General features: G+C 71.7%; 43 protein-coding genes. 21 read left to right on the forward strand and 22 right to left on the reverse strand.

Features of this window, described 5'->3' with window-relative positions; all coding sequences use genetic code 11:
• Positions 1–277: 277 nt before the first annotated feature.
• The 10 genes from QMF80_RS32710 to QMF80_RS32755 all read left to right on the forward strand — a co-directional run bounded on the left by QMF80_RS32710 (position 278) and on the right by QMF80_RS32755 (position 10,405).
• Positions 278–1,060 (forward strand): SDR family oxidoreductase, encoded by a 783-nt coding sequence (locus tag QMF80_RS32710; protein WP_283460029.1) that lies wholly within the window; start codon positions 278–280, stop codon positions 1,058–1,060.
• A gap of 52 nt (positions 1,061–1,112) precedes the next feature.
• Positions 1,113–3,719 carry a bifunctional FO biosynthesis protein CofGH gene (locus QMF80_RS32715; RefSeq protein ID WP_283460031.1) on the forward strand — a complete coding sequence of 869 codons (2,607 nt, stop codon included), beginning with the start codon at positions 1,113–1,115 and terminating at the stop codon, positions 3,717–3,719.
• A gap of 267 nt (positions 3,720–3,986) precedes the next feature.
• Positions 3,987–5,126, forward strand: a complete 1,140-nt coding sequence (locus QMF80_RS32720) for an ADP-ribosylglycohydrolase family protein (protein WP_283460102.1) — start codon at positions 3,987–3,989, stop codon at positions 5,124–5,126.
• 69 nt (positions 5,127–5,195) lie between these two features.
• Positions 5,196–6,092, forward strand: coding sequence for an LLM class F420-dependent oxidoreductase (locus tag QMF80_RS32725; RefSeq protein ID WP_283460034.1), 897 nt, complete (start codon positions 5,196–5,198; stop codon positions 6,090–6,092).
• A gap of 137 nt (positions 6,093–6,229) precedes the next feature.
• A complete protein-coding gene (locus QMF80_RS32730; protein WP_283460036.1) occupies positions 6,230–6,625 on the forward strand; it encodes a WXG100 family type VII secretion target in 396 nt (131 codons plus the stop codon).
• A 22-nt stretch (positions 6,626–6,647) separates the two neighbouring features.
• Positions 6,648–6,953, forward strand: a complete 306-nt coding sequence (locus QMF80_RS32735; RefSeq protein WP_283460038.1) for a WXG100 family type VII secretion target — start codon at positions 6,648–6,650, stop codon at positions 6,951–6,953.
• Entirely contained in the window at positions 6,953–8,737 is a 1,785-nt protein-coding gene (locus tag QMF80_RS32740; RefSeq protein WP_283460039.1) for an RNase A-like domain-containing protein, read from the forward strand. Before QMF80_RS32735 ends, QMF80_RS32740 begins: the two co-directional genes overlap by 1 nt.
• Before the next feature lie 26 nt (positions 8,738–8,763).
• Entirely contained in the window at positions 8,764–9,399 is a 636-nt protein-coding gene (locus QMF80_RS32745) for a hypothetical protein (protein WP_283460041.1), read from the forward strand.
• Between the two features lie 42 nt (positions 9,400–9,441).
• Positions 9,442–9,741 carry an RNase A-like domain-containing protein gene (locus QMF80_RS32750; protein WP_283460044.1) on the forward strand — a complete coding sequence of 100 codons (300 nt, stop codon included), beginning with the start codon at positions 9,442–9,444 and terminating at the stop codon, positions 9,739–9,741.
• A 10-nt stretch (positions 9,742–9,751) separates the two neighbouring features.
• The gene (locus tag QMF80_RS32755; RefSeq protein WP_283460046.1) at positions 9,752–10,405 is read left to right on the forward strand and encodes a contact-dependent growth inhibition system immunity protein; all 654 of its coding nucleotides are present in this window, start codon (positions 9,752–9,754) and stop codon (positions 10,403–10,405) included.
• A gap of 61 nt (positions 10,406–10,466) precedes the next feature.
• Here the strand turns inward: QMF80_RS32755 and QMF80_RS32760 are convergent, their stop codons facing one another.
• Positions 10,467–12,248, reverse strand: coding sequence for an AMP-dependent synthetase/ligase (locus QMF80_RS32760; protein WP_283460048.1), 1,782 nt, complete (start codon positions 12,246–12,248; stop codon positions 10,467–10,469).
• A 158-nt stretch (positions 12,249–12,406) separates the two neighbouring features.
• Here QMF80_RS32760 and QMF80_RS32765 point away from each other — a divergent pair, with 158 nt between their 5' ends.
• Both QMF80_RS32765 and QMF80_RS32770 read left to right on the forward strand, forming a co-directional pair.
• Entirely contained in the window at positions 12,407–13,489 is a 1,083-nt protein-coding gene (locus QMF80_RS32765; RefSeq protein ID WP_283460050.1) for an AraC family transcriptional regulator, read from the forward strand.
• Between the two features lie 85 nt (positions 13,490–13,574).
• Complete coding sequence (locus tag QMF80_RS32770; RefSeq protein WP_283460052.1) at positions 13,575–14,747, forward strand: lipase family protein; 1,173 nt, start codon at positions 13,575–13,577, stop codon at positions 14,745–14,747.
• A gap of 94 nt (positions 14,748–14,841) precedes the next feature.
• Here QMF80_RS32770 and QMF80_RS32775 read toward each other — a convergent pair whose 3' ends face one another.
• The 4 genes from QMF80_RS32775 to QMF80_RS32790 all read right to left on the reverse strand — a co-directional run bounded on the left by QMF80_RS32775 (position 14,842) and on the right by QMF80_RS32790 (position 20,179).
• Positions 14,842–16,254 carry an alpha/beta hydrolase gene (locus tag QMF80_RS32775; RefSeq protein WP_283460054.1) on the reverse strand — a complete coding sequence of 471 codons (1,413 nt, stop codon included), beginning with the start codon at positions 16,252–16,254 and terminating at the stop codon, positions 14,842–14,844.
• A gap of 290 nt (positions 16,255–16,544) precedes the next feature.
• The gene (locus tag QMF80_RS32780; protein WP_502962971.1) at positions 16,545–18,407 is read right to left on the reverse strand and encodes an AMP-dependent synthetase/ligase; all 1,863 of its coding nucleotides are present in this window, start codon (positions 18,405–18,407) and stop codon (positions 16,545–16,547) included.
• Positions 18,408–18,556: 149 nt separating this feature from the next.
• Positions 18,557–19,435 (reverse strand): helix-turn-helix domain-containing protein, encoded by an 879-nt coding sequence (locus QMF80_RS32785; RefSeq protein ID WP_283460055.1) that lies wholly within the window; start codon positions 19,433–19,435, stop codon positions 18,557–18,559.
• A 282-nt stretch (positions 19,436–19,717) separates the two neighbouring features.
• The gene (locus QMF80_RS32790) at positions 19,718–20,179 is read right to left on the reverse strand and encodes an ATP-binding protein (RefSeq protein WP_283460106.1); all 462 of its coding nucleotides are present in this window, start codon (positions 20,177–20,179) and stop codon (positions 19,718–19,720) included.
• A 157-nt stretch (positions 20,180–20,336) separates the two neighbouring features.
• Here QMF80_RS32790 and QMF80_RS32795 point away from each other — a divergent pair, with 157 nt between their 5' ends.
• From QMF80_RS32795 to QMF80_RS32805, 3 genes are read left to right on the forward strand one after another with little or no spacing between them, the layout of a single operon-like run.
• Positions 20,337–21,200 (forward strand): helix-turn-helix domain-containing protein, encoded by an 864-nt coding sequence (locus QMF80_RS32795; RefSeq protein WP_283460058.1) that lies wholly within the window; start codon positions 20,337–20,339, stop codon positions 21,198–21,200.
• Entirely contained in the window at positions 21,197–21,388 is a 192-nt protein-coding gene (locus tag QMF80_RS32800) for a DUF397 domain-containing protein (RefSeq protein ID WP_283460060.1), read from the forward strand. The genes QMF80_RS32795 and QMF80_RS32800 overlap by 4 nt, the downstream gene beginning before the upstream one ends.
• Positions 21,389–21,410: 22 nt before the next feature.
• Positions 21,411–21,602, forward strand: a complete 192-nt coding sequence (locus QMF80_RS32805; protein ID WP_283460062.1) for a DUF397 domain-containing protein — start codon at positions 21,411–21,413, stop codon at positions 21,600–21,602.
• A 77-nt stretch (positions 21,603–21,679) separates the two neighbouring features.
• Here QMF80_RS32805 and QMF80_RS32810 read toward each other — a convergent pair whose 3' ends face one another.
• The 6 genes from QMF80_RS32810 to QMF80_RS32830 all read right to left on the reverse strand — a co-directional run bounded on the left by QMF80_RS32810 (position 21,680) and on the right by QMF80_RS32830 (position 26,254).
• Complete coding sequence (locus QMF80_RS32810; protein WP_283460064.1) at positions 21,680–23,044, reverse strand: dicarboxylate/amino acid:cation symporter; 1,365 nt, start codon at positions 23,042–23,044, stop codon at positions 21,680–21,682.
• A 109-nt stretch (positions 23,045–23,153) separates the two neighbouring features.
• Positions 23,154–23,231, reverse strand: a complete 78-nt coding sequence (locus tag QMF80_RS38155; protein ID WP_349372261.1) for a putative leader peptide — start codon at positions 23,229–23,231, stop codon at positions 23,154–23,156.
• Between the two features lie 249 nt (positions 23,232–23,480).
• Complete coding sequence (locus tag QMF80_RS32815) at positions 23,481–23,789, reverse strand: DUF4229 domain-containing protein (protein WP_283460066.1); 309 nt, start codon at positions 23,787–23,789, stop codon at positions 23,481–23,483.
• Between the two features lie 107 nt (positions 23,790–23,896).
• Positions 23,897–24,439, reverse strand: a complete 543-nt coding sequence (locus QMF80_RS32820) for a GNAT family N-acetyltransferase (RefSeq protein WP_283460068.1) — start codon at positions 24,437–24,439, stop codon at positions 23,897–23,899.
• Between the two features lie 123 nt (positions 24,440–24,562).
• Complete coding sequence (gene mqnE / locus QMF80_RS32825) at positions 24,563–25,726, reverse strand: aminofutalosine synthase MqnE (protein ID WP_283460070.1); 1,164 nt, start codon at positions 25,724–25,726, stop codon at positions 24,563–24,565.
• Between the two features lie 72 nt (positions 25,727–25,798).
• Complete coding sequence (locus QMF80_RS32830) at positions 25,799–26,254, reverse strand: Lrp/AsnC family transcriptional regulator (protein WP_283460072.1); 456 nt, start codon at positions 26,252–26,254, stop codon at positions 25,799–25,801.
• Positions 26,255–26,384: 130 nt separating this feature from the next.
• Between QMF80_RS32830 and QMF80_RS32835 the strand changes: the two genes are divergently transcribed.
• Entirely contained in the window at positions 26,385–26,522 is a 138-nt protein-coding gene (locus QMF80_RS32835) for a hypothetical protein (protein WP_283460074.1), read from the forward strand.
• A 15-nt stretch (positions 26,523–26,537) separates the two neighbouring features.
• Here the strand turns inward: QMF80_RS32835 and QMF80_RS32840 are convergent, their stop codons facing one another.
• Genes QMF80_RS32840 through QMF80_RS32855 form a run of 4 tightly spaced genes read right to left on the reverse strand, consistent with a single transcriptional unit; the run spans position 26,538 to position 30,141 of the window.
• Complete coding sequence (locus tag QMF80_RS32840) at positions 26,538–27,266, reverse strand: UbiX family flavin prenyltransferase (protein WP_283460076.1); 729 nt, start codon at positions 27,264–27,266, stop codon at positions 26,538–26,540.
• A 21-nt stretch (positions 27,267–27,287) separates the two neighbouring features.
• Complete coding sequence (gene mqnP / locus QMF80_RS32845) at positions 27,288–28,211, reverse strand: menaquinone biosynthesis prenyltransferase MqnP (RefSeq protein WP_502962972.1); 924 nt, start codon at positions 28,209–28,211, stop codon at positions 27,288–27,290.
• On the reverse strand, positions 28,208–28,690 hold the full coding sequence (locus QMF80_RS32850; protein WP_283460080.1) for a hypothetical protein: 483 nt from the start codon (positions 28,688–28,690) through the stop codon (positions 28,208–28,210). The genes mqnP and QMF80_RS32850 overlap by 4 nt, the downstream gene beginning before the upstream one ends.
• On the reverse strand, positions 28,687–30,141 hold the full coding sequence (locus QMF80_RS32855) for a menaquinone biosynthesis decarboxylase (RefSeq protein ID WP_283460082.1): 1,455 nt from the start codon (positions 30,139–30,141) through the stop codon (positions 28,687–28,689). The genes QMF80_RS32850 and QMF80_RS32855 overlap by 4 nt, the downstream gene beginning before the upstream one ends.
• Positions 30,142–30,229: 88 nt before the next feature.
• Here QMF80_RS32855 and QMF80_RS32860 point away from each other — a divergent pair, with 88 nt between their 5' ends.
• Both QMF80_RS32860 and QMF80_RS32865 read left to right on the forward strand, forming a co-directional pair.
• Positions 30,230–30,523 carry a PLD nuclease N-terminal domain-containing protein gene (locus tag QMF80_RS32860; RefSeq protein ID WP_283460084.1) on the forward strand — a complete coding sequence of 98 codons (294 nt, stop codon included), beginning with the start codon at positions 30,230–30,232 and terminating at the stop codon, positions 30,521–30,523.
• A gap of 80 nt (positions 30,524–30,603) precedes the next feature.
• Entirely contained in the window at positions 30,604–30,756 is a 153-nt protein-coding gene (locus QMF80_RS32865) for a hypothetical protein (RefSeq protein ID WP_283460086.1), read from the forward strand.
• An 82-nt stretch (positions 30,757–30,838) separates the two neighbouring features.
• Here QMF80_RS32865 and ccsB read toward each other — a convergent pair whose 3' ends face one another.
• The 7 genes from ccsB to hemL form a co-directional block, all read right to left on the reverse strand.
• Positions 30,839–31,918 carry a c-type cytochrome biogenesis protein CcsB gene (gene ccsB / locus QMF80_RS32870; RefSeq protein WP_283460088.1) on the reverse strand — a complete coding sequence of 360 codons (1,080 nt, stop codon included), beginning with the start codon at positions 31,916–31,918 and terminating at the stop codon, positions 30,839–30,841.
• Positions 31,915–33,654, reverse strand: coding sequence for a cytochrome c biogenesis protein ResB (gene resB, locus QMF80_RS32875; protein WP_283460090.1), 1,740 nt, complete (start codon positions 33,652–33,654; stop codon positions 31,915–31,917). Before resB ends, ccsB begins: the two co-directional genes overlap by 4 nt.
• Positions 33,655–33,667: 13 nt before the next feature.
• Entirely contained in the window at positions 33,668–34,414 is a 747-nt protein-coding gene (locus QMF80_RS32880) for a cytochrome c biogenesis CcdA family protein (protein ID WP_283460092.1), read from the reverse strand.
• Positions 34,411–35,055 (reverse strand): TlpA family protein disulfide reductase, encoded by a 645-nt coding sequence (locus QMF80_RS32885; RefSeq protein WP_283460094.1) that lies wholly within the window; start codon positions 35,053–35,055, stop codon positions 34,411–34,413. The genes QMF80_RS32880 and QMF80_RS32885 overlap by 4 nt, the downstream gene beginning before the upstream one ends.
• Positions 35,056–35,110: 55 nt before the next feature.
• Positions 35,111–36,385: a polysaccharide deacetylase family protein gene (locus tag QMF80_RS32890; RefSeq protein ID WP_283460108.1), complete on the reverse strand. Its 1,275-nt coding sequence runs from the start codon at positions 36,383–36,385 to the stop codon at positions 35,111–35,113.
• Positions 36,386–36,552: 167 nt separating this feature from the next.
• The gene (locus QMF80_RS32895; RefSeq protein ID WP_283460095.1) at positions 36,553–37,233 is read right to left on the reverse strand and encodes a histidine phosphatase family protein; all 681 of its coding nucleotides are present in this window, start codon (positions 37,231–37,233) and stop codon (positions 36,553–36,555) included.
• Positions 37,230–38,564 (reverse strand): glutamate-1-semialdehyde 2,1-aminomutase, encoded by a 1,335-nt coding sequence (gene hemL / locus QMF80_RS32900; RefSeq protein ID WP_283460096.1) that lies wholly within the window; start codon positions 38,562–38,564, stop codon positions 37,230–37,232. Before hemL ends, QMF80_RS32895 begins: the two co-directional genes overlap by 4 nt.
• 331 nt (positions 38,565–38,895) lie before the next feature.
• On the opposite strand from hemL, the gene QMF80_RS32905 reads away from it, so the two are divergent.
• The 3 genes from QMF80_RS32905 (at position 38,896) to QMF80_RS32915 (ending at position 40,594) form a co-directional block, all read left to right on the forward strand.
• Positions 38,896–39,333, forward strand: a complete 438-nt coding sequence (locus tag QMF80_RS32905; protein WP_283460110.1) for a hypothetical protein — start codon at positions 38,896–38,898, stop codon at positions 39,331–39,333.
• Positions 39,334–39,421: 88 nt separating this feature from the next.
• Positions 39,422–39,841 (forward strand): TOBE domain-containing protein, encoded by a 420-nt coding sequence (locus tag QMF80_RS32910; RefSeq protein ID WP_283460097.1) that lies wholly within the window; start codon positions 39,422–39,424, stop codon positions 39,839–39,841.
• A 240-nt stretch (positions 39,842–40,081) separates the two neighbouring features.
• Positions 40,082–40,594: a GNAT family N-acetyltransferase gene (locus tag QMF80_RS32915; RefSeq protein WP_283460099.1), complete on the forward strand. Its 513-nt coding sequence runs from the start codon at positions 40,082–40,084 to the stop codon at positions 40,592–40,594.
• Positions 40,595–40,623: the final 29 nt, after the last annotated feature.

Here is a 40,623-nt window from a genome sequence, read left to right on the forward strand (position 1 = left end):
TTTGAGGCGCCTCCGGAGGACCGTCGAGGGGCGGCCGGGAACCGGGGCATCGGTCCCCAGCCCTCCGGGGGCGCCTCAAACGCCGGCGAGGCTGGATGTGCCCCCGGATCGGCGACCCCGGCCACCGCCGGCGAGGCTGGATGTGTCCCCGGCCAGCCGGGGAGGCTGCGGTTCACCCCTCCCCCCGGGCGGGAAGCGGTGTCGGAGGGGTTCACAGTCCGGCCGCGTCGCCGTAGCCTGACGGGCCGTCAGATACACCGCCCCGCCGGGAGTCCGCATGCTGCTGCAAGGCAAGACCGTCATCGTCTCCGGCGTCGGCGCCGGGCTAGGGCACCAGGTCGCCGCCACCGTCGTGCGCGACGGCGGCAACGCCGTGCTCGGGGCCAGGACCGAGGCCAATCTCGCCAAGTCCGCCGCCGAGATCGACCCCGACGGCGCCCACACCGCCTACCTCCCCACCGACATCACCGACGAGGCCCAGTGCCAGGCCCTGGCCGCCCTCGCCCAGGACCGCTTCGGCCGGATCGACGCCGTCGTGCACGTCGCCGCCTGGGACTCCTACTTCGGCGGCCTGGCGGACGCCGACTTCGGCACCTGGCAGCAGATCCTCGACGTCAACCTCCTAGGCACGCTGCGGATGACCCGCGCCTGCCTGCCCGCCCTCAAGGCCCACGGCGGCTCCGTCGTCATCATCGGCACCCAGTCCGCCGTCGCCGCCCCCTCCGAGGTCCAGCAGGCCGCGTACGCCGCCTCCAAGGGCGCGCTGACCTCCGCCATGTACTCCATGGCCCGCGAACTCGGCCCGGACCGGATCCGGGTCAACACCGTGCTGCCGGGCTGGATGTGGGGGCCGCCCGTGCAGGCCTTCGTCACCTTCAGCGCGCACTCCGAGAACGTCCCGGAGGAGGAGGTACTGGCCCGCCTGACCCAGCGGATGGCGCTGCCCGAACTGGCCACCGACGGGGACGTCGCCGACGCCGCCGCGTTCCTCGCCTCCGACCGTGCCAGGTCGATAACCGGCCAGTCCCTGCTGGTCAACGCCGGTGAGCTGATGCGATGAGGCCCGTCACAGCGGCCGCCGCGGACCGGACCCCGGATCGTATGCTCGCGGTATGAGCACTCCGAGCAACGCTCCTGGCGCAGCCGCACCCGACGGCCCCGGCCCGACCGACAACTCCATGCGCCGCGCGCTCAAGCGGGCGCGCGACGGCGTCGCGCTCGACGCGGCCGAGGCGGCCGTACTGCTCCAGGCGCGCGGCGAGGCCCTCAAGGACCTCGCCGCCTCCGCCGCCCGGGTCAGGGACTCCGGGCTCGCCGCCGCGGGCCGCCCGGGGGTCATCACGTACTCCCGCAAGGTCTTCATCCCCCTCACCCGGCTGTGCCGCGACACGTGCCACTACTGCACCTTCGTCACCGTCCCGGGCAAACTGCGCCGCGCGGGCCACGGCCTGTACCTCTCCCCCGACGAGGTCCTCGACATCGCGCGCCAGGGCGCCGCGATGGGCTGCAAGGAAGCGCTGTTCACGCTCGGCGACCGCCCCGAGGACCGCTGGCCCGAGGCCCGCGAGTGGCTCGACGCGCACGGCTACGACGACACCCTCGCCTACGTCCGCGCGATGGCGATCCGGGTCCTGGAGGAGACGGGCCTGCTCCCGCACCTCAACCCCGGGGTGCTGACCTGGTCCGACCTCCAGCGGCTCAAGCCCGTCGCGCCCTCGATGGGCATGATGCTGGAGACCACCGCGACCCGCCTGTGGTCCGAGCCGGGCGGCCCGCACCACGGTTCCCCGGACAAGGAGCCCGCGGTGCGGCTGCGGGTGCTGGAGGACGCGGGCCGCTCCAACGTGCCGTTCACCACCGGGGTGCTGATCGGGATCGGCGAGTCCTACGAGGAGCGCGCGGACGCGTTCTTCGAGCTGCGCCGGATCCAGCGGGCCTACCACGGCATCCAGGAGGTCATCGTCCAGAACTTCCGGGCCAAGCCGGACACCGCGATGCGCGCGATGCCCGACGCGGAGCTGGAAGAGCTGGCCGCCGCCATCGCCGTGGCCCGGCACATCCTGGGCCCCGCGGCCCGGATCCAGGCCCCGCCGAACCTGGTGGACGCCGAGTACGCCCTGCTCATCGGCGCGGGCATCGACGACTGGGGCGGGGTCTCGCCGCTCACCCCCGACCACGTCAACCCCGAGCGCCCCTGGCCGCACATCGAGGAGCTGGCGGAGCGGACCGCCGCGGCCGGGTTCGAGCTGCGCGAACGCCTCACCATCTACCCGGAGTTCCTGGAGCGCGGCGAGCCCTGGCTGGACCCCCGGCTGCTGCCGCACGTCCGCGCCCTGGCCGACGTACGCACCGGGCTCGCGGACGAGGGCGCGACCGTCGAGGGGCGCCCGTGGCAGGAGCCCGACGGGGGGTTCACCGCCGTCGGGCGCACCGATCTGCACGCCAGCATCGACACCGAGGGCCGCACCGGCGACCGGCGGGAGGACTTCGACCACGTCTACGGCGACTGGGAGGCCCTGCGCGAGGCGGCGGCCCCCGGGATGGTGCCGCAGCGCATCGACACGGACGTGCGCGGCGCGCTCGCGCAGGCCGCCGACGACCCGGTGAAGCTCACCGACGACCAGGCGCTCGCCCTGCTGCACGCGGACGGGCCGGCCCTGGACGCGCTGTGCCGGATCGCGGACGACCTGCGCGCGTCCGTCGTCGGTGACGAGGTCACCTACATCGTCACGCGGAACATCAACTTCACCAACGTCTGCTACACCGGTTGCCGGTTCTGCGCGTTCGCGCAGCGTCGTACGGACGCCGACGCCTACACCCTGTCCCTGGACCAGGTCGCCGATCGCGCCGCCCAGGCCTGGGACGTGGGCGCGGTCGAGGTGTGCATGCAGGGCGGCATCCACCCGGACCTGCCCGGGACGGCGTACTTCGACATCGTGCGGGCGGTGAAGGAGCGGGTGCCGGACATGCACGTGCACGCCTTCTCCCCGATGGAGGTCGTCAACGGCGCCACCCGGACCGGGATGTCGGTCCGCGACTGGCTGACGGCCGCCAAGGAGGCCGGGCTGGACTCGATCCCGGGGACGGCGGCGGAGATCCTGGACGACGAGGTCCGCTGGGTGCTCACCAAGGGCAAACTGCCCACCGCCGACTGGATCGACGTCGTCACCACCGCGCACGAGCTGGGCATCCGCTCCTCGTCCACGATGATGTACGGGCACGTGGACCAGCCCCGGCACTGGCTCGGCCACTTCCGCACCCTGTCCCGGATCCAGCAGGAGACGGGCGGCTTCACGGAGTTCGTGACGCTGCCCTTCATCCACACCAACGCGCCCGTCTACCTGGCGGGCATCGCCCGGCCCGGGCCGAGCACCCGCGACAACCGGGCGGTGATGGCGATGGCCCGGCTGCTGCTGCACCCGCACATCACCAACATCCAGACCAGCTGGGTCAAGCTCGGCGCGGAGGGCGCGGGCGAGATGCTGCGCTCGGGGGCGAACGACCTGGGCGGGACCCTGATGGAGGAGACCATCTCCCGGATGGCGGGCTCGGGTTACGGCTCGTACAAGTCGGTGAAGGACCTGATCGCGATCGCGGAGGCCGCGGGCCGTCCGGCGCGGCCCCGGACCACGCTGTACGGGGAGGTGCCCGAGGAGCGGCAGCGGGTGGCGCTCGCCTCGGACGGGCACCTGCCCGCGCTGCTGCCCGTACTGGAGTGAGGTCGGCGCGCGGGGCCCGGCGCCCGCTCGGGCCGGCCCCCGCGCGTCGCCTCCCGCACGGCGGGTCGGCCGACGAGGAGGTCCCGCTTGAGCCGGCGCGCATGGTAGTAGACGCGTTCGCGATCCGGCCTTTCTGCGCACACTTACGGGCCGCGCGACGGACTCCCTCCGGATTCGAACGACCTGGTCCACTACAGTGCGCGCCAGAGCCAGCGGGGGGATGCACACATGGACGCAGCGGCGGAGAACATGACGACCGGACACGTGATGACAGGTCCCACGACCAGCGGAACCGTGACCACCGGGCTGTGGGGCCGGGTCGAACAGCAGGACTTCCGCAGCCGGGTGCGCGGCGCCCTGCTCGGCTGCGCCATCGGCGACGCGCTGGGCGCCCCGGTCGCCGGGCTCTCCCTCGACGGGATCCGCGAGACCCACGGCCTGGAGGGCCTGACCGAACTCGCCCCGGCCTACGGCAGGCGCGGCGCCGTCACCGCCTCCACCCAGCTCACCCTCTTCACGGTCGACGGTCTGATACGGGCCCACGTGCGCCGCGACACCGGCGCCTGGCACCCGCCCACCGACGTCCACCGCGCCTACCTCCGGTGGGCCGCCACCCAGCACGACTGGGGCCCCGACGAGCGGCGCAAGGAGAACGGCTGGCTCGCCCACGAGGAGTGGCTCTACGCCCGCCGCGGCCCCGACCGGGCCTGCATGACCGGCTTCGGCGACGAGATCCTCGGCACCCTGGAGCAGCCCAAGAACCCCACCGCCCGCGACACGGGCGCCACGGCCCGCTCCGCCCCCTTCGGCCTGCTCGTCGGCTGGGAACCCGCGCTGGTGCTCCAGCTCGCCATCGAGTGCGCCACCCAGAGCCACGGCCACCCCACCGCCTACCTCTCGGCGGGCGCCTTCGCGGTGATCGTCCACGGCCTGACCCGCGGCGACAGCCTCGACCTGGCGGTCCAGCGCGCCCTCGGCCTGCTCGGCTCCCGGGCCGGGCAGCAGCCCGTCACCGACGCCCTCCAGCGCGCCCTGGCGGCCGTCACCCAGGGCGTGCCGTCCGCCAAGATCATCGAATCGCTCTCGCCGGGCGACGGCCGCGACGCCGAGGACGCCCTCGCCGTGGCGGTGTACTGCGCCCTGGTCGCCGAGGACGTCCGCCACGGCCTGCGCCTCGCCGTCAACCACGGCGGCGACTCCACCTCCACCGGCGCCCTGTGCGGCGCCCTGCTGGGCGCCCTGCACGGCGAGACCGCCCTCCCGGCGGCCTGGCTGGCCGACCTCGAAGGCCGCGCCACCATGCTGGAACTCTCCGACGACTTCGCCCTCGAAATGACCCAGGGCCCCACCCTCCACGGCCCCGCGGTCTCCTCCCCGGGCTGGCTCGCCCGCTACCCCCGGGGCTGACACCCCCTCAACAACCGTGCGCGCAGCCCGTACCGTGACCCCACCCACGTCACGGAGGTGTACGTACACATGCCTAGCACGCCGAACGCGCCGGGCCCGCGGGCACCGCGGATCGCCGCCACCGTCTTCCTGACCGACCGGACCATCGCGCCCGTACCGCTCGCCCGGGCCCTTGAGGAGCGGGGGTTCTCGGGGCTGTACCTGCCCGAGCACACCCACATCCCGGTCAGCCGGGACACCCCGGCCCCCATGGGCGGCGCGCTGCCCGAGGAGTACGGGCGGACCCTGGACCCGTTCGTGGCGCTCGGGCAGGCCTCCGCCGTCACCGAGCGGCTCCGGCTGGGGACCGGGATCACCCTGGTCGCCCAGCACGACCCGATCGCCCTCGCCAAGCAGATCGCCACCCTCGACCACCTCTCCGGCGGCCGGTTCACCCTCGGGCTCGGCTACGGCTGGAACGTCGAGGAGGCCGCCGACCACGGGGTCCAGTGGCGGGACCGGCGCGAGCTGGTGCGGGACCGGATGGCGCTGATGCGGGCCCTGTGGGCGCCCGAACCCACCGCGTACGCGGGCCAGTTCTCCAGCGTCCGGGCCAGCTCGGCCCACCCCAAGCCCGTCCAGGCCCCGCGCGAACTCGCCCCCGGCGTAACGCTGCACGGCCCCCGCACCCTGATCGGCGGCGCCGCCGGGCCGAAGCTGTTCGCCGCGATCGCCGACCACGCCGACGGCTGGATGCCCATCGGCGGGGGCGGGCTGACCGAATCCCTGCCCGTGCTGCGCGCGGCCTGGGAGGCGGCGGGGCGCGATCCGAAGGCGCTCCAGGTGGTCCCGTACGCCGTCCGGCCCACCCCCGGCAAACTCGCCCACTACGCGGACCTCGGCATCGACGAGGTGGTGCTCCAACTCCCCTCGGCGGACGAGGCGGAGGTGCTGCGCACCCTGGACGAGTACGCCCCGTACCTCTGAGGCGCCGCTCCCGCGGGCCCGAACAACCCCCGCCCCCACGGCCCTTGATCCGCTTGCCTAGACTTCCCGTCTGAAATCAGCCAGGCGGCCGGAACCACGGCTCGCGGGCGACGGACGCAACGGACGGGGGGGCCGGGATGCGGGACTCCGATCTCGACGTATCGCAGGACGACCTCGGCAGGCTCGCCGACGACCTCGACGCCATGCAGGCGTACCTGGAGGAGCAGACCCGCCGCATGGACGGGGTCGTCGACAGCATCGCGGCGGGCTGGCAGGGCCCCACGGCCACCGCCTACCGCAGCTTCCACCAGGGCGTGTCCGAGGACGCGGTACGCATCCGTCAGGTCGTGATCCTGCTCGAAGCGGCCACCCGGGCCAGCCGGGACGGCTTCACCGAGCAGGAGATGGAGACCCTGGGGCGGCTGAAGAAGATGCAGGGCGGCGAGGACGTGTCGGCGGCGGCGCGCGCGCTGGCCGCGCCCGAGCCCGCCGCGGCGCCCGCGCCGCCGCAGAGCCGCATCCTGGACATGTGAACCACGGGGGATCAGCTACACCATGCCGGAAGACGACCGCATAACCGTCGACTTCGCCACGCTGCGCAGGCTGTCGGGCGAACTCGAAAGCATCCTGAAGACGCTCAACGGGAAGCTCGACGGCCTTTACGACCGCACCACCAAGGTGGTGCTGAGCTGGGACGGCGAGGCCCGTGAGGCCTTCGTCGACGCGCTCGACACGTGGGACCGCTCCGCGCAGGACCTCGTCGCCGCCCAGGCCTGGCTGCACGAGGTGGTCGTCAAGGGCCACCTCAACTACGACGCGGCGAACCGCTCCGTGCTGCGCGGCTGGGGCGGTGGCGCCTGATGGCGGGCCCGAGCACCCCGGGCTCCCCCGCCGGACCGGCCGCCTCCGCACAACCGCCCGGCGGTGCGGGCAGCATCGACGTCAAGCCCACCGACCTGTGGCGGGTGTCGAGCCGCATCGCGCTGCAGCAGGGCATGATGCACACCGGCGCCCGGACCCTGGTCTCCGGCCTGGAGAAGTACCCCGACGCGGGGGGCGCGGGCACGGACGCGGCCCGCTTCTCCCAGGCCTACATGAAGACCGGCAACCGCTGGCTGGAGGTCTGGGGCAAGGGCGTCCTGAGCATCGGCGGCGCCGCCGTCGGCTTCACCGAGACCGCCAACGCCTACTCCGTGGCCGACGCCGCCGCCCACCCCAAGAAGGGCCAGGCCGCCGAGACCCGCCCGGTGCCAGCCGTCACGGACAAGACCCCGGACTACGGCAAGGTCCCGGACCTCAAGTGGGGCGACCACGACGGCGGCGACGACTTCATCCGCAGCGTGCTGGAGATGATCCCGGAGGCGGTCCGCGACATCCTCCAGCCGGTCCTGAAGAAGGCCCTGCGCATCGGCCGCCTCGCCGACGTCTTCCCCGAACCGCAGCAGCACTACCTCAACTCCCTCTCGCAGACCTGGTCGGACACCACGATGTGCCTGGGCCAGGTTTCCGGCTCGCTGACGGCCGAGGTCTCCACCATCACCAACCCGCAGCAGGCCGACTGGGAGAACGCCATGAAGGTGTTCTGCAGCGCCGTCTGGGGCACCTCCGCGTGGGGCAAGAGCCAGCAGGGCTACCAGTGGGCCCACAGCTCCGGGCACGGCCCGGGGGCCACCCCCACCGGCAGCCAGCCCGTGATGACCGTCCTCTTCGACACCGCGATGGAGATCAGCGACATCCTGCGCGAGTACGCGGAGGCCGCCGTCAAGCTGAACCACGAGATCTGGGAAGAGTTCGTGAAGGCCGCGAAGAAGGCGGCCAAGGAGGTCCTGGAGGGCGTGGACCTCAAGGACGGCTTCGGCATGAAGGACCTCAAGGGCCTGGCCAAGGGCCTCGGCAAGGCCGGCAAGATGGTGCTCGACTTCGACATCCAGCTCGTCCTCAAGCTCGACACCGCCGCCATCAACCGGATCGTCGACACCTACACCACCACCCTCAACGGTCTCACCACCCGCGTGGACAACAAACTCCCCGCCCTGGACGAGGCCTTTCTCAGCGCGCCCAAGTTCGAGGCGGGCGTCGCCCGCGCGCACGGCTTCGGCGCCCGCGCGCTGAACGAGTTCAAGCACGAGCAGAAGTGGATGGTCCAGGACAAGGACGGCAACCAGGTCTTCGACCTGGCCAGCAACGAGTACCTCGGCAACGGCCACACCCTCGACAAGCACGTCGGCAAGACCGACGAGCAGCTCGCCCAGCGCCTGCGCGACCAGGCCGACCCGGCCACCCCCACCTGGCCGCACAACAAGCCGAGGATCGGCGGCTCCTCGTCCTTCAGCGACTACGCGCACGCCCAGTCGCTGACCGAGTACAACCTCAAGAACCGCCGCTCCGACATCACCGCGTGGCTCACCGGCCCGCCGCCACCCAGCGACGGCAGCACCAAGGACTTCGTCAGCGCCGCCCCGAACGGCGAGAACAGCGGACGCTACGTCTCCAAGCAGCCCGACCCCGCCCACCCCGGGTCCGGTTACAAGGACAACGGCATCAACGCCAAGGCGGTCGACGTCCAGAACGTCAAAACGGTGCTCCGCTACGATTCCAGGCTCGATCCGCCGTACGTCATCTACACCTCGATGCCCGCGCCGTGACCCGCCCCGACCTCCCTGGACCCCCGATGAACCCCGACACCACCACCCCGGACGAGCGGGCCCCGGACGAGCGGGCCCCGGACGACGGCGCGCACGCGTGGGAGACCGCCGCGCTGCGGCTCCTCGACGACCCCTACGTGTTCGCCGCCGCCGGACCCCGGACTCATGCGGACTGGGCCGAGGACGCCCTCGCCGTGCTGCGGCGCGAGAGCGCCGACCCCCGGGGCTGGACCGTCCTCGACTGGGACCGGGACGGCGAGGAACGGGCCGCGGGCGACCCCTCCTTCCCCTTCCTCCCCGGCCTCACCGCCACCGCGCTGCACACGGGGCTGCACCCCCTGGACGCCCCCGCGGCGGCCGACCTCCTCGCCTCGTTCACGCAGGAGTGGACCTTCGAGACGGCCCCGCTGCACCGCCGTCCCGCCGCCGAGCTGGAGGCCGTACGGGAGGACGCGCGCACCCTGCTGCGCCGCTTCGGCGCGGGCGCGGAGACCACGTACTGGACCACCTCCGCGCTGGCCCGCCCCACCACCGCCCCCGACTTCCTCCAGGGCCCCCTCTCCGGCGGCGGGGCCCGCTTCACCGACTACGCCGAGGAACTCGGCCTGATCGTCGCGGCCCCCGCCGAAGTCGGCGTCTTCTGGTCGTTCAACGCGATCTGAACCAGGCGTCCCGGCCCCCCGCCCCAGGGAGACAATGACCCCATGCTGACCCGTTCCGCCTCTTACCCCGACCGGGAAACCGCCCAGTGGGCCACCCAGCACGTCGTGACCGCCAACGAGCAGGTCATCCACCGCTGGCTGGCCCAGGGCACCCGGCGGCGCCTCACCATCGAGGCCGCCTGGCCCTCCCGCGAGGAGCCGGTCGGGCGCGTGCTGCTCGAAGCGATGCTGCTCGCCGGACACGACCCCGTCGACGTCCGCGCGGCCCGCATCGTCCTGCGCCGTGAACCGGCCGCCCCGCACGGGTTCGTCGTCCACACCACCGTCCCGATCTACCTCTAGAGGCCGACCCGTGTCCATGAAGCCCCTCGAACACGACCGCCGCTACGGCGAGCTGGACCAGGTCATGCGCGCCTACCTCGGCCAGGCCGCCGACGACACCCCCGAGCGGCGCAGCACCGCCCTGGACGCCTACCTGCGCCACACCTGGCACACCCGCCCCTGGGCCATCGCCGAGGCGGAACGCCAGCTGCGCGAGTACAGCCGTAAGCCCCCGGGCCGGCTGCGCCTGAGCCTCGGCGAGTTCTACGCGATCCCCGACACCGGGCTGCCGGAAGCCGCCGTCGGCGCGTGGCTGCTCGTCCTCGCCGACCACCTCAAGGCGAGCGTCGAGAACGGCGACGTACCCCCGCCCGCGACCCCGCAGACCCACTGGGAGTGGCACGCCCGCTTCCCGGAGGCGGGACAGCTGCTGGGCGGCTGGTTCTCCCAGGACATCGTGGAGGAGTTCGCCGACCACGACGCGGCGATCGCGGACTACGCCGCCACCACCGACCCCCACCTCGTGGCCCGTCTGGTCGGCGAACTGAACGAACTGGTCGCCCTCCCCCTGGAGGAGAGCGACTACGCCATGGCGGTGGCCGAACTGGGCATGGAGGTAGGCGTCCCCGAACCCTTCTCCTACGGCGCCTGGCTGAGCCTGCTGGCCGCGGACCTCACGGCCTGACCCGGAGGGGAACGTGGGGCGGAGGTGGGGTGGGGCTTCCGCGGCTTCGCCGCGGGGGGCTTTAGCCTCCGTACAACCCCTCGATCTCGCTCGCGTACCGCTCCGCCACCGCGTTCCGGCGGAGCTTCAGGGTCGGGGTCAGGGTGCCCGACTCCACCGTGAACTCCCGCTCCAGGATGTGGAACGCACGGATGCGGGCCGGGCGGGAGACCGATGCGTTGGCCTCCTCCACCGCCGCCTCGACCAGGGCCCGTACCGCCGGGTGCGTGGACGGCGTACCGGACAGGTCGATGTCCTCGCGGGTGGCCCAGGACGCGATCTCCTCCGCGTCCAGGGTGATCAGGGCGACCGGGTGGGGGCGGCGGTCGCCGACCATCACCGCGCGGGAGACGTAGCGGGAGCGCTGGATCGCGAACTCCACTTCCGTCGGGGTGATGTTCTTGCCCGCCGAGGTGATGATCAGCTCCTTCTTCCGCCCGGTGATCCGCAGGAACCCGTCCGCGTCCAGCGCCCCCAGGTCCCCCGTGCGCAGCCACCCCTGCGGGTCCACCGTCTCCGCCGTGGCCCCGGCGTTCGCGTGGTAGCCCGGGAAGACCATCGGCCCCCGCACCAGGACCTCCCCGTCGTCCGCGATCCGCACCTCGCAGCCCGCGATCGGCCGCCCCACCGTCCCGTACCGCACCGCCCCCGGGTGGTTGAGGCTGATCACCCCGGCCGACTCGGTCATCCCGTACCCCTCGAAGACCGCGATCCCGCACGCCCGCAGGAAGTCCAGGGTCGCGGGCGCGATCGGCGCCCCGCCCGTGAGCGCCCACCGCAGCCGCCCCCCGAAGGCGCCCCGGACCAGCGAGTACAGCGACTTCTCCGCCGCCTCGTACGCGTCCCGCGCCCCCTGCGGCAGCTCCCCGTCGGCCGCGAGCACGCCCAGCCTGACCGCCTCCTCGAACCGCTCCCGGCCGCCCTCCCGGGACTCGGCCAGCGACAGCACCACCGAGTGCAGCTTCTCGAACAGGCGCGGTACGGACGGCAGGTGTGTCGGCCGGGCCTCGGCGAGTTCGGCGATGACGTCTTCGATCCGCCCGCCGAAGTAGCACAGCTCCCCGCCCTCCAGCAGGGTGGTGAACTGGATCAGCTGGGCCAGCAGGTGCGCGAGCGGCAGGTACAGGTACGTCGAGTCCCCCGGCCCGCCCTTGATCAGCGGGAGCGTGGCGTCCTGGATCGCGCCGAGGTTCCCGTGGGTGAGGCGGCAGCCCTTGGGCAGGCCGGTGGTCCCGGAGGTGTAGACGATCGACGCGTCGTCGCCCGGCCCCACCGCCCCTGCCCGGACGTCGAGTTCACGGTCGAGGTCGCAGTCGAGGTCACGGTCGAGGTCGCCGCCGGGACCGCCGTCCCGCCCGGCCCGCCCCAACGTGTCCATCAGCACCACCCCCCGCACCTGCGGCAGTCCGTCCGGCAGCTCCTCCCGCAGCGCGTTCACCCGCGCCGCCTGCGCCTCGTCGTCGCAGACCACGACCACCGACGCGGAGTCGGACAGCACCCACGCCAGCTCCTCCGCGCCCGCCGTCGGGTACACCGGTACGATCACCGCCCCCGCCGCCAGGACCGCGAAGTGCGTACGGGTCCACTCCGGCCGGGTCTCGGCCAGTACGGCGACCCGCTCGCCCGGCGCCACCCCCAGGGCGAGCAGCGCCCGCGCCGACTCCCGTACTCCGGCGTCCAGTTCGGCGTACGTCAGGGTCTGCCAGGCGTCCCCGCGCCGGAAGCGCAAGGCGGTCCGGGGCCCGTACCGCTCGGCGCTCCACCGGGTGAATACCGCCAGCGTGTCCGGTCGCACAGCGTCCATCGGTATCGCCTCCATGGCTACCTGCGGGTACCTGCGGGGTACGCGGCGGGACGCGCCCCCCGCGTACCCCCGACGCTAAGCAGCCGTTCGCCCCCGGCGGCATGACCGGAAGCGTCACCCCCGCTGACCGCAGCGCTCATTGCGGCTACCGTCGGGGCATGGGGAGGCGGACGGTCACCGTGCACCATGTGCGCGCCGTGCTCGCGGGCGCCCGTGCGGCGGGCGTCGACACCGTGCCGCTGCTCCAGGAGGCGCAGATCCCGCCGCTGCTGCTGGGGGACGACCGGGCCCGGGTGACGCCCGCGCAGTTCGCCCGGCTGTTCCGGGCGCTGTACCGGCTCACCCAGGACGAGTTCCTCGGGCTGAGTACGGCTCCCAGCCGCCCCGGCACCTTCGCCATGATGTGCCACGCCACCCTGGGCTGCCGGGACCTGGGGGCGGCCATCGAGCGCGGGGCGGCCTTCTACCGGCTCTTCCCCGGCGGCCCCGAGCTGGCCCTCGACGTCAGCGGCGGGCAGGCCCTGTTCACCGTCCACAACGACTTCGGGCGGGACGAGGAGCGGTTCCTCACCGAGTGCCTGCTCGCCATCTTCCACCGGCTGTGCAGCTGGCTGGTCGGGCGCCGCATCCCGCTCGCCCACGCCACCCTCGCCTATCCCGCGCCGCCACACCGGGAGGAGTACGGCCTGCTCTTCGGCTGCCCGGTCCGCTTCGGCCAGCCGCGCACCGGGGCCGCCTTCGAGGCGCACTGGCTGAGCGCGCCGCTCGTACGGGACGAGGCCGCGCTCGACGCGATGCTCCGGCGGGCCCCCTTCGACCTGCTGTCGCGCCCGGAGTACGGGACGACCGTCACCGAGCAGGTGCGCCGGGCCCTGACCCGGCAGCTGCGGGTCTCGCCGAGGCTGCCGGAGCTGGGGGAGGTCGCGGGGCGGCTCGCGATGTCCCCGGCCACGCTGCGGCGCCGCCTCCAGCAGGACGGGACCTCCTTCCAGCAGCTCAAGGACCACGTACGGCGGGACGCGGCGATCGCCGGGCTGGCCGAGGGCGGGGAGCCGATCGCGGAGCTGGCGGCGCGGCTGGGGTTCTCCGAGGACACCGCCTTCCACCGGGCGTTCCGCCGCTGGACGGGCACCACCCCGGGCGCCTACCGCTCGCGCCCGGCGACGCGGGGGCGCACGGGCGACGAGCCGGGCCGGCCCGCGAGCCTGGAGGCCGATGAGGGGTCGGGTCAGCAAAGCTGAGCTGCCCGGTCAGCGACCTTCCTACCGGTCGGTCACTACGGTCTCCTCACCTACCCCCACACGGACCCCTTGGGAGAGCCGCCCCATGCGTATCCGAAGCACCGCGCTCGCCGCCGTGGCCGCCCTGGCCCTCGCGGCCGGGATCCCCGCGACCACAGCCGCCGCCACGGGCACCCCCACGGAGGCGGGCACCGCCGCCGGCCGCCCCGGCGATGTCGTCGCCAGCGCCCCCTCGTCCTTCCACCCGCTCCCGGGCCAGCCCACCAACACCAGGGCCTGGAAGATCCATTACCGCTCGACCACGGCCGACGGCGCCCCCGACGTGGTCTCCGGCACCGTCATCGTCCCGCAGGACGGCCGCACCGGCCCCCGGCCCCTGGTCACCTACGCCGTCGGCACCGTCGGCCTCGACGACTCCTGCGCACCCAGCAACAACCTCCCCAACGGCACCGCCCTGGAGGCCAACCTCATCCAGCAGCTCACCCTGCGCGGCTGGGCCGTGGTCGTCACCGACTACGAGGGCCTGGGCACCCCGGGCCTGCACACCTACACCGTCGGCCCCTCGGCCGGGCACGCCGTCCTGGACGCGGCCCGCGCCGCCCAGCGGCTCCCCGAGGCCGGGCTGTCGGCGAGCGGTCCGGTCGGCATCATGGGCTACTCGCAGGGCGGCCAGGCCTCCAGCTGGGCGGCCGAGCTGCACGGCTCGTACGCCCCCGAACTCCAGGTGAAGGGGACCGCGACCGGCGGGGTCCCGGCGGACCTGCTCAAGGTCGCCGACTTCAACAACGGCTCCTACGGCTCCGGCCTGATCTTCATGGCGGCGGCGGGCCAGGACGCGGCCTTCCCCGAGCTGAAGCTCGACTCCTACCTCAACCCGGCGGGCAGGGTCCTGGTCGACTACCTCAAGACCAACTGCGTCGCGATCGACGCCGCCGTCGGCTCCTTCAAGCGGATCTCCGACATGACGACGAGGGACCCGCTGGCCCAGCCCGACTGGCGGGCCCGGCTGAACCAGTCCACGCTCGGCCGGACCGCCCCGGCCGCGCCCGTGTACCAATACCACGCGGTCAGCGATGAGTTGATCCCGTACGCCGTCGGCAAGCAGCTGCGCGCCGACTGGTGCGCCAGGGGTGCGGACGTCGACTGGACCACGATCTGGCTCGGCGGCCACGTCACCGGCGTGATCACCCAGTCCCTCGCGGCCGGGAACTGGCTCGCGGACCGCTTCGCCGGGCGCCCGGCCCAGAGCAACTGCTGAGGCGGGCAACTGCTGAGGCGGGCAGCTGCTCAGCCGGGCCACCCCTGAGCGGAGCAACTACCGAACCGGGCTGCGGACATGACGGTCCCGCCGGTCACTCATCGGCGGGGCACGACCGCGTCCCGCTTGCCAGGGCGCCCTCGATGAGGAAGGCGTTCACGCGCTCGCGCACGCACCCGGAGTGCACGTAACCGGTGTGCCCGTCGCCCTTGTAGTCCAGCACCACCGCCGAGCCGAGGCGGCCCGCGGTCTCCTCGGTCCAGCGGTACGGGGTCGCCGGGTCCCCGCGCGTACCGACCAGCAGCATCCTCGGCGCCCCGGGCCGGTCGATGCGGCGGATGAAGTCGGTGCCCCGGGGGCGGCCGTAGCAGGACAGCACCGTCATCAGCTGGTGCTGCCCGAAGACGGGCGAGGCGGCGCGGAACTCGGGCTCCAGACCCGTGATCTCCTTCTGGATCGCGGCCGGAGCCGCCTGCTCCTGGCCCCGGTCGGGGTCGTCGGCGCAGTTCACCGCGACCAGCGCGGCCGCCATGTTGTCCGCGGGCACCCGGTCGGCCGCGGGCTCCGCGCTCCCGTTCCCCGGGGGCGGCGGCGCGTCCGGGCCGCCCAGCTGGAGCAGCCCCGTCGGGTCGTGGTCGCGCTCCGCCATCGTCAGCGCCTCGGCCAGCGCGGGCCAGGACCCGCGCGTGTAGAGGGCGCCGCCGATCCCGGCGGCCACGTCCTGCCCGGTGAAGGCCGAGCCGTCCTGCCCGGCGAGCGGCTCCTTGTCGAGCCGCGCCACGAGCGCGTTCACCCGCTCCTTGGCGGTGCGCGTGTTGGTCCCGAAGACGCAGCCCTTCTGGTGGGTGCACCAGCGCAGGAAGTCATCCAGCGCCTGCTGCTGGCCCTGCGCCGACACGAGCGCCTGCTGGGTGAGCGGTTCGGTCAGGGTGTCGACCCCGTCGAGGACCATCCGCCCGGTCTTCCCGGGGAACTGGGCGGCGTACACCGCGCCCAGCCGGGTCCCGTAGGAGAAGCCGAGGTAGGTGAGCTTCTTGTCGCCGAGCACCTGGCGCATCACGTCCATGTCCCGCGCGACGTGAACGGTCCCGATGTACGGGAGGACGGGGCCGGAATGTTCCTCGCAGCGCTTGACCACCGCGCGCAGGGCGGCCAGCTGGGCCGCCGGGCCGGGTCCGGCCCCGAGGTCGGTGTCGAGGGCGCCGCCGCAGCTGACGGGTTCGCTGTGGCCGACCCCGCGCGGGTCGAAGGCGACCAGGTCGTAGGACTCGCCGAGGTCGGCGAAGCTCTTGGGGTCGGCGGCCAGGGACTCGATGCCGGGGCCGCCGGGGCCGCCGAAGTTCAGCAGGAGCGAGCCGAGCCGCTTGCGGCCGTTGGCCGGGATCTTCGCCAGGGCTATCGTGACGGTGCCCTTGGCGGGGTCGGCGTAGTCCAGGGGCACCGTGAGCGTGCCGCAGCGCATGGCGGCGGGGGCTCCGGGCTGCTCCGTACAGGCTCCCCAGCGCACGCGCTGACCGTAGAACCGCGCCAGTCCCTCACCGTCGGGGCTCGGGCTCGGGCTGGGGCTGGGACTGGGACTGGGGCTGGGACTCGGGCTCGGGCTCGGGCTGGGACCGGCGCCGAGCGAGGCCAGCGCCGCGACGGCGAGGCACACGACGGCGGTACGGCGGGAACGCGATCCGGACCGGTGCACGGCGCCCTCCTCGGCGGCTGCCCCCGGACCACCATAAACGGGCCGTCCCGAACCCGCCTGCGCTCCCGCGCGGCCCCGGGCCGGGCGGGAGCGGCGCCCCGGCGCTAGCGCCGGTACAGCGCCTCTATCTCCCGCTCGTAGTCCCGGGCCACCGCCCCGCGCTTGAGCTTCATGGAGGGGGTGAGGTGGCCGCGCTCCTCGGTGAAATCGCCCGGCAGCACCGCGAACCGGCGGATCGACTCGGCGCGCGAGACCAGCTTGTTCGCCTCGTCCACCGCCTTCTGCAGGTCCGCCCGCAGCTCCTCGTCGCGCACCAGCTCGGGGAGCGGCACGCCCTGCTTCTTGTGCATCTGCCGCCAGTGCGCCAGCCCCTCGGCTTCCAGGGTGATCAGCGCGGTGACGTACGGGCGGTTGTCGCCCACCACCATGCACTGGCCGACGAGCGGGTGGGCGCGCAGCCAGTCCTCCAGCGGCGCGGGGGCGACGTTCTTGCCGCCCGAGGTGATGATGAGGTCCTTCTTGCGGCCGGTGATGGTCAGATATCCGTCGGCGTCGAGTTCGCCGATGTCCCCGGTGGCGAACCAGCTGCCCTCGGGCAGTCCCGGGCCGCTGTTCCAGTACCCGGCGAAGACGTGCCGCCCGCGCAGCAGCACCTCGCCGTCGTCCGCGATGCGCACGGCGGTGCCGGGGAGCGGCCAGCCGACCGTGCCGAGGCGGGGCTGGAGCGGGGGCGTGACCGTGCTGGCGCCGGTCGTCTCCGTGAGCCCGTACCCCTCGAACACCTCGATGCCCGCGCCCGTGTAGAAGGCGGCGAGGCGGCGGCCGAGCGGGGAGCCGCCGCTCAGGACGTAGCGCACCCGGCCGCCGAGCGCGGCCCGGATCCGGCGGTAGACCAGCGGGTCGTAGAGCGCGTGGGCGGCGCGCAGGGCGAGCCCGGGGGCCTTGCCCTCGACGGCCTCGCCGTAGCTCATGGCGATCCGCGCCGCCCGGTCGAAGGAGGCCGCGCGGCCCATCTTCTCGGCGGTCGCGCGGGCGGTGTTGTAGACCTTCTCCAGCACGTAGGGGATGGCGAGGAGGAAGGTCGGGCGGAATCCGGCGAGATCGGCGAGCAGGTCGTCGGTCTGGATGCTGGGGGCGTGGCCGAGCTTGACGCGGGCGCGCAGGCAGCCGATGGCGACGGTGCGGCCGAAGACGTGGGAGAGCGGCAGGAAGAGCAGGGTGGAGGCGGGTTCCTTGCTGACCGCTTGGAAGACGGGGTGCAGCAGGGCCACCGAGTTGTCGGCCTCGGCGAGGAAGTTGCCGTGGGTCAGGACGCAGCCCTTGGGCCGGCCGGTGGTGCCCGAGGTGTAGATGAGGCTGGCGACGGAGTCGGGCGCGCAGCGCTCGCGGCGCTCGTGCACGAGCGCGTCCGGGATCCGTTCCCCGGCCTTGACCAGGCGGGCGAGGGCGCCGGTGTCGAACTCCCACAGGTGAGCGAGGCCGGGCAGGGCGGTCCGTTCACCGCTGATCACGCGGGCCTGGGCGGTGTCCTCGACGGCGCAGGCGACGGCGCCGGAGTCCTGGATGATCCAGCGGGCCTGGTGGGCGGAGGAGGTGGGGTAGATCGGTACGGTGACCAGCCCGGCGGCCCAGCCCGCGAAGTCGAGCAGGGTCCACTCGTAGGTGGTGCGGGCCATGATGGCGAGCCGGTCGCCGGGCCGGAGCCCTTCGGCGATCAGGCCCTTGGCCACGGCGAGCACCTCGGCCGCGAACGCGGCGGCGCTCACGTCGCGCCAGGATCCGTCGCGGTCCTTGCGGGCGAGGACGGGCTCCTCGGGCGCCTGCCGGGCGTTGTCGAACGGGATGTCCCCCAAGGTGCCGCGCGCGGAGACGCCCACGAGCGCGGGCACGGCCGCCTCCCGGACGATCCCGTCGATCACGGTCGTGAGGGGCTCCACCAGCCGCGGGGGCTGCTGCTCGGTTTCCACAGTGCATGCTCCTCAGCCCGACACGGGTGTTACCGCCGGTAATTTACCCATCGGTAACCGTGCCCGGCCAGCCCCTTGCCCCTTTTTTCACGGACGCTCCACTCCGTCGCCGCACTTGGACGGTCCCGGCGGGACGTCGGCGACCCGCCCTAGGCCGCCGCCGCCGACGGCCCGGGAGGGCAGTCCCGGCAGTGACCCGGCCCCGGGGCGCGGAAGGCCCGTTCGCAGCCTTCGCACGTCTGGAACGGGTGCGGTCGCACCACGGGCCCGACAGCTCGGGCCGGTGGGAGTCGCGGCGGGATCTGCTCCCGCAGGCGGTACCCGAGCAGGGCCGCCGGGTGGCGGAGGTCGGGGGGCAGGTCCGCGGCCAGCAAGCGGCTGACGGCCTCGGGCTCGACGCCGCGGTCCAGCCACGCCGAGACCCCCGGCACGAGCTGCTGGACGGCGCGGTCCGAGAGCAGCAGGCGGATGTCGTCGAGCCGCAGCCGCACGAGCAGGTCGAAGGCTTCCTGCCGGACCCGCACCGCGGGAGCGCCGCCGGTGTCACCGTCGGCGTCTGTGTCGGTGCCGCCGTCGGTGTCGTTCGGCGGCGGGGCCGCGGGTGCGGGCTCGGTGTCCGGCTCGGACACCGGGTCCGGCTCCGGGTCCGGCTCCGGGTCCGGCTCCGGCTCCGGGTCCGGCTGCGGCGCCGGGTCCGGGTCGTCGCTTTGGGGCGGGGACGGTACGGGCGGCGGGACCTCGGGAGACGTTCCGCGCGGGTGGTTGTAGGACACCGTGCGAGTGACGACCTGGCCCGTCTCCAGCCGTACGCGGACACGATCCAGGTAGCCGTACGCCTCCAGCTCCCGCAGGGCCGCCGCGATCCGCACCTCGCCCTCGGGGAACCGCTCGGCGAGCCGCTTGATGCCGAGGCGCGTGCCTTCGGGCAGCGACTGGATGTGGGTGGCGAGCCCGATCGCGACCAGCGACATCGCGGGGTGCTGGGCGAGGTGGTTGCCCACCACGACGAAGTGGCTGGCGTGCCGCACGTTGATGTGGACGACACCGGATCGGGGGGTCCCGGCGCGAACTCGGGACGACGCGCGCGAGGGCGCGCTAGGGTGCTGGAGAGCCATTGGGAAGGGTTGTCTTCCTAGTTGGTCAGGCCCTCGTTCGGGATGCCAGTCCCGGCGGGGGCCGTCTCATGTCTGATGTTGTGGGGCGAGCATATGCCCGGCAACCCGCCCGAAATCCAGCCCAGTTGGCACAGTTCACTCGTGTGAGTGAGCGGGGAGCCGGAGGGGTGGGGTTGGTTGGTTTCCCCCGGTCCTTTACGGGGTGACGTCTCGCACGACCGGGTCGTGGGATCCCACGTCACCGTGCCCGAGCCGCCCGGGGACATCCAGCTCGGCCCACACCGTCTTGCGCGGCGCGGGCCCCGGATCCACCCCCCAGCGGTCGGCGATCGCGGCCACCAACACCAGCCCCCGCCCGGCCTCCGCGCCCCCCTCCGCATCGCGGAGACACGGGACCCGGTCACCCCGGGTGTCGACCACCTCGATCCGCAGCACGCCACCGCCCAGCTCCAGCTCGACCTGGAACCCCCGCCCGGACACGCGGCCATGGGTCACCGCGTTGGCCGCCAGCTCGGCCACGACCAGCGCGGGGCCATCCGTCGGCAGACCCCACGCGGTGAGCCGCTCGACCACGAGCTGCCGGGCCCGCCGGGCACCCCGGGGCGTGGCGGCGAGCTGGGCGGCGAACTGACGGGAGGAGTCGCAGATTTGATTCATCACGTCACTCAGCGTGTCGGTGCCCGCCTATCGTGAGAAGCGGCAACGCCCTCGCGTCCCGGCTTTGTCCGGCCCTTGTCCGGCGCTGTCCCGGCTGTCCGGACCGGCCGCCGGGCAGAGGGCGTCGAGAACATCGGGACGTCGGAGGCGGGCGCGCATGAGCGTGGACAGTGCGGGTGACGGTACGGACGACGCGGGCTGGGACGTCGACCCGGAGGACGAGCAAGGGGTGGCGGTACTGGCCGCGTTGGGCCGCCAGCTCAAGGTCTGGCGGGAGGAAGCGGGCCTGCGGGCCGCCGACCTCGGGACGGCCCTCGGGTACGGGGAGGACCTCGTCCGCAAGGTCGAGGCGGGCAAGCGGATCCCGCGCCCGGAGTACCTGGACAGGGCGGACGAGGCGCTGCGGGCGGGCGGGAAGATCGCCGCGATGAAGGCGGACATGGAACAGGTCCGCTACCCGAAGAAGATTCGAGACTTGGCCAAGCTGGAGGCCAAGGCCGTCGAGATCGGGGCGTACGGCAACCACAACATCCACGGACTCCTCCAGACACCGGACTACGCGTCCGCACTGTTCGGGATGCGGCGGCCTGCCTACTCCCGGGACGAGATGGACCAGATACTGGCGGCTCGCATGGCCCGGCATTCGGTCTTCAGGCGGACCCCGGGCCCAACTCTCAGCTTCGTCCAAGAGGAGGTCACCCTCCGCCGCAGGATCGGAGGCACAATGGTGCTGCGCCGCCAGCTCGAACACCTGCTTGAGGTAATCCAGTTCGCGAACGTGGAGTTCCAGGTCATGCCGACCGACGTCGACGAACACGCAGGCATGGGGGGACGTATCCAGGTGTTGAAGTTCGAGGACGGTACGGCCGTGGGCCGGTCAGACGGAGCGTTCCACGGGCGTCCGGTCTCCGACCCGAAACAGCTCCGGATCCTTGAACTGCGCTATGGCATCATCCGAGCTCAGGCGCTCACGCCGCGACGGTCGCTGGCCTTCATCGAGGAACTGCTGGGAGAAACATGATTCACCACCCCGAGCTGGACTGGTTCAAGAGCAGCTACAGCGACAGCAGCGAGGGCGACGACTGCGTCGAGGTGGCCACCACCCCCGCCACCGTCCACGTCCGCGACTCCAAGGACACCCGCATCCCCCACCTCGCCTTCACCCCGCACGCCTGGGCGGGCTTCGTGGCACACGCGTCCCGCCACTGATCCACGCGCCGCAGGGAGAGACATGACCCACCACCCCGAGCTGGACTGGTTCAAGAGCAGCTACAGCGACGGCAGCGAGGGCGATTCCTGCGTCGAGGTGGCCACCACCCCCGCCACCGTCCACGTCCGCGACTCCAAGGACACCCGCATCCCCCACCTCGCCTTCACCCCGCACGCCTGGGCGGGGTTCGTGGCACACGCGTCCCGCCACTGATCCACGCGCCGAACGCACCGCGGCCCCCGCCCGGACGGGGGCGGGGGCCGCGATGGGCGGGTGTGGAGGACGTACGGTCAGACGGCGACCGGAACCTTCTCCTCGGCCGGGGCGACCGCCTCGGCGTCGACCGGAGCCTCGGCCGGGGCCTCGGCCGGGGCCTCGGCCAGCGGGGAGGACGAGGCGGCGGCGTAGGCCGTGCGGTCCAGGATCCCCTCACGGGCGGCGACGATGACCGGAACCAGGGCCTGGCCGGCCACGTTGGTGGCGGTGCGCATCATGTCGAGGATCGGGTCGATCGCCATCAGCAGACCGACGCCCGCCAGCGGCAGGCCCAGCGTGGACAGGGTCAGCGTCAGCATCACGGTCGCGCCGGTCAGACCGGCGGTGGCGGCGGAGCCGACCACGGAGACGAAGGCGATCAGCAGGTAGTCACCGAGACCGAGCTGCACGTCGAAGATCTGCGCGATGAAGATCGCGGCGAGCGCCGGGTAGATCGCGGCGCAGCCGTCCATCTTGGTGGTGGCGCCGAACGGCACGGCGAACGAGGCGTAGTTCTTCGGGACGCCGAGGCGCTCGGTGACCTTCTGGGTGACCGGCATCGTGCCGACCGAGGAGCGCGAGACGAAGGCCAGCTGGATCGCGGGCCAGGCGCCCTTGAAGAACTGGACCGGGTTGACCTTGGCGACGGTGGCCAGCAGCAGCGGGTACACGCCGAACATCACGAGCGCGCAGCCGATGTACACGTCGGCGGTGAAGACGGCGTACTTGCCGATCAGGTCCCAGCCGTAGCTGGCGATGGCGGTGCCGATGAGGCCGACCGTACCGATGGGCGCGAGGCGGATGACCCACCACAGGGCCTTCTGGAGCAGTTCCAGGACGGACTCGGCGAGGGTCAGCACGGGCTGGGCCTTCGAGCCGAGCTGGAGGGCGGCGATACCGGCGACGGCGGCCAGGAAGACGATCTGGAGCACGTTCAGCTCGGTGAACGGCGAGATGATGTCCTTCGGCACGATGCCGGTCAGGAAGTCGATCCAGGAGCCGTGCCGCTTGGGCTCCTTGCCGTCGGCGGCGGTGAGGCCGGTGCCCGAGCCCGGGTTGGTGAGCAGGCCTATGCCGATGCCGATGGCGACCGCGATCAGCGACGTGATCATGAACCAGAGCAGCGTGCGCGAGGCGAGGCGGGCGGCGTTGTTCACCTTCCGCAGGTTGGTGACCGACACCAGGATGGCGAAGAAGACCAGCGGGGCCACGGCCAGCTTGAGGAGCTGGACGAAGATGTCGCCGACCTTCTCCAGGGTGGTGGCCAGCCAGCTGATGTCCTGGCTGCGCGAGAGCCAGCCGAACAGCACGCCGAGGACGAGACCGGTGACGATCTGGGCCCAGAAGGGGAACGTGAAAGAGGCCTTGACGGGGGCCTCGGGGGTCGCGGACACGGACACTCTCCGGAGGATGGTGGTGATGCGGTGCGGCAGCCGAAGGTGGCCGGCCGGGGACCGCTGCTGCGTGCGTGGGGACTGGATCAGCGCTGGATCAGTGACAGCCGATGGATCAGCGACAGCAGCAACAGGCCGCGGACGCGCGGCGGCAGAGATCGACGTGCAGGCGCGCCACGAGCATGGTGCTCATGGCTTCGAGGGGCGCGGCTGTCGTCAACATGTTGAACACGCTAACACTTATCCTTTGAGAATCTCAAAGAAGTGCTTTGACCATCCATGGCGTGAGATGGCGTAGGGCGGTGCGGGAACGCGAAGAGCCCCGGCCCCGCGGTTCTCCGCGGGGCCGGGGCTCTTCGATGTGGTTCGAGGTGCTGTGAGGTGCTTCGAGGTGCCGCGCGCTCCTTACGAGGTATCGCGCGGGACTTCGGGGTTGCTCGCGTCAGTGCGCGCGGGCGGCGTCGTCCGCCGCGTCCTCCTGCGCCCGGTTCTCGGCGAGGCGTTCCTTCGCACCCTCGATGCGTCCGGAGATCTGCTCGGACATCACATCGCGCTGCTTGCGCAGCAGGACGAAGGAGAGCGGCGCGGAGATCACCAGCGCGAGCAGCGCGACCCAGGCGAGGTTGGCGCTACCGAGCGCGGACGGCACGACCCCGGTCTTGACCAGGACCGCGACGAGCGCGAAGCAGCCCACGAAGATGGCCAGTCGCATCGCGGTGTAGCGGATCGTTGCGCTCGGCTTGAGGGACACGGTGACCCCTTCTCTCTGTCTTCGTCGTCGGAGAACGTCGTGTACGTCCGGACATACCCGTCCAGTGAAGCACGCCGGGCCCCCTCACCCGGCCGCCGGGGGTCGGCTCAGCGCAGGGGCAGCAGCATGGTGACGTCGTCGCGGTCGTCGCCCGGTGCCACGCGGATCGCGTCCGGGACCCGGCCGACCTCGCGGTATCCGCAGGACTCGTAGAACCGCTCCAGGCCCAGCCCGCCCCGGCAGCCGAGCCGGATCGCGCCGATCCCGTCGAGTTCCCGGGCGGCGTCGGCGACGGCGGCCATCAGGGCGCGCCCGGCGCCCCGGCGTTGGAGGGCGGGGTCCACCATCACCGTGTACACCCACAGCCAGTGCCGCATCAGCGGGTGCCCGTTGAGGGCGAGGAAGGCGGTCGCGGCCACCCTGCCGTCCGCGTCGCGGCCGACGACCAGGCGGGTGCGGCCGTCGGCCATCGCGGCGAGGTGCTTGAGCAGCTCGGGCCGGACGGCCTCGCGGTCGACGGGCGGTACGAAGCCCACGGCCCCGCCCGCGTTGCTGACGTCGACCCACAGGTCGAGGACGCCCTCGTACAGGGCGGGATCGACGGCCGGGGCGACCGCGAAGGTGAGAGGCGCTCGGGCCGTAATGGTCATGAGGCCAGGCTAGCTATTACACGATGCGTTCGGCAACGACGCGAGGCCCCGGTCCTCGGGCAGAGGACCGGGGCCTTGCGGCCGAGCGGTGCGGCAGCCGGCCGGAGCCGCGCCGCAACCGCGTCAGAGGCGCATCGCCTGCGGCGCGTCGCGCAGTCCGGCGTCCGGACCCGGGTACTCCCGGATGATCTCGTAGCGGGTGTTGCGCTCGACCGGGCGGAAGCCCGCGTCCCGGATCAGCTCCAGCAGATCCTCACGGCCCAGCTTGTTCGGGGTGCCGTAGTTGTCCGCGTCGTGCGTGATCTTGTACTCGACGACCGAGCCGTCCATGTCGTCCGCGCCGTGCTGGAGCGCCAGCTGAGCGGTCTGCACACCGTGCATCACCCAGAAGACCTTGACGTGCGGGACGTTGTCGAACAGCAGGCGCGAGACCGCGAAGGTCTTGAGCGCCTCGGCGCCGGTGGCCATCGAGGTCCGCGCCTGGAGCGTGTTGCGGACCTTGCCGTCCTTCATGTCCACGAAGTCGTGCTGGTAGCGCAGCGGGATGAAGACCTGGAACCCGCCGGTCTCGTCCTGGAGTTCGCGCAGCCGCAGCACGTGGTCCACGCGGTGGCGCGGCTCCTCGATGTGCCCGTACAGCATCGTGCACGGGGTCTTGAGACCCTTCTCGTGCGCGAGGCGGTGGATGCGCGACCAGTCCTCCCAGTGGGTGCGGTGGTCGACGATGTGCTGCCGGACCTCCCAGTCGAAGATCTCCGCGCCGCCGCCGGTGAGCGACTCCAGGCCGGCCTCGATCAGCTCGTCCAGGATCTCGGACGCCGAGAGACCGGAGATCGTCTCGAAGTGGTGGATCTCGGTCGCCGTGAACGCCTTGAGCGAGACCTCCGGCAGCGCCTCCTTCAGTGCGGAGAGCGAGCGCGGGTAGTACCGCCACGGCAGGGTCGGGTGCAGGCCGTTGACGATGTGCAGCTCGGTGAGACTCTCGTTCTCCATGGCCTTGGCCAGGCGGACGGCTTCCTCGATGCGCATCGTGTACGCGTCCTTCTCGCCCGGCTTGCGCTGGAACGAGCAGTACGCGCAGGACGCGGTGCACACGTTCGTCATGTTCAGGTGACGGTTGACGTTGAAGTGGACGACGTCACCGTTCTTACGGGTGCGCACCTCGTGGGCGAGGCCACCGAGCCAGGCCAGATCGTCCGACTCGTAGAGGGCGATGCCGTCCTCACGCGTCAGCCGCTCGCCGGAGCGGACCTTCTCCTCCAGCTCGCGCTTGAGCCCAGCGTCCATGTGCCGGTCGCCTCCTGTGTCTGTCCTGCTTGCGTGCGTACCTGTCCTGCGGAACCCGGACCAACCGTACTCTCAGTGCTCTTCCGGCAGTTCCCCGACCCGGTTCTCCCACTTGGTGGAGAGCACGATGGTGGTGCGGGTCCGGGAGACGCCCTTGGTGCCCGAGAGCCTGCGGATGATCTTCTCCAGGCCGTCCACGTCGTTCGCGCGGACCTTGAGCATGAAGGAGTCGTCGCCCGCGATGAACCAGCAGTCCTCGATCTCCGCGAGGTCGCGCAGCCGCCGGGCCACGTCCTCGTGGTCCGCCGCGTCGGAGAGGGAGATGCCGATCAGCGCTGTGACGCCGAGGCCGAGCGAGGCCGCGTGCACGGTCGCGCGGTAACCGGTGATCACTCCGGCCGTCTCCAGCCGGTTGATGCGGTCGGTGACGCTGGGGCCGGAGAGACCCACGAGCCGGCCGAGCTCCGCGTAGGAGGCACGGCCGTTCTCCCGGAGGGCCTGGATGAGCTGCCTGTCCACGGTGTCCATATACCTGGAGCCTTCCATTATTCGGCGATCCCGCAAGTTTACGTATAGAATCTAAGGCACACAGGGTCAACACCCTGTGAATCTTTCAACAGATCAACGACGATCTGACGATCATCAGGAGTGGTTCACCGTGTACACGATCGAGATGGCCTACGCGCACATGCGACAGCTCCAGGAGCTGGCCAACCGATCCCGTGCCCACCAGCCCGCCGCGGCCCTGCGTGTCGACAAGACCCGCAAGCCCCTCGGTGGAGCCAAGAAGCGCTAGTTCCGGTCCGCCCGGCTAGCCCTCACCAGCGACAGCACCGGGACCGGGAGCACGGGCCGCGCCCAGCTCCCCTTCCCAGCGGCGGTACAGCCGGTGCGGCACCCCTGCCGCGTCCAGCACCCGCCCCGCGACGAAATCAGCCAGATCCTGGATGTGCGTCGCACCCGCGTAGAACGCCGGAGAGGCGGGCAGCACCACTGCGCCCGCCTCGTCCAGCGTCACCAGCGCCTTGAGCGTCTGACCGCTCAGCGGAGTCTCCCGCACCACGACCACCAGCTTGCGCCGCTCCTTGAGCGTCACGCTCGCCACCCGCTGGAGCAGGTCCTTCGACAGCCCCAGCGCCACCCCCGCCACGCACGCCGTGGAGGCGGGCACGATCAGCATCCCCTTGACCGGGTACGAGCCGGACGACGGCCCGGCCGCCAGGTCCCCGGCGTTCCAGTACCGCACCGCGTCCAGCGCGCCCCCGGCCGTGGAATCCGCCCCCGTGCCCGTGAAGTCCGTGAAGGTGCCCGGCTTCCCGTCGGCGCCCCGCTCCAGCCACCGCGCGAGGTCCTCGCGCCAGTGCGCGTCGCGGAAGGCGATCCCGGTCTCGTCCAGCAGCGTGAGCCGCGCCGACCGGCTGACCACCAGGTCCACGCTCTCCCCCGCCGCGAGCAGCCCGCGCAGCACGGACGCCGCGTACGGCGTCCCCGACGCCCCCGATACCCCGACCACCCAGGGGGTGCGCTCGCCGTCACTCATACATCCGAGCCTATCCGGGAGTCAGAGCGCCAGCCCCCGCACCAGCAGGTCGCCCAGCGCACACACGAACAGCGCGATCCCGATGAAGCCGTTGACGGTGAAGAAGGCCCGGTTCAGCCGGGACAGGTCCTTGGGGGTCACGATCGTGTGCTCGTAGCCGAAGGCGGCCACCACCACGATCAGACCGCTCCAGAAGAACACCCCCGCGTCGGTGGCGAGCGCGTACCAGACCAGCAGCCCGGTGGTGAGGACGTGGCAGGCCCGGGCCCCCCACAGGGCGGCGGGGATGCCGAAGCGGGCCGGGACGGACCGGACGCCCTCCGCACGGTCCGCCGCCACGTCCTGGCAGCCGAAGATCAGGTCGAAGCCGCCGATCCACACGCCGACCGCCAGCCCCAGGATCACCGCGTCCCCGGACCACTCGCCGGTCACCGCCAGCCAGGCGCCGACCGGGCCCATGGCCTGGGCCAGGCCCAGGATGGCGTGCGGGAAGTTCGTGAACCGCTTGCCGTAGGGGTAGACCACCATCGGGACCACCGCGATGGGCGCGAGCGCCAGGCACAGCGGGTTCAGCAGCGCCGCCGCTCCGAGGAAGACGGCCAGCGCGATCCCGGCCCCGGTCCAGGCGGACCGTACGGAGACCGCGCCGGTCACCAGCTCGCGGCCCGCGGTGCGCGGATTGCGGGCGTCGATCTCGCGGTCGATGATCCGGTTGGCGGCCATCGCGAAGGTCCGCAGGCCCACCATGCAGACCGTGACCAGCAGCAGCTTGACCCAGTGGACCTCCCGGTCCAGCTGGAACATGGCGGTGAGTGCGGCGATGTAGGCGAAGGGCAGCGCGAAGACCGAGTGCTCGATCATCACGAGCCGCAGGAACGCCTTCACCTTGCCGGTGGGCTGCGGCACGGGGCCGGATCCGACCACTCCGTCGGCGGTGGTCATCATGCGAGGCTGCTCCGGAACTCTTCGAGGTCGGTCAGTAGCGCGGCCGAGACCAGGCGCCCCAGGTCCAGCGACTGCGGGCCCTGGCCGTCGTGGCCCTCGGGCGGGGTGACCTCGGCGGTCACCGCCCAGCTGTCGCCGTCGGCGGGACGGGCGTCCAGGCGCAGCACGGAGCCGGCCTCCAGGGTGAAGGCCTCGCCGCCCGCCAGCCCGGCGGCCAGCTGCCCGGCGAACTCGTCGGCCTCGATGTCCCGCAGGCCGGGCAGCTCGAAGCCGTCGCCCTCGCCGCTCGCGTCCTCGCTCATCAGGGCCCAGATGGTGCCCGGGCCCACGAACTCCTCCGGGGTGACGCCCGCCGCGGCGGCGGCCTCGCGGATGTCCGGGTCGGCCGGGTCCAGTTCGGGGCGCACGAGGGCGACGTACGCCGTGTCGTCACCGATGAAGAGGGCGGGGCCCCCGGGCTGCTGAACGGGCTGGTTCACAGTCCGTACTCCTTCCAGCGACGGTCGACCAGGGCCGCGGTCGCGGGGTCGGATTCCACCATGTCGGGCCAGCCGCCATCGCGGGTGTAGCCCTCCTCGGGCAGCTTCTTCGTCGCGTCGATGCCCGCCTTGCCGCCCCAGAACTGCTGGTAGGAGGCGTGGTCCAGGTGGTCCACCGGGCCCTCGACGACGGTGAGGTCACGCGCGTAGTCCGTGTTGCCCAGCGCCCGCCAGGACACCTCGTGCAGGTCGTGGACGTCGCAGTCCTTGTCCACCACGATGATCAGCTTGGTCAGCGACATCATGTGCGCGCCCCAGATGGCGTGCATGACCTTCTGCGCGTGCTTCGGGTACTTCTTGTCGATCGAGACGATCGCGCAGTTGTGGAAGCCGCCCGACTCCGGGAGGTGGTAGTCCACGATGTCCGGCACGATGATCTTGAGGAGCGGGAGGAAGAACCGCTCGGTGGCACGCCCCAGCGGACCGTCCTCGGTCGGCGGGCGGCCGACCACGATCGACTGGATCAGCGGACGCCTGCGCATCGTCACGCAGTCGATCGTCAGGGCCGGGAAGGGCTCCTGCGGGGTGTAGAAGCCGGTGTGGTCGCCGAAGGGGCCCTCCGGCAGCATCTCCCCCGGCTCCAGCCAGCCCTCGATGACCACCTCGGCGTGGGCCGGGACCTGGAGCGGGACCGTCTTGCAGTCCACCATCTCGATCCGCTTGCCCGCGACGAACCCGGCGAAGAGGTACTCGTCGATGTCACCCGGCAGCGGCGCGGTGGACGCGTACGTCACGGCGGGCGGGCAGCCGAAGGCGATGGCGACCGGCAGCCGCTCGCCCTTGGCGGCGGCCACGGCGTAGTGGTTGCGGCTGTCCTTGTGGATCTGCCAGTGCATGCCGATGGTGCGCTTGTCGTGGCGCTGGAGGCGGTAGAGGCCGAGGTTGCGGACCCCGGTCTCGGGGTGCTTGGTGTGGGTCAGGCCCAGGTTGAAGAAGGACCCGCCGTCCTTGGGCCAGGTGAAGAGCGCGGGCAGCCGGTCGAGGTCGACGTCGTCGCCGGTCAGCACGACCTCCTGGACCGGAGCGTCGCCCTTCACCTTCTTCGGCGGTACGTGCACCACGGAGCCGAGCTTGCCGAAGGCCTCGCGGATCCCGACGAAGCCCTGGGGCAGTTCGGGCTTGAGCAGGCCGCCGATCTTCTCGCTGATCTCGGCGTAGGACTTCAGGCCGAGGGCCTTCAGGAGGCGGCGGTCGGTGCCGAAGACGTTCATGGCCAGCGGCATCGCCGAGCCCTTGACGTTCTCGAAGAGCAGCGCGGGGCCGCCGGCCTTGTTCACTCTGTCGACGATCTCCCCGACCTCCAAGTAGGGGTCGACTTCGGCCTTGATGCGCTTGAGGTCGCCCTCCCGCTCCAGAGCCCGGAGCAGCGAGCGGAGATCGTCGTAAGCCATACGACCCAGTATCGGCCACGGACTACCCTGGGGGAGTCACCGGGGCCCGACGCGGCCCCGCCACCGTCTTGGGGGTCTGGCTCTCACCGTGCTGCGCTATCTGCCGTTCCTGCTGATCATCGCGCTGACCATCTACGCCTTCATCGACTGCCTGCACACACCGGAAGAAGAGGTCAAGCACCTCCCGAAGGTCGTCTGGGTGATCATCATCCTGCTGTTCTCGATCGTCGGACCGGTGGTGTGGCTGTTCGCCGGGAAGAAGCGCGCCCCCGTCGGCGGCGGCCGGGCCCGGCGCACCCAGTGGGTGGCGCCGGACGACAACCCGGAATTCCTGAAGTCGCTGCGCGAGGAGCAGGACAAGAACGACCCCGACAAGGGCTAGTGCCGCGCCCAGTCAATTGAACACGTTCAAGGCGCCTGACAAGATGGCCCCGTACGCATCCGTACGGGGCTGGGGGATCGGTGTCGCGGTACAGCAGGACCGGTGTGCCCGGCGGCGGTCCGGGCGGCGGCCCCCGGATCGTGGACACGATCCTGCGCAACCTGCTGGCCTACGGGGTGACGGTCGCCGCCCTGCTCGCCATGGCCGGGTGCGACGCGGCCGCCCTGCGGTGAGCGGGGCCCGGAACGCGCACGGGCCGGACCCGAAGGCCCGGCCCGGCGGTGGCGGCGGTCGCGGCGGCGGTCGCGGTGGTGGCTACACCCCGCCGTACGAGTGCTTGCCGTTGAGCAGGATGTTCACGCCGTAGTAGTTCCAGATCCAGCAGGCGAAGGCGAAGAGCGCCAGGTAGGCGGCCTTGCGGCCCTTCCAGCCCGCCGTGGCCCGCGCGTGCAGGTAACAGGCGTAGGCGACCCAGGTGATGAAGGACCAGACCTCCTTGGGGTCCCAGCCCCAGTACCGGCCCCAGGCGTCGTTCGCCCAGATCGCGCCCGCGATGATCGTGAAGGTCCACAGCGGGAAGACGGCCGCGTTGATCCGGTACGAGAACTTGTCGAGCGAGGACGCCGAGGGCAGCCGCTCCAGCACCGAGGTGCGGAACACGCCGGGCTTGCGGCCCTCCGCGAGGTGGCTCTCGTACGAGTCGCGGAACAGGTAGAGCACCGTACCGGCGGCGCCGATGTAGAAGACCGCGCCGCAGATGATCGCGGTGGAGACGTGGATCCACAGCCAGTACGAGTGCAGGGCCGGAACCAGCGCCGCACTGTCGGTGTAGAGCCAGGTCGTGGCCACGCCCAGGTCCAGCAGGACCGTCGTGACCAGGATCAGGCCGATCCAGCGGACGTTCTTGCCCAGCGCCAGCAGCAGCAGGTACGCGCCCGCGGCCACCGTGGAGAAGGTGATCGAGAACTCGTACATGTTGCCCCAGGGCGCCCGCTGCACCGACAGGGCGCGGCTGACCACGCCGCCCAGCGCGAGCAGGAAGCCCAGCGCGGTCAGCGAGATCGCGATCCGGCCGTACAGGTCGCCCTTGGCGGTGCCGCCCGCCGCGCCCGGACCGTCCGGCACGTCCCGGGTGCCGGTGGCGGAGCGGGTGACGACCTGCGGCTTGTCCATGACCGCGGTGCCGCCGGCCTTCGACCGGACCTGCACGGCGGGGGCCTTGGCGGCGCCCGCCGTCAGCGCGTTGGCCGTACGGGCCACCTTGCTGCGGCTGCCGAAGGTCCACTCGGCGATGTGGGCGAAGAAGGCGAGCATGTAGACCGCCATCGACGAATAGATCAGCACATTGCTGGCGTGCGCCAGACTCGTGTTCGTCGCGGCTGCGAGCAGGGTCATCCGCGCTCTCCTTCAACGGTTGCTTCGACAGGGTGGGTGGCGGGCGCGGGCGCGGTCGGCGCCCGCTGGTTCAGCTTGGCGGCGAGGTCCGCCAGCTCCTCGGGGAGCTTGGCGGACTCGCTGCGGCCGAGCCCCGCCATCTCGACGACGGTCACACCGTCCTCGCCGGTCACCGCCCGGACCCAGACGCGGCGGCGCTGGATGAACAGCGACGCGGCCAGACCGAGGATGGCCGTCACCGCGCCGCCGAGCGCGGCGCCGGTGCCCGGCTGCTGGGAGATCTGGAAGGTGGCCCAGCGCTCGATGCCCTCGAACTTCACGGTGCCCGCGCCGTCCGGCAGGGTCATCGTGTCGCCGGGCACCAGCAGCTGGGAGAAGGGGTCGCCGTTCTCCTTCTTGAACTGCCGCATCTTGGCCGTGTCCAGCTGGTACACGTTCTGCGGCAGCCCCGAGTCCACGCCCAGGCTGCCGTGCCAGGCGTTGAGCGCCAGGACCGGGAAGTCGGGGGAGGGGAACTGGGAGACCATCGTGCCCTGCCCCTTGCCCGCGAAGGTCGGCACGAAGCGGGCGTTGAAGCCCAGCTGCTCCTTCTTGCCGTTCTTGTCCTGGTAGCCGTCGGTGACCTTCACGGCTCCGGCGGAGGTCAGGTTGGCGTCCTGGGGCAGCATCGGCACGGCGTCCTTGAAGATCACCTTGCCGCTCGGGTCGGTGACCGAGAGGACCGGCGCGAAGCCGTGGCCCAGCAGGTAGACCTTGGAGCCCTCGACGTCGAGCGGCTTGTTGACCTCGATCTCGGTCTTGGCCGGGGTGCCGTGCGCGCCCTTGCTGTAGGTGACGTACGCCTTGAACTCGCGCGGAGTGCCCTTCGTCGGGCCGCTCTTCTCGTACTCCGCGTCGAACTGGTCCAGGGTGAAGCTGAAGGGCGGCAGGTCGTCCGAGCTGAAGAGGCTGCCGGACTTGAAGTCGTCGTACTGGGTGAGCGTGTTCGAGAAGCCCTTGCCGCGCAGGACCAGCTTGCCGCCCTCGGACTTGAAGAGCTGGCCGGTGGCGAAGGCCACCAGCAGCACGATCAGAGCGATGTGGAAGGCCAGGTTCCCGGCCTCGCGCAGATAGCCCTTCTCGGCGGCGACCGCGTTCCCGGCGGCGTCGGCGCGGAAGCGGCGCGAGCGCAGCAGCTCCTTCGCGTACGAGAGCACCTCGTCCGGGGCCGACTCGGTGCGCCAGGTCGTGTAGGCGGGGAGCCGGTCCAGGCGCCGGGGGGCGCCCGGCGGGCGGCCGCGGAGCTGGCCGACGAACTGCCAGGTGCGCGGGACGATGCAGCCGATCAGCGAGATGAACAGCAGGATGTAGATCGCGGAGAACCACACCGAGCTGTAGACGTCGAAGAGCTGGAGCTTCTCGGCGGCCGGCACCCAGAACTCGTGCTTGCCCTTCCAGATCTCGACCTTCATCGGGTCGACGCGGTTCTGCGGGATCAGCGAACCGGGGATCGAGCCCAGCGACAGCAGGAACAGCAGGATCAGCGCGACCCGCATCGAGGTGAGCTGCCGCCAGAACCAGCGAATCCAGCCGAGCACCCCCATGCCGACGGCGGGGCCGCCCGCCGGTGGGTCCTCCAGGGGCGCGGTGGACAGCTGCGCGGCGGCCGCGGCATCGGTGGCGTCCGCGGCGGCGGAGGCGGCCGAGTCGTGTGCGGGGTCGGGCGCCGCGGTGGGCGCCTTGTCGGTCGTACTCATGTGCTCTTAGTCCTCAGATCCCCACCGTGAAGCCCTGTGTCCAGCTCTGCATGTCGCTGACGATGGTGTCCCACCAACCTGTGACGAGCAGCAGACCGGTCAGGATCAGCATGCCGCCACCGATGCGCATCACCCACGCGTAGTGCTTCTTCACCCAGCCGAACGCGCCGAGCGCCTTGCGGAAGGCGATCGCGGCGAGGATGAAGGGAAGGCCGAGGCCCAGACAGTACGCGGTGGTCAGCAGGGCGCCGCGCCCGGCGCTCGCCTCGTTCAGGGAGAGCGTGTTCACGGCGGCCAGGGTCGGGCCCATGCAGGGGGTCCAGCCGATGCCGAAGAGGACACCGAGGACGGGCGCGCCGATCAGGCCCCCCGTGGGCTTCTTGTGGAAGCGGAACTCCCGCATCGTCAGGCCCGGGATCAGCCCCATGAAGAACAGCCCCATGAGGATGACCACACCGCCCAGCACCCGGGAGATCACGGCCCGGTTGTCCTGGAGGACGTCGCCGAAGTACCCGAACAGCGCGCCGGTCGAGACGAAGACGGCCGTGAACCCCAGGATGAACAGGCTCGCCCCGGCCAGCATCCGCCCGCGCCGGGCCTCGGCCATGTCCGCGCCGGTCACGCCGGTCACGTAGGAGAGGTAACCGGGGACCAGCGGCAGCACGCACGGGGAGAAGAAGGAGACCAGCCCGGCGAGTACGGCGATGGGCAGGGCCAGCAGCAGGGCCCCGCCGAGCACGGTCTCGTTCACGCCGGTCACTTCTCCGCGAGGAGCGGGTCGATCATCTTGCGCAGCTGCTCCTCGTTGACCGCGACCAGGGTGCGGGCGGCGATCTTGCCCTCCTTGTCGAGGACGATCGTCGAGGGGATGGACTGCGCGTTGAGCGTGCCCTTGGGGAAGCGGAGCATCAGCTTGCCGTCGGGGTCGTAGAGGCTCGGGTAGGTGATCCCGAAGTTCTCTTCGAAGGAGACCGCGTTCTGCTTGCTGTTGTCGCGGGTGTTGATCCCGACGAAGGCGATGTCCTTGCCGCCGTCGGACAGCTCCTTGGAGACCTTGGCGAAATAGGGGGCCTCGGCGCGGCACGGCGGGCACCAGGAGCCCCACACGTTCAGGACGACGACCTTGCCCTTGAGGGTGGTCGTGTCGAGCGTCTTGCCGTCGACCGTCTCCCCGTCGAGCTTGGGGGCGTCGGAGCGCTCGCCCTTGGCGACGGTGGAGATGCCGCCCGGTCCGGTCACGTAGTTGCCCCCGGCGGAACCGGAGGACGTGCTGCCACCGGCCGAATCCCCGCAGGCCGTGAGGGTCAGGGCGCCCGTGACGGCCACCGCGGTCAGCAGGATGGCGCGGCTGCTGGTCGAGCGGCGGCTACTTCGACGACGGCGCGCGCGGCTAAGGCTCATGTGAAAAGTTTCGCATGGGCGATTTATGGATCTTGCGCGCCCCCCGGCGCACTGTTCAGGCCGTGGTCAGGAAGGTTTTCCAGCCACCGGCCGGAGGCTGGCCGGGGGCCAGGCCGCGCAGCCTGGCCAGCACCTTGGGATCCTGGACGTCCAGCCAGTCCGTGAACTGACGGAACGATACGAGGCGTACGTCACTTTTGTCCGCCATCGACTTGAGGGCTTCCTCGACGGCGTCCATGTAGATCCCGCCGTTCCAGTCCTCGAAGTGGTTCCCGATGAACAGCGGCGCGCGGTTGGTCTCGTAGGCCCGCCGGAACCCGCCCTGGTAGGCGGCCGCGGCCTGGCTGCGCCAGCCCGGGTAGTTGGACGGCATGCCCCGGGTGGTGTTCTTGGACTGGTTCGCGAGGATGTTGTAGTCCATCGACAACACCTCGAAGGAGTGCCCGGGGAAGGGCATGGACTGGAGCGGCAGGTCCCAGACGCCGCCCTTCTTCTCCGGCCACGTCTGCGCCCCGCCGGGCGAGCTGGCGTCGTAGCGCCAGCCGAGCTTCTCGGCGGTGGGCAGCAGCTGGTCCTGGCCGAGCAGACACGGCGTACGGGCGCCCACCAGCTCCTTCGCGTAGTCGAAGGGCAGCGGTTCGAGATCGGTGAAGCCGGTGTTGGTGCGCCAGTTGGTGACGAAGGACACGGCCTGCTCGATCTCGTTGTGCCAGTCCTGCGGGGTCCACCGGCCGACCGAGCCGGAGCCGCCGCAGAAGTGCCCGTTGAAGTGGGTGCCGATCTCATGGCCGTCGAGCCAGGCCTGGCGCACGCACTTCAGGGTGTTGCGGACGTTCTCGTCCTTGAGGAAGCCGATGTCCGAGGCCCCGACCGGATTGTTCGGCGGCCGGTAGAGGTCCTTCTTCGACTCCGGGAGCAGATAGATCCCGGAGAGGAAGAAGGTCATGCCCGCGTGGTGGTCCTTGGCGAGCTTGAGGAACCGCGGGAAGAGGCCGTTGCCGACCTCGCCCGCGCCGTCCCAGCTGAACACCACGAACTGCGGCGGGGTCTCGCCGGGCTGCAGGGGTACGGGCTTGGGCGGCTGGTGCGGCTGCGGCCCGGTGTCGGCGGTGGAACCGTCGCCGATGAGCTTGACCGGGGGCCCGCCCGGGGTGGGCCCGGAATTGCCGGGCCCCGAGCCCATCCGGGCGTCCCCGGAACCAGAACCGGAACCAGAACCGGAACCCGCGCCGCATCCCGCGATCCCCATCGCGGCCGCGGCGCCGAGCCCGGCTCCCAGCCCGAGCCCGAGCGCACTCCTTCGGCTGACATCTCCGCGGACCTCGCGCATGCAGACCACCTCGCTCTCAGATGTCATATAAACGGACATCCGAACGGAGCGTCAGAGGCGACACGGCCAGGTGGCGGCGACTTGTATGAAATTAGATCAAGTCATGCTGAAACTTGACGAACCACCAGCCGGGACCGGGAGGGAACCCGGCCCCCCACGGGCGGGACTCAGGCGCCGAACGCCTTCGACTTGCCCTTCACCGGCTTCGCGCCCGCGCGCAGGTGCGCCGGAACCAAGTCCCGGGCGGGCTCGCTGTAACCCACCGACACGATCGTGTCGCCCTGGTACGTGAACGACGTCAGCGAGGCCAGCGTGCACTGCCGGCGCCGCGGGTCGTGCCACAGCCTGCGCTTCTCCGCGAAGCTGCGCACGATCCAGATCGGCAGCTGGTGGCTCACGCACACCGCCTCGTGACCGCGGGCCGCGTCGCGCGCCGCGTCCAGCGCGCCCATCATCCGGACCACCTGCTCGACGTACGGCTCGCCCCAGGACGGCTGGAACGGATTCGTCAGGTGCTTCCAGTTCGCGGGCTTGCGCAGCGCGCCGTCACCGACGCCGAAGGTCTTGCCCTCGAAGACGTTGGCCGCCTCGATGAGGCGCCCGTCCGTCGCCAGGTCCAGGCTGTGCGCCTTGGCGATCGGCGCCGCCGTCTCCTGCGCGCGCTCCAGCGGAGAGGACACGACATGGGTGATGTCGCGGTTCTCCAGGTGCTCGGCGACCCGATCGGCCATCTGCCGGCCCAGCTCCGAGAGGTGGTAGCCGGAGCGGCGCCCGTAGAGGACCCCGTCCGGGTTGTGCACCTCACCGTGCCGCATCAGGTGGACGACGGTGATGTCCTTGCTGCTCATGCGGAGCCCTCCGGAGTGGCCTCGGCGGCGGCGCGCGCGGCGGCGGGCAGCGCGGCCGCGATGCGCTCGACGGCCCGATCGTCGTGGGCGGTGGAGACGAACCAGGACTCGAAGGACGACGGCGGCAGGTACACGCCCTGCGCCAGCATCGAGTGGAAGAAGCCGGTGAAGCGGAAGCTCTCCTGCTTCTTGGCGTCGTCGTAGTTCCGTACCTCGTCCTCGGTGAAGAAGACGGAGAACATGTTCGACGCGGTCTGCACGCGGTGCGCCACGCCCTCCTTGCGGAGCGCGTCCGTCACCAGGCCCTGGATCTGCGCCGACACGGAGTCGATCTTCTCGTACGCCGCCGCGTCGAGCAGCCGCAGCTGCGCGAGACCGGCGGCCGTCGCGATCGGGTTACCGGAGAGGGTGCCCGCCTGGTAGACGGGGCCGACCGGGGCCAGGTGCCCCATGACGTCGGCCCGGCCGCCGAAGGCCGCGGCCGGGAAGCCGCCGCCCATGACCTTGCCGAAGGTCATCAGGTCGGGCTTGACGCCGTCCACGCCGTACCAGCCGGCGCGGGAGGTACGGAAGCCCGTCATGACCTCGTCGGAGACGTACAGCGCGCCGTTCGCGCGGCACAGGTCGGCCAGGCCCTGGTTGAACCCCTCGCCGGGGGTCACCACACCCATGTTGCCGGGGGCGGCCTCGGTGATCACACAGGCGATCTCACCGGGGTGCGCGGCGAAGGCGGCACGGACCGCTTCGAGGTCGTTGTAGGGGAGGACGATGGTGTCGCCCGCCTGCGCGCCCGTCACACCGGGGGTGTCGGGCAGCGCGAAGGTCGCGAGGCCCGAACCGGCGGCGGCGAGCAGCGCGTCGACGTGGCCGTGGTAGCAGCCCGCGAACTTCACGATCTTGGCGCGGCCGGTGAAACCGCGGGCCAGCCGGATCGCGGACATGGTGGCCTCGGTGCCGGAGGACACCAGGCGCACCTGCTCGACGGGCTCGATCCGCGCGACGATCTCCTCGGCGAGCGCGACCTCGCCTTCGCCGGGCGTGCCGAAGGACGTGCCGCGGGCGACCGCGGCCTGCACGGCCTCGATCACGGCGGGGTGGGAATGGCCGAGGATCATCGGCCCCCACGAGCAGACCAGGTCGACGTATTCGCGTCCATCGGCATCGGTGAGGTACGGACCGGTACCGGACACCATGAACCGGGGCGTTCCCCCCACGGCGCGGAATGCACGCACCGGAGAGTTCACGCCGCCGGGGGTCACGAGGGACGCGCGGTCAAACAGGTTCTGCGAGACTGGGGCTTCATACGGATACGGGTAGCTCACACCAGCCATGGTCTCAGAGGCCGCGACAGACTTGCGGACGGGCGTTTCACCGCGCCGCCGCGGGGGAGGTCACTGCCATGATGATCAGGCCGCGGGGCGGGGGTCGCGGGGCCGGGGCAGGCAAGACCAGTCGGGTGGAGATATGCAACGCGGTGGCGGACCGGGCGAGGGTACCGACGGCCTGGGGCCCGAGCGTGCGCGCGAAGCCCGCGACGCGTCCCGCGAGGCTGCCCGGGACCTGTCGCGCGACGCCCGGCACAGGGGCAAGCACCGGCGCCGCGGCGCCGACGCGGTGGAGGGCGTACCGGCCCCCGCGGGCGGACCTCCGAGGGGCCGCGGCATGGGCGTGACGTACAAGTACTTCGGCGCCCCGGACGGAGCGACGGCGGCGCGCGTACCGATCTCGATGCGGCCGGAACAGCTCGGCGGCGACGAACTCGGCATGGGCGGCCTGTTCACCAAGATCAAGCCGGAGACGGTGGCGGCGATGGTCCTCACCGGCATCGAGGGCATACCCCTGCACAAGGTCCCGCCGCTGGAACTGGTCGTCCTCCACCCCGACTACGCGGTGGTCAAGCTCCCGATGACGGTGGTCGACCCGCTGCGCGGCGTCGGCGAGGAATCGGTCGGCGCGGCGGCCTTCATCTGGTCCACGGTCCCGGACCGCGGCGGCCCGCGCGACGCGTTCAACGTCTACCAGCTCCTGCACGAGTGGCAGGACTTCTCGCACCGCCTGCACGAGGCGGGGCACCAGCCGTACTGCCTGGTCTGGCCCTGACCGCTGGCGTGGTCCTCGCGCCGGTCCGGCCCCGACCACTGGCGTGACCCCGACCGCGTTCTTTCTCTCTTTGTGAGGCGATTTCCCGATGAGCCTGAGCATCCGCAACCAGATCCCCGGCACCGTCACCTCCGTCACTGCCGGCGAGGCCATGGCGACCGTGAAGGTCCGCCTGGCGGGCGGCCAGGACATCACCGCCGCCATCACCACCGACGCGGTCAAGGACCTCGGCTTCGCCGAGGGCACCGCCGTCAAGGCCCTCGTGAAGTCCACCGAGGTGTCCCTCGCGACCGGTCCGGTCGAGGGCATCTCCATCCGCAACCAGCTCGCGGGCACCGTCACCGACGTCGCCACCGGCGGCGCCATGAGCTCCGTCAAGGTCTCCGTCGAGGGCGGCGAACTGACCGCCGCCATCACCAAGGACGCCGTGGAGGCACTCGGCCTGGCCACCGGTTCCTCCGTCGTCGCCCTGATCAAGTCGACCGAGATCTCCCTCGCGACCGCCTGACCGGCCCCGCAGGGCCGTTCCACCCGTAGGGGGCGGGCCCGACACCGTACGGCCCCGGGCTCACCCCTCCGTCGTTCCGCCGCACGGCGCGCGGGCTCGCACCGGATCGAGCAGCTGCTCGACCGACGCGTGCGGGAACTCCCCTCACCAGGCGCCCGGCGCTCCCAACAACGTTACCGGGAGCCCGACATGGGCCGTAGAACCGGACAACGGGAGGTGGTTCCTCGTACCCTCCTCAACATGGAGATATCGCTGCGGCTGATCCCTTGGTCCGAGGACGACGCATGGCTGTTGACGCGGGCCAACGAGCCCGAGATGACGAAGTACTTGGGGGGACCCGAGTCCGAGGAAAGACTGGCCGACCGTCAGCGCCGGTACATCGCCCTGAGCGCCCAGGACCCCGCCGCCGGGCGGATGTTCCGGGTCGCCCTCGCCACGTCGGGCGAGACCGTCGGCTCCGTGGGTTTCTGGCCGCGCGAGTGGCGTGACCAGGAGGTCTACGAGAGCGGCTGGGCCGTGCTCCCCGAGCACCAGGGCCGGGGCTTGGCGGTGGCGGCGATCGCCGAACTGCTGGCCTACGTACGCGAACACGGCACCCGCCGCATCGTGCACGCCTTCCCCGCCACCGACCACTCCGGCTCCCACTCGGTCTGCCGGCGGGCCGGATTCGAGTCACTCGGCGAGGTCAACTTCGAATACCCGCCGGGCGTGTTCCACCCGAGCCACGACTGGCGCTACACCCTGCCCGCCTGACCCCTCGCGCCTGATCCTGTCCCCTTCCC

Source organism: Streptomyces sp. G-G2 (assembly GCF_030063135.1).
In the GTDB taxonomy this organism is placed as follows: Bacteria; Actinomycetota; Actinomycetes; order Streptomycetales; family Streptomycetaceae; genus Streptomyces.

Coding starts and splice junctions, on each gene's coding strand:
- QMF80_RS32710 (WP_283460029.1), top strand. CDS start 278: ATGCTGCTGCAAGGCAAGACCGTCATCGTCTCCGGCGTCGGCGCCGGG.
- QMF80_RS32715 (WP_283460031.1), top strand. CDS start 1,113: ATGAGCACTCCGAGCAACGCTCCTGGCGCAGCCGCACCCGACGGCCCC.
- QMF80_RS32720 (WP_283460102.1), top strand. CDS start 3,987: ATGACAGGTCCCACGACCAGCGGAACCGTGACCACCGGGCTGTGGGGC.
- QMF80_RS32725 (WP_283460034.1), top strand. CDS start 5,196: ATGCCTAGCACGCCGAACGCGCCGGGCCCGCGGGCACCGCGGATCGCC.
- QMF80_RS32730 (WP_283460036.1), top strand. CDS start 6,230: ATGCGGGACTCCGATCTCGACGTATCGCAGGACGACCTCGGCAGGCTC.
- QMF80_RS32735 (WP_283460038.1), top strand. CDS start 6,648: ATGCCGGAAGACGACCGCATAACCGTCGACTTCGCCACGCTGCGCAGG.
- QMF80_RS32740 (WP_283460039.1), top strand. CDS start 6,953: ATGGCGGGCCCGAGCACCCCGGGCTCCCCCGCCGGACCGGCCGCCTCC.
- QMF80_RS32745 (WP_283460041.1), top strand. CDS start 8,764: ATGAACCCCGACACCACCACCCCGGACGAGCGGGCCCCGGACGAGCGG.
- QMF80_RS32750 (WP_283460044.1), top strand. CDS start 9,442: ATGCTGACCCGTTCCGCCTCTTACCCCGACCGGGAAACCGCCCAGTGG.
- QMF80_RS32760 (WP_283460048.1), bottom strand. CDS start 12,248: ATGGACGCTGTGCGACCGGACACGCTGGCGGTATTCACCCGGTGGAGC.
- QMF80_RS32765 (WP_283460050.1), top strand. CDS start 12,407: ATGGGGAGGCGGACGGTCACCGTGCACCATGTGCGCGCCGTGCTCGCG.
- QMF80_RS32770 (WP_283460052.1), top strand. CDS start 13,575: ATGCGTATCCGAAGCACCGCGCTCGCCGCCGTGGCCGCCCTGGCCCTC.
- QMF80_RS32790 (WP_283460106.1), bottom strand. CDS start 20,179: ATGAATCAAATCTGCGACTCCTCCCGTCAGTTCGCCGCCCAGCTCGCC.
- QMF80_RS32795 (WP_283460058.1), top strand. CDS start 20,337: ATGAGCGTGGACAGTGCGGGTGACGGTACGGACGACGCGGGCTGGGAC.
- QMF80_RS32800 (WP_283460060.1), top strand. CDS start 21,197: ATGATTCACCACCCCGAGCTGGACTGGTTCAAGAGCAGCTACAGCGAC.
- QMF80_RS32805 (WP_283460062.1), top strand. CDS start 21,411: ATGACCCACCACCCCGAGCTGGACTGGTTCAAGAGCAGCTACAGCGAC.
- QMF80_RS38155 (WP_349372261.1), bottom strand. CDS start 23,231: ATGAGCACCATGCTCGTGGCGCGCCTGCACGTCGATCTCTGCCGCCGC.
- QMF80_RS32820 (WP_283460068.1), bottom strand. CDS start 24,439: ATGACCATTACGGCCCGAGCGCCTCTCACCTTCGCGGTCGCCCCGGCC.
- mqnE (WP_283460070.1), bottom strand. CDS start 25,726: ATGGACGCTGGGCTCAAGCGCGAGCTGGAGGAGAAGGTCCGCTCCGGC.
- QMF80_RS32830 (WP_283460072.1), bottom strand. CDS start 26,254: ATGGACACCGTGGACAGGCAGCTCATCCAGGCCCTCCGGGAGAACGGC.
- QMF80_RS32840 (WP_283460076.1), bottom strand. CDS start 27,266: ATGAGTGACGGCGAGCGCACCCCCTGGGTGGTCGGGGTATCGGGGGCG.
- mqnP (WP_502962972.1), bottom strand. CDS start 28,211: ATGATGACCACCGCCGACGGAGTGGTCGGATCCGGCCCCGTGCCGCAG.
- QMF80_RS32855 (WP_283460082.1), bottom strand. CDS start 30,141: ATGGCTTACGACGATCTCCGCTCGCTGCTCCGGGCTCTGGAGCGGGAG.
- ccsB (WP_283460088.1), bottom strand. CDS start 31,918: ATGACCCTGCTCGCAGCCGCGACGAACACGAGTCTGGCGCACGCCAGC.
- resB (WP_283460090.1), bottom strand. CDS start 33,654: ATGAGTACGACCGACAAGGCGCCCACCGCGGCGCCCGACCCCGCACAC.
- QMF80_RS32885 (WP_283460094.1), bottom strand. CDS start 35,055: ATGAGCCTTAGCCGCGCGCGCCGTCGTCGAAGTAGCCGCCGCTCGACC.
- QMF80_RS32890 (WP_283460108.1), bottom strand. CDS start 36,385: ATGCGCGAGGTCCGCGGAGATGTCAGCCGAAGGAGTGCGCTCGGGCTC.
- QMF80_RS32895 (WP_283460095.1), bottom strand. CDS start 37,233: ATGAGCAGCAAGGACATCACCGTCGTCCACCTGATGCGGCACGGTGAG.
- hemL (WP_283460096.1), bottom strand. CDS start 38,564: ATGGCTGGTGTGAGCTACCCGTATCCGTATGAAGCCCCAGTCTCGCAG.
- QMF80_RS32905 (WP_283460110.1), top strand. CDS start 38,896: ATGGGCGTGACGTACAAGTACTTCGGCGCCCCGGACGGAGCGACGGCG.
- QMF80_RS32910 (WP_283460097.1), top strand. CDS start 39,422: ATGAGCCTGAGCATCCGCAACCAGATCCCCGGCACCGTCACCTCCGTC.
- QMF80_RS32915 (WP_283460099.1), top strand. CDS start 40,082: ATGGAGATATCGCTGCGGCTGATCCCTTGGTCCGAGGACGACGCATGG.